This window comes from Acinetobacter sp. YH1901141, assembly GCF_013416935.1.
Taxonomy (GTDB): domain Bacteria; phylum Pseudomonadota; class Gammaproteobacteria; order Pseudomonadales; family Moraxellaceae; genus Acinetobacter; species Acinetobacter towneri.
Genome location: NZ_VPEY01000002.1, coordinates 57,672 through 115,342 on the forward strand (window position 1 = coordinate 57,672; position 57,671 = coordinate 115,342).

At 41.8% G+C, this 57,671-nt stretch carries 54 protein-coding genes, 1 other RNA gene and 1 pseudogene (2 of these 56 cut by a window edge); 35 read left to right on the forward strand and 21 right to left on the reverse strand.

The genetic code is table 11. The features are described from left to right. The 3 genes and pseudogenes from FTV52_RS01800 to ssrA all read right to left on the reverse strand — a co-directional run. Nucleotides 1–947 carry the 5' portion of an efflux RND transporter periplasmic adaptor subunit gene (locus FTV52_RS01800; protein ID WP_167846193.1) on the reverse strand. 205 nt of this gene lie to the left of the window's left edge, so the window shows 947 of its 1,152 coding nt (coding positions 1–947); the start codon lies at nucleotides 945–947; its stop codon lies off the left edge, out of view. Between the two features lie 212 nt (nucleotides 948–1,159). Then, nucleotides 1,160–1,471: pseudogene (locus tag FTV52_RS01805) on the reverse strand (Arm DNA-binding domain-containing protein); the annotation flags it as partial. Between the two features lie 179 nt (nucleotides 1,472–1,650). After that, nucleotides 1,651–2,010, reverse strand: a transfer-messenger RNA (tmRNA) gene (ssrA, locus tag FTV52_RS01810). 130 nt (nucleotides 2,011–2,140) lie between these two features. Between ssrA and glpK the strand changes: the two genes are divergently transcribed. Further along, nucleotides 2,141–3,625: a glycerol kinase GlpK gene (gene glpK / locus FTV52_RS01815; RefSeq protein WP_179989628.1), complete on the forward strand. Its 1,485-nt coding sequence runs from the start codon at nucleotides 2,141–2,143 to the stop codon at nucleotides 3,623–3,625. Between the two features lie 119 nt (nucleotides 3,626–3,744). Here the strand turns inward: glpK and FTV52_RS01820 are convergent, their stop codons facing one another. Then, entirely contained in the window at nucleotides 3,745–5,103 is a 1,359-nt protein-coding gene (locus FTV52_RS01820) for an NAD(P)-binding domain-containing protein (protein ID WP_179989357.1), read from the reverse strand. A gap of 664 nt (nucleotides 5,104–5,767) precedes the next feature. Next, nucleotides 5,768–5,974, reverse strand: coding sequence for a hypothetical protein (locus tag FTV52_RS01825; RefSeq protein WP_004975391.1), 207 nt, complete (start codon nucleotides 5,972–5,974; stop codon nucleotides 5,768–5,770). Nucleotides 5,975–6,369: 395 nt separating this feature from the next. On the opposite strand from FTV52_RS01825, the gene sbmA reads away from it, so the two are divergent. Then, nucleotides 6,370–7,566: a peptide antibiotic transporter SbmA gene (gene sbmA, locus FTV52_RS01830; protein WP_179989630.1), complete on the forward strand. Its 1,197-nt coding sequence runs from the start codon at nucleotides 6,370–6,372 to the stop codon at nucleotides 7,564–7,566. Between the two features lie 279 nt (nucleotides 7,567–7,845). Then, nucleotides 7,846–8,811 (forward strand): hypothetical protein, encoded by a 966-nt coding sequence (locus FTV52_RS01835; RefSeq protein WP_179989632.1) that lies wholly within the window; start codon nucleotides 7,846–7,848, stop codon nucleotides 8,809–8,811. Nucleotides 8,812–9,021: 210 nt separating this feature from the next. Here FTV52_RS01835 and FTV52_RS01840 read toward each other — a convergent pair whose 3' ends face one another. Then, complete coding sequence (locus FTV52_RS01840; RefSeq protein WP_179989634.1) at nucleotides 9,022–9,627, reverse strand: hypothetical protein; 606 nt, start codon at nucleotides 9,625–9,627, stop codon at nucleotides 9,022–9,024. A 56-nt stretch (nucleotides 9,628–9,683) separates the two neighbouring features. Between FTV52_RS01840 and FTV52_RS01845 the strand changes: the two genes are divergently transcribed. Then, nucleotides 9,684–10,955, forward strand: coding sequence for a hypothetical protein (locus tag FTV52_RS01845; RefSeq protein ID WP_179989636.1), 1,272 nt, complete (start codon nucleotides 9,684–9,686; stop codon nucleotides 10,953–10,955). A gap of 44 nt (nucleotides 10,956–10,999) precedes the next feature. On the opposite strand, the gene gatB is transcribed toward FTV52_RS01845, so the two are convergent. The 3 genes from gatB to gatC are packed head-to-tail and all read right to left on the reverse strand — an operon-like array spanning nucleotide 11,000 to nucleotide 14,320. After that, entirely contained in the window at nucleotides 11,000–12,475 is a 1,476-nt protein-coding gene (gatB, locus tag FTV52_RS01850) for an Asp-tRNA(Asn)/Glu-tRNA(Gln) amidotransferase subunit GatB (RefSeq protein WP_179989638.1), read from the reverse strand. Continuing rightward, nucleotides 12,475–13,953, reverse strand: coding sequence for an Asp-tRNA(Asn)/Glu-tRNA(Gln) amidotransferase subunit GatA (gene gatA / locus FTV52_RS01855; RefSeq protein ID WP_179989640.1), 1,479 nt, complete (start codon nucleotides 13,951–13,953; stop codon nucleotides 12,475–12,477). The genes gatB and gatA overlap by 1 nt, the downstream gene beginning before the upstream one ends. A 52-nt stretch (nucleotides 13,954–14,005) precedes the next feature. Continuing rightward, a complete protein-coding gene (gene gatC, locus FTV52_RS01860) occupies nucleotides 14,006–14,320 on the reverse strand; it encodes an Asp-tRNA(Asn)/Glu-tRNA(Gln) amidotransferase subunit GatC (RefSeq protein WP_004975405.1) in 315 nt (104 codons plus the stop codon). A gap of 137 nt (nucleotides 14,321–14,457) precedes the next feature. On the opposite strand from gatC, the gene FTV52_RS01865 reads away from it, so the two are divergent. The 6 genes from FTV52_RS01865 to FTV52_RS01890 all read left to right on the forward strand — a co-directional run bounded on the left by FTV52_RS01865 (nucleotide 14,458) and on the right by FTV52_RS01890 (nucleotide 19,219). Beyond that, nucleotides 14,458–15,504 (forward strand): rod shape-determining protein, encoded by a 1,047-nt coding sequence (locus FTV52_RS01865; RefSeq protein WP_004975408.1) that lies wholly within the window; start codon nucleotides 14,458–14,460, stop codon nucleotides 15,502–15,504. A gap of 16 nt (nucleotides 15,505–15,520) precedes the next feature. Beyond that, on the forward strand, nucleotides 15,521–16,378 hold the full coding sequence (gene mreC, locus FTV52_RS01870) for a rod shape-determining protein MreC (protein ID WP_167846190.1): 858 nt from the start codon (nucleotides 15,521–15,523) through the stop codon (nucleotides 16,376–16,378). After that, on the forward strand, nucleotides 16,365–16,871 hold the full coding sequence (gene mreD / locus FTV52_RS01875) for a rod shape-determining protein MreD (RefSeq protein ID WP_154320436.1): 507 nt from the start codon (nucleotides 16,365–16,367) through the stop codon (nucleotides 16,869–16,871). The genes mreC and mreD overlap by 14 nt, the downstream gene beginning before the upstream one ends. Next, nucleotides 16,859–17,425: a Maf-like protein gene (locus FTV52_RS01880; protein ID WP_004975413.1), complete on the forward strand. Its 567-nt coding sequence runs from the start codon at nucleotides 16,859–16,861 to the stop codon at nucleotides 17,423–17,425. Before mreD ends, FTV52_RS01880 begins: the two co-directional genes overlap by 13 nt. A 39-nt stretch (nucleotides 17,426–17,464) precedes the next feature. Continuing rightward, nucleotides 17,465–18,919, forward strand: a complete 1,455-nt coding sequence (gene rng, locus FTV52_RS01885; protein WP_104852376.1) for a ribonuclease G — start codon at nucleotides 17,465–17,467, stop codon at nucleotides 18,917–18,919. 129 nt (nucleotides 18,920–19,048) lie between these two features. After that, nucleotides 19,049–19,219, forward strand: coding sequence for a PA1571 family protein (locus FTV52_RS01890; protein ID WP_004975418.1), 171 nt, complete (start codon nucleotides 19,049–19,051; stop codon nucleotides 19,217–19,219). A gap of 59 nt (nucleotides 19,220–19,278) precedes the next feature. On the opposite strand, the gene FTV52_RS01895 is transcribed toward FTV52_RS01890, so the two are convergent. Together FTV52_RS01895 and FTV52_RS01900 are read right to left on the reverse strand one after the other, a co-directional pair. Further along, nucleotides 19,279–20,658, reverse strand: coding sequence for a wax ester/triacylglycerol synthase family O-acyltransferase (locus FTV52_RS01895; RefSeq protein WP_096901778.1), 1,380 nt, complete (start codon nucleotides 20,656–20,658; stop codon nucleotides 19,279–19,281). Nucleotides 20,659–20,836: 178 nt separating this feature from the next. Continuing rightward, on the reverse strand, nucleotides 20,837–21,568 hold the full coding sequence (locus FTV52_RS01900) for a phosphoadenylyl-sulfate reductase (RefSeq protein ID WP_179989642.1): 732 nt from the start codon (nucleotides 21,566–21,568) through the stop codon (nucleotides 20,837–20,839). 190 nt (nucleotides 21,569–21,758) lie between these two features. Between FTV52_RS01900 and thrH the strand changes: the two genes are divergently transcribed. Beyond that, nucleotides 21,759–22,376, forward strand: coding sequence for a bifunctional phosphoserine phosphatase/homoserine phosphotransferase ThrH (thrH, locus tag FTV52_RS01905; protein ID WP_179989644.1), 618 nt, complete (start codon nucleotides 21,759–21,761; stop codon nucleotides 22,374–22,376). A gap of 73 nt (nucleotides 22,377–22,449) precedes the next feature. Here the strand turns inward: thrH and FTV52_RS01910 are convergent, their stop codons facing one another. The 6 genes from FTV52_RS01910 to FTV52_RS01935 form a co-directional block, all read right to left on the reverse strand. Further along, nucleotides 22,450–23,583 carry an OmpP1/FadL family transporter gene (locus FTV52_RS01910; protein WP_179989646.1) on the reverse strand — a complete coding sequence of 378 codons (1,134 nt, stop codon included), beginning with the start codon at nucleotides 23,581–23,583 and terminating at the stop codon, nucleotides 22,450–22,452. Nucleotides 23,584–23,892: 309 nt separating this feature from the next. Continuing rightward, a complete protein-coding gene (locus tag FTV52_RS01915; protein WP_104852371.1) occupies nucleotides 23,893–25,107 on the reverse strand; it encodes an OmpP1/FadL family transporter in 1,215 nt (404 codons plus the stop codon). 355 nt (nucleotides 25,108–25,462) lie between these two features. Then, nucleotides 25,463–27,085 (reverse strand): iron ABC transporter permease, encoded by a 1,623-nt coding sequence (locus tag FTV52_RS01920; RefSeq protein ID WP_179989648.1) that lies wholly within the window; start codon nucleotides 27,083–27,085, stop codon nucleotides 25,463–25,465. A gap of 88 nt (nucleotides 27,086–27,173) precedes the next feature. After that, a complete protein-coding gene (locus tag FTV52_RS01925) occupies nucleotides 27,174–28,190 on the reverse strand; it encodes an extracellular solute-binding protein (protein WP_179989650.1) in 1,017 nt (338 codons plus the stop codon). 34 nt (nucleotides 28,191–28,224) lie between these two features. Further along, the gene (locus tag FTV52_RS01930; protein ID WP_179989652.1) at nucleotides 28,225–29,343 is read right to left on the reverse strand and encodes an ABC transporter ATP-binding protein; all 1,119 of its coding nucleotides are present in this window, start codon (nucleotides 29,341–29,343) and stop codon (nucleotides 28,225–28,227) included. Nucleotides 29,344–29,611: 268 nt separating this feature from the next. Beyond that, the gene (locus tag FTV52_RS01935; RefSeq protein ID WP_179989715.1) at nucleotides 29,612–30,967 is read right to left on the reverse strand and encodes an amino acid permease; all 1,356 of its coding nucleotides are present in this window, start codon (nucleotides 30,965–30,967) and stop codon (nucleotides 29,612–29,614) included. 321 nt (nucleotides 30,968–31,288) lie between these two features. Here FTV52_RS01935 and prpF point away from each other — a divergent pair, with 321 nt between their 5' ends. Together prpF and FTV52_RS01945 are read left to right on the forward strand one after the other, a co-directional pair. Then, nucleotides 31,289–32,479, forward strand: a complete 1,191-nt coding sequence (prpF, locus tag FTV52_RS01940; protein ID WP_179989654.1) for a 2-methylaconitate cis-trans isomerase PrpF — start codon at nucleotides 31,289–31,291, stop codon at nucleotides 32,477–32,479. A 156-nt stretch (nucleotides 32,480–32,635) separates the two neighbouring features. Next, entirely contained in the window at nucleotides 32,636–33,571 is a 936-nt protein-coding gene (locus FTV52_RS01945; RefSeq protein WP_179989656.1) for a polyprenyl synthetase family protein, read from the forward strand. Between the two features lie 124 nt (nucleotides 33,572–33,695). On the opposite strand, the gene FTV52_RS01950 is transcribed toward FTV52_RS01945, so the two are convergent. Beyond that, nucleotides 33,696–34,052: a hypothetical protein gene (locus FTV52_RS01950; RefSeq protein ID WP_096901797.1), complete on the reverse strand. Its 357-nt coding sequence runs from the start codon at nucleotides 34,050–34,052 to the stop codon at nucleotides 33,696–33,698. Between the two features lie 440 nt (nucleotides 34,053–34,492). Between FTV52_RS01950 and ndhC the strand changes: the two genes are divergently transcribed. From ndhC to FTV52_RS02030, 16 genes are all read left to right on the forward strand, one after another. Then, nucleotides 34,493–35,038: an NADH-quinone oxidoreductase subunit A gene (gene ndhC, locus FTV52_RS01955; protein WP_004975445.1), complete on the forward strand. Its 546-nt coding sequence runs from the start codon at nucleotides 34,493–34,495 to the stop codon at nucleotides 35,036–35,038. A gap of 6 nt (nucleotides 35,039–35,044) precedes the next feature. Further along, nucleotides 35,045–35,722, forward strand: coding sequence for an NADH-quinone oxidoreductase subunit B family protein (locus FTV52_RS01960; RefSeq protein WP_004975447.1), 678 nt, complete (start codon nucleotides 35,045–35,047; stop codon nucleotides 35,720–35,722). An 85-nt stretch (nucleotides 35,723–35,807) separates the two neighbouring features. Further along, nucleotides 35,808–37,595 carry an NADH-quinone oxidoreductase subunit C/D gene (gene nuoC / locus FTV52_RS01965; protein WP_004975450.1) on the forward strand — a complete coding sequence of 596 codons (1,788 nt, stop codon included), beginning with the start codon at nucleotides 35,808–35,810 and terminating at the stop codon, nucleotides 37,593–37,595. A 14-nt stretch (nucleotides 37,596–37,609) separates the two neighbouring features. Further along, entirely contained in the window at nucleotides 37,610–38,119 is a 510-nt protein-coding gene (gene nuoE, locus FTV52_RS01970) for an NADH-quinone oxidoreductase subunit NuoE (protein WP_004975451.1), read from the forward strand. Then, nucleotides 38,116–39,453, forward strand: a complete 1,338-nt coding sequence (nuoF, locus tag FTV52_RS01975) for an NADH-quinone oxidoreductase subunit NuoF (RefSeq protein WP_179989658.1) — start codon at nucleotides 38,116–38,118, stop codon at nucleotides 39,451–39,453. Before nuoE ends, nuoF begins: the two co-directional genes overlap by 4 nt. Nucleotides 39,454–39,464: 11 nt before the next feature. Next, nucleotides 39,465–42,149: an NADH-quinone oxidoreductase subunit NuoG gene (gene nuoG / locus FTV52_RS01980; RefSeq protein WP_179989660.1), complete on the forward strand. Its 2,685-nt coding sequence runs from the start codon at nucleotides 39,465–39,467 to the stop codon at nucleotides 42,147–42,149. 3 nt (nucleotides 42,150–42,152) lie between these two features. Further along, nucleotides 42,153–43,172: an NADH-quinone oxidoreductase subunit NuoH gene (gene nuoH / locus FTV52_RS01985; RefSeq protein WP_004975457.1), complete on the forward strand. Its 1,020-nt coding sequence runs from the start codon at nucleotides 42,153–42,155 to the stop codon at nucleotides 43,170–43,172. An 18-nt stretch (nucleotides 43,173–43,190) separates the two neighbouring features. Next, on the forward strand, nucleotides 43,191–43,733 hold the full coding sequence (gene nuoI, locus FTV52_RS01990; protein WP_104852362.1) for an NADH-quinone oxidoreductase subunit NuoI: 543 nt from the start codon (nucleotides 43,191–43,193) through the stop codon (nucleotides 43,731–43,733). Beyond that, nucleotides 43,733–44,251: an NADH-quinone oxidoreductase subunit J gene (gene nuoJ, locus FTV52_RS01995; protein ID WP_171501122.1), complete on the forward strand. Its 519-nt coding sequence runs from the start codon at nucleotides 43,733–43,735 to the stop codon at nucleotides 44,249–44,251. Before nuoI ends, nuoJ begins: the two co-directional genes overlap by 1 nt. After that, nucleotides 44,251–44,559 carry an NADH-quinone oxidoreductase subunit NuoK gene (gene nuoK, locus FTV52_RS02000; protein WP_004975463.1) on the forward strand — a complete coding sequence of 103 codons (309 nt, stop codon included), beginning with the start codon at nucleotides 44,251–44,253 and terminating at the stop codon, nucleotides 44,557–44,559. The genes nuoJ and nuoK overlap by 1 nt, the downstream gene beginning before the upstream one ends. Next, the gene (gene nuoL, locus FTV52_RS02005) at nucleotides 44,556–46,451 is read left to right on the forward strand and encodes an NADH-quinone oxidoreductase subunit L (protein ID WP_179989662.1); all 1,896 of its coding nucleotides are present in this window, start codon (nucleotides 44,556–44,558) and stop codon (nucleotides 46,449–46,451) included. The genes nuoK and nuoL overlap by 4 nt, the downstream gene beginning before the upstream one ends. Before the next feature lies 1 nt (nucleotide 46,452). Next, nucleotides 46,453–48,066, forward strand: coding sequence for an NADH-quinone oxidoreductase subunit M (gene nuoM, locus FTV52_RS02010; protein WP_004975471.1), 1,614 nt, complete (start codon nucleotides 46,453–46,455; stop codon nucleotides 48,064–48,066). Nucleotides 48,067–48,069: 3 nt separating this feature from the next. Then, the gene (nuoN, locus tag FTV52_RS02015; protein WP_179989664.1) at nucleotides 48,070–49,563 is read left to right on the forward strand and encodes an NADH-quinone oxidoreductase subunit NuoN; all 1,494 of its coding nucleotides are present in this window, start codon (nucleotides 48,070–48,072) and stop codon (nucleotides 49,561–49,563) included. A 126-nt stretch (nucleotides 49,564–49,689) separates the two neighbouring features. Then, nucleotides 49,690–50,325 (forward strand): uracil phosphoribosyltransferase, encoded by a 636-nt coding sequence (gene upp, locus FTV52_RS02020; RefSeq protein WP_004975475.1) that lies wholly within the window; start codon nucleotides 49,690–49,692, stop codon nucleotides 50,323–50,325. 81 nt (nucleotides 50,326–50,406) lie between these two features. Further along, complete coding sequence (locus tag FTV52_RS02025) at nucleotides 50,407–50,700, forward strand: cold-shock protein (RefSeq protein WP_004975478.1); 294 nt, start codon at nucleotides 50,407–50,409, stop codon at nucleotides 50,698–50,700. Between the two features lie 86 nt (nucleotides 50,701–50,786). After that, nucleotides 50,787–51,368, forward strand: coding sequence for a cold shock domain-containing protein (locus FTV52_RS02030; protein ID WP_096901807.1), 582 nt, complete (start codon nucleotides 50,787–50,789; stop codon nucleotides 51,366–51,368). A gap of 34 nt (nucleotides 51,369–51,402) precedes the next feature. Here FTV52_RS02030 and gigC read toward each other — a convergent pair whose 3' ends face one another. Then, the gene (gene gigC, locus FTV52_RS02035; protein ID WP_004975482.1) at nucleotides 51,403–52,284 is read right to left on the reverse strand and encodes a LysR family transcriptional regulator GigC; all 882 of its coding nucleotides are present in this window, start codon (nucleotides 52,282–52,284) and stop codon (nucleotides 51,403–51,405) included. Nucleotides 52,285–52,369: 85 nt separating this feature from the next. On the opposite strand from gigC, the gene FTV52_RS02040 reads away from it, so the two are divergent. Beyond that, entirely contained in the window at nucleotides 52,370–53,131 is a 762-nt protein-coding gene (locus FTV52_RS02040; protein WP_179989666.1) for a ferredoxin--NADP reductase, read from the forward strand. 4 nt (nucleotides 53,132–53,135) lie between these two features. Further along, a complete protein-coding gene (locus FTV52_RS02045; RefSeq protein ID WP_179989668.1) occupies nucleotides 53,136–53,810 on the forward strand; it encodes a hypothetical protein in 675 nt (224 codons plus the stop codon). 138 nt (nucleotides 53,811–53,948) lie between these two features. Here the strand turns inward: FTV52_RS02045 and FTV52_RS02050 are convergent, their stop codons facing one another. After that, on the reverse strand, nucleotides 53,949–54,371 hold the full coding sequence (locus tag FTV52_RS02050) for a hypothetical protein (RefSeq protein ID WP_004975486.1): 423 nt from the start codon (nucleotides 54,369–54,371) through the stop codon (nucleotides 53,949–53,951). Between the two features lie 201 nt (nucleotides 54,372–54,572). Between FTV52_RS02050 and FTV52_RS02055 the strand changes: the two genes are divergently transcribed. The 4 genes from FTV52_RS02055 to FTV52_RS02070 all read left to right on the forward strand — a co-directional run bounded on the left by FTV52_RS02055 (nucleotide 54,573) and on the right by FTV52_RS02070 (nucleotide 57,430). Then, a complete protein-coding gene (locus FTV52_RS02055) occupies nucleotides 54,573–54,851 on the forward strand; it encodes a hypothetical protein (RefSeq protein WP_179989669.1) in 279 nt (92 codons plus the stop codon). A gap of 254 nt (nucleotides 54,852–55,105) precedes the next feature. Next, nucleotides 55,106–56,830: a mechanosensitive ion channel gene (locus FTV52_RS02060; RefSeq protein WP_179989671.1), complete on the forward strand. Its 1,725-nt coding sequence runs from the start codon at nucleotides 55,106–55,108 to the stop codon at nucleotides 56,828–56,830. A 92-nt stretch (nucleotides 56,831–56,922) separates the two neighbouring features. After that, nucleotides 56,923–57,093 carry a hypothetical protein gene (locus tag FTV52_RS02065; RefSeq protein WP_004975491.1) on the forward strand — a complete coding sequence of 57 codons (171 nt, stop codon included), beginning with the start codon at nucleotides 56,923–56,925 and terminating at the stop codon, nucleotides 57,091–57,093. A gap of 169 nt (nucleotides 57,094–57,262) precedes the next feature. Further along, nucleotides 57,263–57,430, forward strand: coding sequence for a hypothetical protein (locus FTV52_RS02070; RefSeq protein ID WP_004975492.1), 168 nt, complete (start codon nucleotides 57,263–57,265; stop codon nucleotides 57,428–57,430). Nucleotides 57,431–57,609: 179 nt separating this feature from the next. Here FTV52_RS02070 and FTV52_RS02075 read toward each other — a convergent pair whose 3' ends face one another. Next, nucleotides 57,610–57,671: the end of an NAD(P)/FAD-dependent oxidoreductase gene (locus FTV52_RS02075; RefSeq protein ID WP_179989673.1), read on the reverse strand. 1,135 nt of this gene lie beyond the right edge of the window; 62 of the gene's 1,197 nt are visible here — the last part of the coding sequence; the start codon falls outside the window, past its right edge; it ends in the stop codon at nucleotides 57,610–57,612.

A 57,671-nucleotide genomic window follows, 5' to 3' on the forward strand; every position in this document is an offset into this window, starting at 1 on the left:
ATACGGTGAACTGCCGCATTGGGAATGGTTAAGCTGCGTGCCAATGGTGCGAGGCTGATGGTGACTTCTGCTAACTCACCCAAAGGCGGAAGAGGCGTTGGAGGTTGATTAAAAACCACTTTAGCTAAAATTTCTTCGGTAATGGCATCGGCACGAGGTTCTACCCATAACACATGACCTGCCAAAGCATTATTTTGCCGTGAACGTAAATGAATTTGAGCTGGTAAGTCAGCAGCTAAACCAATCGCACTGGATTGATCGAAACGGGCATTCATCCAAATGGAGTTAGGATCGACAATTTCTAGTACGGTTTGACCTGCTACCACCGTTGAACCCGGTTCTGCATAACGTGCAGTGACGACACCTGCAGCTGTGGCCACTAAATTTAAATTATCACGCTGTGCTTGTAAGGTATTCAGGTCTGCACGTGCTTTATTGAGTTCTTGTTGCATCGCGCTGAGTGCCGCCGTTGCCAAATCGAGCTCTTGTTGTTTAATGGCTAAAGATTCTTGGCTGGTGGCATTGATTTTGGCCAGTTGTTGATAACGCTTGACTTGTTGCTGCGCAAAATTTTGACGGATTTGAGTGTCTTGTTGCTGAGCGGTAATTTTTTGGATTATCGCACGTTGAGCCAATAAACGATCTTCCAAATCGACAGGATCCATTTCGCCTAACAGTTGTCCTGCTTGTACGTTATCGCCAATATCTACTTTTAAGTTTTTTAAGCGACCTGCTGCAGTTGGGCCAATTTTATAGTTATAACGCGCTTCAACGGTAGCTATGCCAAACAGGCTAGGTTGAATGGATTGATATTTGGCTTGCGTGAGGGTGACGTTGACAGGGGCAAATGGGCCTGTGCGTAAGACCACGTAAATTAACAATAAAACCAGAGCTACAATGACCACAATCACGGAAATAGTTCGCTTTCCTAAGGGAAATACCTGCATGTGTACTCCGCATAATTTTTTATCAATTAAGGATAATATAATCTATTTTGTTGTTGTGCGGGGGAGTTATTCGGTTTGGGGAGTGAAAGCGAAAAATGTTTGGAGATGAATAAACCACCCAATAAAAAGGCTCAAACCACTAAAAGTGAATTTGAACCTAGATCGCTTGGTAATACCCCCATTTTTAATTGAATTAATGGGTAGAAAAGAGGGCGTTCAAAATTCTGTCGCTTGCGTTCTTGTTTGGTAATGATTGGATTATCGCCGTGTGAAATATCCTTGATAATTTCTCTCGCTTTTTTTCTTGCACCTGCACCCGATAAATCATGATATGTACCAATGCCCAACCATGACCATTTGCCATCAGCTTTTTTATATCTGAATAGCCATGCTTTTTTACCATCAGGCTTTACACGGAAATATAAGCCATCGCCGTCTAGCTCCCGATATTCTTTTGATTCAGGCTCTAGGTTAGCTAGTACGGTATCTGATAAAGGTCTACGTTTTATTTCTGTTCTTTTCATGGCTTGTACACCAACGGATTCAATAAATCTTGCAATGTACATGGTGGTGTACACGGCGTATGTACACTGTAGCTAGTTATATTTAGTTATGTTTAGGCAAGAAAAAAGGCTCAATCCCTTTAGAATCAAGCCTTTATCTTTTAAAACTTGGCATGTTTTGCCATGTTTTGTTATGTATATGGTGGAGGTGGCGGGAGTTGAACCCGCGTCCGCCAACACTACACTCGAGAATACTACATGCTTAGATATCGTCTATTGTTTTAACACTCTAAGACCCGACGAACAGGGTTTAAAGTGCGATCCTCTAAGTTTGGTATAAAGTCCCGAGGCTCAACTCTATACGGACTTGTGTGCGTGCGCTTCAGTCGGGTTCACTGACCACAAGTATTCAGTGAAGCGGACAAGCGGCCCTTAGGCAGCTAGAGCGTAAGATTCGTCGTTTGCGACTATTTTAATGCAAATTTGATTTACGAGAGAAAATGCGCTCTCGGCATGCATCTATGAGCTTCATCATCAGCGTCGAAGCCAATAACACCCCCATATCACAGCGCAATCATAGCATAGCTGGCAAAAATTACGATGTATTTTCTGCACAATTACACATTTCGATGCGCTTAGTTACATAATTGCGCTAATATTTTATTTTTCAAGTCAAACACAATAAAAAATATGAGTTATTTACTAGCACTCGATCAAGGCACAACCTCTAGTCGCGCTATCATCTTCAATGAACACGGACAAGTTCAGGCAACGGCACAACGAGAAACCCATATTCAGACCCCACATTCAGGTTGGGTGGAGCAAGATGCTCAAGAAATCTGGTCAAATCAAATTGCTGTGGTGCAACAGGCTCTGGCGACTGCAGGTATTTTGGCTAAAGACATTCGCGCAATTGGTGTGACCAATCAACGTGAAACCACAGTGGTGTGGGATAAATGCACAGGCAAACCATTAGCGCCTGCAATAATTTGGCAAGATCGTCGTGCGGCTGATTGGTGTCATCACTTGATTCAAAATAATCAGATGCAATTGATTCAGGAAAAAACAGGTCTGCGTATAGATCCGTATTTTAGTGCAGGCAAACTGGTGTGGCTGCTTGAGCATGTCGATGGATTAAAAGCATTGGCACAGCAGGGGCATGTGGCTTTTGGCACCATCGACAGTTGGTTAATCTGGAATTTGACCCAAGGCGCAGAGCATGTCATTGAAGCGAGTAATGCTTCAAGAACGATGTTGATGAATTTACATCACCAAACTTGGGATGAAGAATTGCTGGAATTATTTCAAATTCCCGCATCAGTTTTACCTAAAATTATTGCATCCGACAGCTATATTGCAGATACCGCAACGGGTTTATTGGGCGCGAATATCCCAATTACAGGTATTTTAGGCGATCAGCAGGCGGCGTTGTTTGGGCAATCGTGCTTTGAAGTTGGAACAGCAAAAAACACCTATGGTACAGGCTGTTTTATGTTGTTTAATACAGGCAATCAGGTGCAATTTAGCCAAAATAAGTTACTTACCACTTTGGCGTGGCAATGTCAAAATCAAACCCATTTTGCCCTTGAAGGCAGTGTTTTTATGGCAGGCGCAGTGGTGCAATGGCTGCGCGATGGTTTGGGTATTATCCAAAAAAGCAGCGATGTGGAACAACTTGCCAATAGTGTAACTTCTAGCGATGGTGTAGTGCTAGTTCCTGCATTTACAGGGCTTGGTGCGCCACATTGGGACAGTGAAGCGCGAGCGCTTTTATGTGGAATGTCACGTGGCACCAACAAGGCACATATTGCCCGTGCTGCCTTGGAATCCATTGCATTTCAGGTGTCGGATGTACTCACTGCGATGCAATCCGATTTAGATCATCCACTGAAAGAGCTTCGAGTCGATGGTGGTGCTAGTCAAAATGATATGTTGATGCAATTCCAAGCCGATATTTTAAATGTGCCTGTGTTACGTCCTAAAATGTTGGAATCAACCGCTTGGGGAGCAGCAGCTATGGCAGGTTTAAAAGCGGGTGTATTTTCTGACTTATCTGAAATTTCAGCATCTTGGCAGTTAGATCGGGTATTTGAACCCCAAATGAATGAAGCAGAGCGTGCAGAACATTTAGCGCGTTGGCAACAAGCCTTAAAACGTGCTAAGTCAGACTTATAATCAGCGCTATTTCTAAAATAACGCTAAGTTGAAATAAATCTTTAAACCACAAGCCTCATCAGCAAAACTTTTGAGGCTTGTAGCTGTTTTTTCGTTACTTTGATCTTTTAGATTACGCCTTACATTGCCTCACGTTGAGCTTCATCTTCTAGATAACTTTCCAAAGAATCATCTAGTGCATAAAGCCATGGTGTGTGATGCGGTTTAGCCATTTTTCCTGTCATCACTGAGCGATAAACTTTATCTCTAAAGCCCATAATATTTTCTTTTTTATGCTTTTTCCATTGCATGAAAATATCGTGTACTGCATCAATATTGAAAGATGGATAGTCGGTCTGCGCAATCAGGCGTTTGATGTAATCCCCTTGAAAACGTGCAGATTGTTCATCGCTCATTAAGCGTTGTTCTTTTTCATGCAAGGTTTGGGTATGGCTTTGCATTTCGTCTGTGCTTGGCAATGCAATTTTGCCTAAAATCACATCGCGGACAAACCATGCCTGCGCATCGAACATATTGAAGGTGTACCATTGATCTTGCATACCCAAATAGAACAAACGTGGATTCTTTTCCCAAACCACACCTTGATATAAACCTAGTGGATAAAGGCAGTTATGCGTTCTGAGGCGCAAGCCATCTTCAATAAACGGGAAGTGGTGTAAATAGCCCGTACATAAAATAATGGCATCAATTTTGGCCGATGTTCCATCACCAAAATAAGCAGTATTTTCATCTACACGCAGTAATTGTGGTTTTTCAGACCAGTTTTTGGGCCACTTAAAGCCCATGGCTTTACTGCGATAGCAACTGTAAATTTGTTTGGCGCCGTATTTATAACATTGCGAACCAATGTCTTCGGCAGAGTAGCTGCTGCCCACCAACAGCACTGATTTACCTTTAAATTCCAGTGCATCACGGAAATCATGCGCGTGTAAAATACGACCATGGAATTGATCAAAGCCTTCATAAACAGGGACACGCGGGGTAGAAAAGTGCCCAGAGGCCACCACAACATAATCAAACTGTTCTGAATAATGACGTTGCTGTGCGTAATCTTCGACATCAACCGTAAATTTTTGCGTCGCATCATCATAATGAATATGCTGAACGGCGGTATTAAAGCGGACTAAGTCTTTCACCTGTGCTTTTTCTGCACGACCTTGAATATAATCCCACAACACTGCGCGTGGCGGATAAGACGCGATTGGTTTTTTGAAGTGTTCATCAAAAGTATAATCGGCAAATTCTAGCGCTTCTTTAGGGCCATTTGACCATAAATAACGGTACATACTGCCGTGGACAGGTTCGCCATGTTCATCTATACCTGTGCGCCAAGTATAGTTCCAGAGTCCACCCCAATCATTTTGTTTTTCGAAACATACAATTTCAGGAACTTGTAGACCTTTGGCCTTTGCTGACTGAAACGCTCTTAATTGGGCCATGCCGCTTGGGCCAGCGCCAATAATTGCAATTCGATCCATTGCTATCTCCATTAGTTTTTGAGTTCTTAATTACTTCTCCAATTTTGAGTGACACAATTCAGGATTTTAAATATCCGCATTATAAAAATAAGCAAATACAATCCTAAATTTAGAGATCAAGTAGATCTTGTCAAAATAGGATGTGAATTAAAAAAATAGAAAAAATAAAACACACTAAAGACAGTAAAAATTGCTTAAGCAACTCATCTTTATAAAAAAATGTGTTTTACAAGAAGCATGATCTTATCATGATTTTTGATCAATTTTGGTTTTGCTTAGTTGTAAAAGTGAATTTAAAGTCATTGCTGTTGTTGTTTTGGTTTGATCAATTGGTATATTTTATTGATTTTTATAGAGAAAATAAGATGAAAATTTAAAGCTAATTTTTATCTCATTTTGCCCAATATAAAGGTGATTTTGATGAGATTGTTGCAAAATCTACAATGATATACAGAGGATTGAAAACTGAATCTTAGGCAACATTTTCAGAGAGCCATACCCGAAGTGGACTTCTGAAAAATTAAAAGGATGCTGTGATTGATAGGTGTAATGAAAGTTTAGTTTTTATAAGCCATGAAAGCAGTAGCGTATTTATCAAGCTTTATCTAATGATTGAATGTGCTTTGCGTACATTCAATCATTAAAGTTTGTGGCGACTCAGTAATTAAAGTTTACGCCACACCTTATTTTCATCTTCTAAAGAGACAGTAAAGTTAAATTCGTCGTCTACGGTAACCAAGTAGGAGTTAGGATTAACCAATAAAACTTTTAAAATTGTACCTTGCTCGAATTCAATTGGTGCGCAGTTTTCTTTACGTAGAACAATAGGTTCAAGTAGCTCAATAGCAATGTTTTCTGTTGGAGATTCCATACCGCACCCTAAATGAGTTATTTTTAATCAACTGTATTATATAGTAAATTGATGAATAATCTACACAAAATCGTAAATTTGTGTCGGGTTTAAATATTTTGTACTTGAATTGTTGGTCAAAAAATCGCAATAAATTTGCCCAATACTTCATAATTTGACATTTTAAAAATATAAGAAATTGAAATTTGATGTAATTTCTTAGATGAATGGCAAATGAACAGCGCAGTAAAATATAGCCGATTGATGAAATTTACAGTTTTCAGTATAAAAATAAAATTATTGCTGAAAAAACAGCGTATAAAGTATAAAAGTTAAAGTATCCATTCACGCTTTTTTAAGTGGTGAAGGCACTGGGTTTTACATTCCAATTTAAAAAATAAAGGCTTTTTGTCTGCATGTTTAAGTCATTTTTTCCAAATCCAAAGTGGTTTTTTATTTCATTGCTTGTTTGGTTCGCGATCAATCTAGCCTTGTGGTATTCAGGCGGTAGCGCATGGGGTAGCTTGATTGGCCTTCCGCAAGGTTATGCTGAAGCAACATTACCCATTGATGTCAGTCGTTTTTGGTCACCTGCATTTTTATGGTTTTACCTGTGGTTTTTTGTGGCAACGACGCTGTTTGCCATTTTCTGGAAACTTAAAGCAAATCACCCATGGCAGCGCTGGTCTGTATGGGGATCGGCATTCATCCTGTTTAATATTTGGTTTGGGGTACAAGTCAATGTTGTGGTGAATGCTTGGTACAACCCATTTTATGACCTGATTCAAAAAATGCTCAGTAGTGGCGGTGGAGATGTCAATGAACTCTATGCAGGTGTGCTGACCTTTTTATACATTGCCATGGTGGCAGTGACCTTAATGGTTTTGAACTTATTTTTTGTCAGTCACTATGTCTTCCGTTGGCGTACGGCAATGAATAATTATTACACCGCACATTGGGAAAAACTCAGACATATTGAAGGTGCATCGCAGCGTATTCAAGAAGATACCATGCGCTTTGCAAAAACCATGGAAACTTTAGGGGTAAATTTAGTCGAAGCCCTAATGACTTTGTTGGCATTTTTACCTGTGCTGTTTAGTTTGTCTGTGCATGTCAAAGCCCTGCCTATAGTGGGGGAAATTTCGTATGCCTTAGTTTGGGCTGCAGTGGGTTGGGCAGTATTTGGTACAGTGGTGTTAATTGTGGTGGGTGCGAAGTTACCAGGTCTGGAATTTAATAACCAAAAAGTTGAGGCGGCTTATCGTAAAGAATTGGTTTATGGTGAAGATCACGCTGAACGTGCTGATCCGCTGAGTTTAAAAGAACTGTTTAGCAAAGTGCGTTTGAACTATTTCCGTTTATATTTCCACTATGCCTATTTTAACTTGGTACGCATTTGGTACATGCAATTGGACAATATTTATGGTTTATTTGTGTTGTTCCCAAGTATTGCCGCAGGGGCTATTACATTGGGTTTGATGATGCAAATTGCCAACGTATTTGGCAAAGTCCGTGAATCTTTTCAGTATCTGATTGCATCTTGGCCAACCATTATTGAGCTCTTGTCTATCTATAAGCGTTTAAAAGCATTTGAATCGACCTTAGATCAATAATTTTAAATTTTATAGATGGCTTTGTGACGGAGATGGTGGTAGCAAGTTCAGATAAGCACAAGCAAGACTTGAACTTATCTGAACAGTTGTATAAAAATAGCACAGGTCATATTGCGCAAAATAAGAAGAAACTGTGATGAAGTGTGTTATTTGTCTTAAATGTTGAATCTATTTCAAATTAATCAATGATAAATCGACTATAAAATCAATGTGTTGCATTTGTTATTTTGCCCCAATTCATATATTTTCATTTATATAAAAACAATTGAGAATTGAGACGTGACCTGCAAAAAATTACTCTTGATTGGGGGAATTGGCAGCCTATTATTTGGTTGTGCAACAGTTGATCAATTTAGCCCAAATTCGGTGAAGCATTTTGCATCTGCACAAGAACTGATTGTTCAAAAAAACTTAAATCAGCCCAGTGGTGCTGCCAAAGAATATGTCTATTATTGGGGGCCGCAGCGCAAAGATCAGCCTGCTGAATCTATGATTCCACGTAAATATATGGGCAGCTATTGTCAGTCACAACATGGACGCTTAACGCTTGCCTATAAAAGCTCAATGAGTTTAGTCAAAAATGCGTGGTCTAAAAAATTACTCAATACGTATCGAGATGTAAAGCAAGGGATTGGGGCATACCGTTGTGTAGGTAATCAGGGCGAAAGTTGGATTGTATCGATTGAGCCAGTGGCGGAGCGCCAGTTGGAACAGCGTGGTGAAGCGCGAGTGGTGAGTTTGGTCACTAAAATAATGTCTGAAGATGAAGCGCGACGTTTTTATCGCACGGCTTCTGCACCTGCAAAGGCTGCACCTAAAGCAGCTCAAAGTAATCCAAAAACAACAAATGCAACCAAAGTTGCTGAAATGAAAGAAAAACCTGAAGAGAAAAAAGAGCCTGTAGTTGCGCCAGTAAAAACAGCTCCACCACGCGTGGTTGAGACACCACAACAGCAACAGACACGTTTATATGTGGCGGCACGTCGTGATTTAAACAGTGGGCGTAATCAAATTAATGCCTGTAATAATGCGCAACGTGCTTATAACTATGGCAAGTTACAGGGCGCAGAGGGTACGCGTATTTATACAGAATCTGGCATGTTGGTGGCACGTTGTTTAACGGGTGTTTCGAGTTATCGGAGTCGTTTTCCAAATTCAGATGCGCAGGCGAAACGTATTTTGCAGAATTTAGCCAACAATTATAATCACGCAGGGGCTAAGAATATGTTGAGAGGCATGAAATGAGGAGCGCATAATTTCTGATCTGCTCTTCATTTTAAAATTTAAATATTTATCTCTCCCTTGCACCACAGTGCAGTTTATCACTAGTGCTTGTTTTAAAGACCTTTCCAATATTAAAGTTTTGATGGCATTTAATTTGTAATGGAAGCTCCTTCTCCCACTTGGATGAGCAGTACTGCTGCGCAAGGGGGAGGGGTAATTTAAAAGGTAAAACTAAATAAGATCAGGATAAAACTGCTCAAATTCTTTATTTATCGCCTCACCACGTAATAAATAGCCTTTGGGCTGAATATAACTATAAATTTCTCGTGCAGGCTGTTCATGCCAGCCAATATTAAATGCACAAAGTTTTGGGAAAAATTGTAGATGGTTGTAATTCAAATTATTATGAATCCAATAGGCGAGTTGTTGCCAATTGACTTGATCTTTTTCATACAGTGCTAAAAATGATGGAATGATAATACATGCCGTTGCCCCATAACCTTTTGTATCGGGATAGTCCCAAATGTGACTGGCAAAGTTTTTCTCGTTACTGGCGCAGTTATGTCCTTTTTCATTACCAAGTTGGTTGACGCTTGGTGAGCGATACGCCGAGCGAATCGCAATGCGTCCAAATTTTTCTTGGAGTGGTTCGAGCAGTTGTTGGCAGAGTTCTTTGCCTGTGCGAATGGCAATGTCAGGATGGTCGGGGAAGTTTGGTACACCGTACCAATTGGCGATTTCGCTATACAGGAAATCACGCATAAAAAAGGACTTTGAAAGTTGGATACGTCCTAAGTCTTCGAGTTTGGCAATGGAGGATACTTTTTTGATGGTCATCTTATTTAATAAACAGTTCTTTGTGCTAGATTACATCATAAATTTAGGGGGAAGAAATGAGTTATTTTTCTATAGATGAATCCATTGAAAATATTAAAAATCCATATACTAAAGAATTATTTAAAGAAGTTCATTCTTCTTACACAATGGGGAATTATCGATCAGCTACAGTAATGTTGTGGTCAGTTGTTGTAACGGATCTTGTAAGTAAATTAAATGATTTGGATAGTATTTATAATGATCCAAAAGCCTTACAAATACTTGATGATATTCGCCAAGAGCAGACTAGAGATCCTAAATCTTCAAAATGGGAATCTGAGATTATTGACAAGTTTCATAAACAATTAAATTTTTTTGAAACTTATGAAGTCGCTGATTTAGAATATTTGCAACAAATGAGACATGTATCAGCACACCCAGTGATAACCTCTGCCGATTTATTACATGTGCCTGCTAAAGAAAAAGTTTATAGCCTAATTAGAAGTGCTTTAGAGAGTGTTCTAACCAAAGAAGCTCTTTTTTCATCAAAGATTCTTGAAGTTATTTTTACAGATTTGAACACTGTAAAAGATACATTAGTGACTTTTGAAGATCGTGAGCGTTATTTTACTCATAAGTTTTTAAATAAAATTCCCAATAATGTATTAATTAAATTTATAAAAACATTATGGAAATATATTTTTAAAATTAACAATGTGGATGTTAAACCTAATAGAGAAATTAATCTCGATATACTGCAAGTTATTATTAAAAATAAAAAAGAATCATTCTTGGTCTTTTTACAAAATGAAAAAACATTCATTTCAGACTTGAAGCTTGAAAATGAATTAAAAGAAGCATTACTAGATTTTCTGGTATTAAATCGATTTGTTATTGATTTTTTTGAAAGTGAAAGTATACAAACTATTCATGCAATTATAGATGATGAAAACTCTGACAAAAAATATCAAATCATAAAGCATCAAAGAATAATTGACTATATTAATTATTTGATCACAACTGATGCAAGAAATTTTGTTATAACTAATTTAGAAATTATTGAAAAACAATCTATTGAACATAATTGTATAAAAGAATTTAATGATTTCTGTGTTTATGGATATTGTCAGTCTAGCTCATTTAATGAAGCTGATAGAACATTTGATAAACTAATCAGACCTAATTTAGAAAATTTTAATATTGTTCAATTGAAAAGTCTTATTGAAAGAGCAAATTCTAATGATCAATGTTGGGCTCGTTGGGCGAAAAGCTCTGATCATTCAATAGTTAAAACAGCAATAACTAATTTAGATCCGAACTTTGACTTTAGTCCTTATACTAATTTTTAAAAGAAAACCCGCTTTCGCGGGTTTTCTTTTAAAGAAAGATCAGATCAACCAATCAATTTCTTCATCAATTCATTCACTTGTGCAGGGTTGGCTTTGCCTTTCGCAGCTTTCATCACTTGACCAACAAGACCGTTAAAGGCTTTGTCTTTACCAGATTTATACTCTTCAACCATCTTCTCATTGGCAGCAAGAACTTCTTTAATAATCGCTTCAATCGCGCCTGTATCAGTTTCCTGTTTCAAGCCTTTTTCAGCAATGATTTCGTCCGCAGATTTGCCTTCTTCCCACATAAAGCCGAATACTTGCTTCGCGATCTTACCGTTAATTGTGTTGTCCACAATACGCGCGATCATACCGCCAAGTTTTTCCGCAGAAACAGGAGAGTCCGCCAAATCTAAGCCTGCTTTGTTTAAAGCACCAGAGAATTCACCCATTACCCAGTTTGCAGATACTTTACCTTGTGCCGCGCCACCAGCCGCAGCAACCACAGCTTCGTAAAATTCTGACATTTCACGAGTCAATGTGAGCACGTGAGCATCGTACTCAGTTACACCAAAGTCCGCCACGAAACGTGCACGACGTGCAGCAGGAAGCTCAGGCATAGTCGCTTTAATGGCTTCAATTTGCGCATCAGGAATAATCACAGGCAACAAGTCTGGATCAGGGAAGTAACGGTAATCGTTGGCTTCTTCCTTCGAACGCATTGAACGCGTTTCCATCTTCACAGGGTCAAACAAACGTGTTTCTTGGTCAATCGTACCATCCCATTCCAAGATTTCCATTTGACGTTCAATTTCAACATTGATCGCTTGTTCAATAAAGCGGAATGAGTTCAGGTTTTTAAGTTCACAACGTGTACCGAAGGGTTGACCCGGACGACGTAACGACACGTTACAGTCCGCACGGAACGAACCTTCAGCCATGTTACCGTCAGAAATACCTAACCAACGAACCAGTGTGTGAATCGCTTTAATGTAAGCAACCGCTTCTTCAACCGAACGCATATCTGGTTCAGATACGATTTCCAATAAAGGTGTGCCTGCACGGTTTAAGTCAATACCTGACATGCCTTCAAATTGGTCGTGAATCGATTTACCTGCATCTTCTTCAAGGTGCGCACGGGTCACACCAATGCGTTTGGTCGTGCCATCTTCAAGTTGGATGTCGATATGACCCAAGCCTACAATCGGGTTATCCATCTGGCTAATTTGGTAGCCTTTAGGCGAGTCAGGGTAGAAATAGTTTTTACGTGCAAATACAGATGCTTGGTCGATGTAAGCATCAATGCCCAAACCAAAACGGATTGCCAAGTCCACCACTTCTTTATTCAGCACTGGCAAGACGCCTGGCATGGCTAAATCAACAAGGCTGGCTTGCGTATTTGGGTCTTGACCAAATTCGGTTGATGAGCCCGAGAAAATTTTAGAATTGGTTGCAAGCTGAGTGTGAATCTCAATACCAATTACGACTTCCCAGCCATCAATCAGGTTTGATTTGGGTTTAGCAGTATTCTTCGCCATTATGCGTTCTCCTCAGCAATTGCAGCGCGTTGAGTATGCCAATCGGTCGCTTGTTGATACTGATGTACCACAGATAGCAGTTGTGATTCAGACCAGTAATTGCCAATTAATTGTAAACCCACAGGCAAGTGATCTTGGTCAAAACCAACAGGCGCACTAATTGCAGGTAAGCCCGCTAAGTTCACCGCGATGGTGTAAATATCACCCAAATACATTTCAACAGGGTCTAAAGACGCGCCAATTTTGTAGGCAGTTGTTGGTGCAGTTGGTGCTGCAATTACATCGACCTGTTCAAAGGCTTTTAAGAAGTCTTGCTGAATTAAACGACGTACTTTTTGCGCTTTCACGTAGTAAGCATCGTAATAACCCGCAGAAAGGGCATAAGTACCAATCAAGATACGACGTTGCACTTCTGCGCCAAAACCTTCAGAACGTGAGCGTTTGTAAAGATCTAAAATATCTTGAGGATTTTCTGCGCGGTAGCCATAACGCACACCATCGTAACGAGAAAGGTTAGACGATGCTTCTGCAGGCGCAATCAGATAGTAAGTTGGCACGTAGCTTTCAGTCATGTTGAGATCAATCTCAACTAGAATGGCGCCCATCTCTTCTAATTTTTTCAGCGATTCTTCAACACGTGCTTTCACTGCAGCATCTAAGCCTGCCACATTGAAGTATTGTTTCGGGATACCAATACGTAAGCCTTTAAGCGTTGTTGTATTCAGGTTCGCGACATAATCTTCAACCGCTTTATCCATAGAGGTTGAGTCTTTGGCGTCATGACCTGCCATCACATTCATTAAATATGCGCAGTCTTCTGCAGAGCGTGCCATTGGGCCTGCCTGATCTAAAGACGATGCATAAGCAATGATGCCGTAACGTGAAACACGTCCGTAAGTTGGTTTTAGACCTGTTAAACCACAGAAAGACGCAGGCTGACGGATTGAACCACCTGTATCTGTACCTGTAGCAAATGGTGCAAGGTCAGCCGCCACGACAGCAGCAGAACCACCTGACGAACCACCCGGTACATGGTCAAGTGCCCATGGGTTTTTGGTCGCGCCATAGAACGAACTTTCAGAGGTTGAACCCATTGCGAATTCGTCCATGTTCACTTTACCCAAAGTGACCAAACCTGCATTTTTACCTTGTGCCACCACAGTTGCGTCATAAGGCGAGATAAAATTGTCCAGCATTTTTGAACCCGCAGAGGTTTTAATGCCTTGGGTACAAAAAATATCTTTATGTGCAACAGGAATACCTGTCAGTGCTGTCGCTTGACCCGCCTGACGTAATGCATCGGCTGCATCCGCCTGTGCCAGTGCTACTTCATTGGTCACGGTGACATAAGAGCGCACTTGCGGATCAATTTTGGCAATACGTTTTAAATAATGTTCTGTTAGTTCGCGAGAGGAGAATTTGGCTGCCGCTAAACCCTCAGAGATTTCACGAATCGATAAGCGATGTAAATCTGTCATGAGAAAAATTCTTTTACCTTTTTATGAAGTCAAAATGTAACAGCCGAATAAATTATTCAATCACACGTGGAACAAGGTACAAGCCATCCTGAACTGCAGGGGCAACAGCTTGATATTGCTCACGATGATTCTGTTCGGTTACGACGTCTTCACGTAATGGTTGAGGGTGGTCAAATGGGCTTTTTAAAGGCTCAACGTCATCGGTATTTATGCCTTTTAAGCTTTCCATCATGCCTAAAATTTTATTTAGACTTTGAGCATACTCAGCAGATTGCGTATCATTGAGTTTAAGACGAGCAAGATGGGCAATTGCTGAAACTGTTTGTGCATTTAAATCTGCAGAATGCTGAGCATCCGAGGTAGACATAACATCACCTAAAATCAGTATTAATAAAAAATTTCAAAATATCGTGCGTTATAATAAGCGATTGACTTGTTCAACGCACCACATTTAGTTAAAGTTGCCAACTTGCGTCCACATAAAGTTTAATCGAGAACGACTCCGTGATTCTAAAACGACTAATTGGCTTGTTTTCGCCAGACCTAGCCATTGATTTAGGTACAGCAAATACACTTATTTATGCGCCAGGACGAGGCATTATATTAAATGAACCGACAGTTGTGGCAATTCGTCACAGCGGTTCACAGAAAATTGTTGCCGCAGTCGGTCTTGATGCCAAACAAATGTTGGGTCGTACCCCTGCAAACATTTCTGCAATTCGCCCAATGAAAGATGGTGTCATCGCTGATTTTGAAGTGACTGAAACCATGCTGAACCAATTTATTGGCAAAGTGCATGAAAAACGTTTATTCCCACCTGCACCGCGTGTAGTGGTGTGTGTACCATGCAAATCTACTTTGGTAGAGCGCCGTGCGATTCGTGAAGCCGTGTTTAACGCAGGCGCACGTGATGTACGTTTAATTGAAGAGCCAATGGCAGCAGCAATTGGCGCAGGTATGCCTGTCGAGCAAGCTTGTGGCTCAATGGTGGTAGATGTTGGTGGTGGCACGACAGAAATCGCGATTATTTCATTACAAGGTTGTGTTTATTCAGATTCATTGCGTATTGGTGGCGATGTGTTTGATGAGCAAATCATTAACTACGTGCGCAAGGCACATGGTTGTGTGATTGGTGAAACCACAGCAGAAACTATTAAGAAAGAAGTTGGTATGGCATTGCCAGATGAAGGTGCTAAACCACTGGAAATTGAAGTACGTGGTCGTAACTTGGCAGAAGGTGTGCCACGTGCCATTACTGTAACTTCTGATGAAATTACCCAAGCTATTTCTGATCCGTTACAAAGCATTGTATCGGCAGTAAAATCTGCACTGGAACAAACTCCACCAGAACTTTCTTCCGATATTGCAGAGCGTGGAATTGTGCTCACCGGTGGAGGTGCGTTATTGCGTAACCTAGACAAGCTTTTGGCACAAGAAACTGGCTTGCCTGTGGTAGTCGCTGAAGAACCATTAACTTGCGTTACCCGCGGTGGTGGCAAGGTCTTGGAATTCTTTGATAATCCAAACCACGATATGTTATTTGTTGGCTAATACATAGGATTCGGCGGTGCAAACAAATCTGTTTTCCAGACAACCGCCATCTTTTCGCTCTTTTATAATTGCGGTCATTACTTGCTTGGTCATCCTGTTCTTTAACTGGCGTGTCCCGCATGTAATTCAACCTGCACGTGATGTTTTGTATGCGGCATATAATCCAATTTATGCCCTTGCAAGCTATCCTGTATTGTCGCGAGAATGGCTAAGTCAACAAAGTAAGTCTGAGGCTCAATTGCGTCGTGAAAATACCGCGATGCAGGCAGAGCTATTACAGGCTCAAGTCCGTTTGCAAAAATTGTCTGAACTCTCTGCAGAAAATACCCGCCTGCGTGGTCTACTCGATACGCCTCTAATCATTGATGGACGCATGGAAATTGCTGAAGTAATTGGTACCGATGCCGATCCTTTGCGCCACATTATTGTGATTAACCGTGGTTCACAAAATCAGCTCAAAGTCGGGCAAACCGTTTTGGATGATAAAGGCATTATGGGGCAGATCATTGCTGTGTATCCACACAGTAGCCGTGTCATGTTGCTTTCTGACAAAGAACACTCACTTTCAGTGCGTTTGGAACATACAGGCATGCGAGCCATTGTGTCGGGTACGGGCGATTTAGGGCGTTTGAAAATGGAATATGTACCGACCAGTGCCAATATTCAGGTTGGAGAGAAAGTCTATAGCTCAGGCTTGGGCGAGCATTTCCCTGCAGGATATTTGGTTGGAAGCATTGCCAAAATCAGCCGACATAATTCTGGTGAGTTTGCACAAATTGATGTGATGCCTGCAGCACAATTGGCGGGTGGTCATCATGTGGTGGTGCTGTTCTCAGAATCTTTAGCGAAGGAGCAGCCAAATGCCAATCGCTAAAATTGGACAAACCCGACTCGGACAAAACAAGAATAAAGATCCACTATTTCCGATTATTTTTTCTGTAATTGCTGCATCTGTACTCATGGTGTATCCGCTGTCTTATACAGGCTCGGGTTGGCGACCATTGTTTATGTTGATGGTGACCTTGTTTTGGGTGCTTGGGCAACCAACTTGGTGTGGTATTTGGTTTGCCTTTGGTACAGGCTTGTTTGCAGACTTGCTCCTCGATGCACCTTTGGGCATGAATGCCCTAAGTTTTGTGGTGATTACTTTTGTGGCGCGTTTCCTGACTCGTGAGCGCCGTATTATGACGTTTGCGAATTTATGGGTCATTAGTGTAATCGCAATTTTGGCTCACCTCGCCCTGATTTGGGTGATGCAAGTCATGGGTGGGATTCAGTTCCCATTTGCCCGTCATTGGCAACCTTTGCTGAGTAGTATTTTGCTCTGGCCTGTGCTGTATTATTTCTTGCGAAAATGGCGCATTTAATTCTTGCCTCAAGTTCACCGCGCCGTCGGGAACTCCTGCAACAGCTTGGGCTGGAATTTGAAATTTACAGTCCAGACATCGATGAATCTATTTTAGCGGGCGAAGATGTTGCCGCGTATGTTGAGCGGTTGGCATGTGCCAAAGCCGATGCGGTTTTACGGCTATTTCCTGATGCTATTGTGATTGCTGCCGATACCAGTCTAGGCGTAGATGGGCAGATTTTGGGCAAGCCAGAATCCAAAGCACATGCCTTTGCCATTTGGTCACAACTTTCTGGTCGAAAACATGATGTTTTTTCAGGGGTTTGTGTGCGTACAAAACAGAAAAAATCCAGTATAGTGGTACGTACACAGGTTGAATTTCAATCGCTTAGCCTAGATGATATGGAAAGCTACTGGGCAACAGGTGAGCCGATTGGAAAAGCGGGTGCTTATGCGATTCAGGGCATCGCAGCACGTTATATTCCGCGTATTGAGGGCAGTTATAGCAATGTTGTCGGCCTGCCACTCTATGAAACCGTACAGTTATTACAGACAGTTAAGGCACTAAATTAACTGCTGCACAAAAATTTTTATAATGTTTTGAGTTTTATTATGTCTGACGAGTTGTTGATTAACGTCACACCGATGGAGTGTCGGGTGGCGTTAATTCAAAACGGCACGGTCAATGAACTATTCGTTGAGCGTACAGCCAAGCGTGGTTTGGTGGGCAATATTTATAAAGGCAAAGTGGTGCGCGTGCTGCCAGGCATGCAAGCCGCTTTTGTCGATATTGGTTTATCGCGTACTGCTTTTTTGCATATCAATGACATGATTTGGCCGCGCAGCCAACCTACACCGAATGTCTTTGAATTATTGCAGCCTGGGCAAATTCTAACCGTGCAAGTGATGAAAGATATGCTCGGTACTAAAGGCGCACGACTGAGCACTGATCTTTCCATTCCTTCGCGTTATTTGGTTCTAATGCCGTATGGCAGTCATATTGGCGTATCACAACGCATTGAATCGAGTGAAGAACGTGAGCGTCTACGCGGGATCATTGAAACCATTCAGGCTGAGCATAAATTACCAGGCTCAGTGATTGTACGCACAGCAGCCGAAGGCGTCGATGAAGCGGCCTTAGTGCAAGATATGTGTTACTTGGCAAAATTGTGGGAATACATTCAGCGTAAACAAAAAAGCATTGCTGTGCCTTCTTTGATTTTTGAAGAGTTGCCGTTACCGCAACGCGTAATTCGTGATTTGGCGAATGATAACACCGCCAAAATTTATGTCGATTCTCGTGAAATTCACGCCAAATTAAAAGAATTTGTGGATGAGTTTGTGCCCAATATGCACAATCGCCTGATTCATTACCCAGGCGAGCGCCCACTGTTCGATTTATACAATGTCGAAGAAGATATTCAAAAAGCATTGCAAACCCGTGTGGCATTAAAGTCAGGTGGTTATCTGATGATTGATCAGACCGAAGCCATGACCACCATTGATGTGAATACGGGTTCTTATGTCGGTGGTCGGACTTTAGAAGACACTGTTTTTAAAACCAATATGGAAGCGACACAGGTCATTGCCCGCCAGTTACGTTTGCGTAATTTGGGTGGCATCATCATTATCGACTTCATTGATATGCAAGAAGTACAGCATCGTGATGAAGTCTTGAGTCAGTTTGAGCGTATGCTTGAACGAGATCATGCCAAGACCAAAATTACCCAAGTGTCTGAACTGGGCTTGGTCGAGATGACCCGTAAACGCACCCGTGAATCATTAGAACATTTACTTTGTGAAGCCTGTCCAACTTGTCAGGGACGGGGATATGTCAAAACAGCAGAGTCAGTATGTTACGAAATTTTTCGAGAAATTTTAAGATACGCACGCGCATTTGAATCACAACGTGGCTTTACTGTCGTTGCGCACCCATCGGTGATTGACCGATTGTTAACTGCCGAAGCGCCAGCAGTGGCGGATTTAGAGCACTTTGTCAGCCGTGTGATTAAATTTCAGGTGGAAAATTTATATACGCAAGAGCAATACGATATCATTTTGAGCTGAAATTGTAACAGGATATCGCTAAACAGTTGTTACATCTGAAATTTTACTTTTTTGAGTGAATTCTCAATACTAAGCATACAGAGTAGCCAAAGCCGAACATCTCCCTCGGTTTAGCAAATGAGGTATGTCATGGGTATGAGTAAAGTTGTGATTCAAAAGAGTTTAAAAGTATTAGATCGTAAAGTGACACATAACGGTTATATTGTGGATGAGCAAGGTAAAGAAACTCAAATTACCACTGCAATGGTTAGCGCAGTTTGTCAGCAATTATTAAAACAGTGTCGTACTATTCAAAAATAAGGGGCAGCAATTGCCCCTTAATTGATTCTATTGAATTATTTTTCTGATGGATTGACGTATCAATCCACGATTTTATTGACCCCTTCAGGCGCATCAATAATCTGTTCAAAGCGCTGAATTTCATCTTCTAAGTGTTGCAATAAGTTTTGCATTTTCGGTAAGGCATGACGACAAGCAGTTAAACCAACTTCTAATTTGTCTAAATAGCTGGTCATGGTAATGTTTAAAGCTTGTCCATCTAACACGATTGAAGCAGGGTATAGTGCATCTAGCTTTGCACCATTCCAATACAAAGGTTCACGTGGGCCAGGTACATTGGAAATTACCAAGTTAAAGGCCTGACGCTTTGGCATAATGCCTGACAAAATATTTAAACCAGCAGCGCCGTAAACAAAAGCACTATAGTTCATAATTTGATTGGCATTCATGCGCTTAAAACGCTGCTTGGCATTTTGTACACTGCGGCGCACAATTTTTAAACGTTCAAGCGGATCTTCTTTGTGCGTACCTAAGTTGGCTAAAATCATGGTGATTCGATTGGATACTTCAGAATCGTCATCACGAATAGAGGCAGGCACCATTGCAATAAGAGGTTTTTTAGGTAATGCATATTGGCTGAGTAAGTACTCACGCAATGCGCCTGAGCAAATTGCCAGCACCACATCATTAATGGTTACGCCTAAAGCTTTGGCAATACGGTGCAAACGTGCAAACTCAAAAGATTGAGCGGCAAAACGACGTGAGGCGCTCACACGTTGGTTTAAGATGGTGCTTGGTGCTTGGAAGCTGGAGACATAATCAGGATTACGTCCCATATCTTTGGCAACAGTTTGTGATACTTCATAAACTGCGCGAGGGGTTGCTTCAAACTGACCTTTAACCCCACCAAAAATTTTCTTTAAACGGCTGACTTTCGGTTCTTTCAGGCGTTTAGCACGCGGACCTTCCACACACCAAGGCGGTACAATTCTTTTTGCATTTTCGTCGTGCGAAAGGGATTTTTCCACCAAACGCATGCCAGCAATACCATCTACCATGGCATGATGAATTTTAAAGAACATTGCAAAACGATTATCTTCAATGCCTTCAATAATATGGCAAGTCCATAAAGGTTTGGCACGATCAATCAACGAGCTGTGTTCTTGTGAAATATAAGTTAATAATTCACGAATACGGCCTGGCTTTGGCAAGGCAATATGACGGAAGTGATGATCGAGATCGAACTCTTCATCTTCATCCCAAAACAGACCATTGAGCTTATTGTTAAATGGTGCAATAGGCATCGACTTTGAATTGCGAATATCGGCAACCAAGTCTTGAATAAAAGTGGCTGGTGCATGTTCTGGAATTTGGAATAAGAATAATCCGCCCACATGCATGGGCTGTTGACGTTTTTCGAGTGATAGGAAAATAAAATCAATAGGGTGTAATGGACGCATATTGTGGATTGCCTCACTGCAATTTCTACGCTTGTTCTTATCTGAACAAGGTTTTTAGAGTTATATAAGATTTAATTCAGTATATCTTTTTTATCAAACAAATATAGTGATTTTTGCGCCATCGCAAGTCAATAAAAATCACAGTAAAACTGTGATTTTTATTGTAGTAATAGATGTATTATTTTAAATTTCCAGCATGTAGACCGCATTCTTTGTGCGTTGCTTCTTCCCACCACCAACGACCTTCACGTTCATGTTGATTTGGCAACACAGGGCGGGTGCAAGGTTCACAGCCAATTGAAATAAAACCTTTTTCATGCAAACGATTGTATGGAATTTCCATCATGCGAATATAATTCCACACGTCACTGCTTGACCAGTTTGCCAGTGGATTGTATTTGATTAATTGCTTGTTAGGACCTGAAAATCCTGCATCTGCTTGTACGACAGGAATATCTTGGCGTGTACCCGGACTTTGGTCTTTACGTTGTCCTGTAATCCAGCCATCTAGTGTTGCCAGCTTTTTGCGTAAAGGCTGAACTTTACGAATTCCGCAACATTCCTGATGTCCATCTTCAAAAAAACTAAATAAGCCTTTTTCTTGTACCAATTGTTGGACTGTTTCGGTTTCAGGAAAGCAAATTTCGATCTCAATATTATAATATTTGCGTACAGTTTCTAAAAATTGATAGGTTTCAGGATGCAAACGTCCTGTATCTAAACTAAATACACGAAATGGCAAACCTAAATTAGACGCCATATCAATCAGTACCACATCTTCTGCGCCAGAAAAAGAAATTGCAACTTCACCCTGCTGGTTCAAAGCAAGTTTTAAAATCTCGCTCGGTGATTTATCGGCATATTCAGTCGCGAGTGCATCAACAATGTCTATGGTGGGAATGGTGCGCATAAATCTTCCTGCAGTCGGCTTGAGGGCTAATCTTTGTTCTTGAGCGGATTATTTTAATGGAATTCCTAAAAAGGTCTTATCACTAAAAAATAAATGCTTATGAATGAAATAGATTTAAAAAAGAACAAGGCAAATAGCAAATCTTCGGCTATGATAGGGAAAAATTTTTACAGGTATTTTGGGAGAACCCATGGAAATCGTATGTCTTGATCTTGAAGGTGTGTTAGTTCCAGAAATTTGGATTAACTTTGCTAAAAAAACTGGCATTAAAGAACTTGAAGCAACTACACGTGATATTCCAGACTACGATGTGTTGATGACTCAGCGTTTAAATATTTTAAAGCAGCATGGCTTGGGCTTAAATGATATTCAGGCCGTGATTGCAGACATGGGGCCATTCCCGGGCGCGAAAGAGTTTGTCGAGTGGGTGAGCACACACTTCCAATTGATTATTCTTTCAGACACGTTCTATGAGTTTGCACATCCGTTGATGAAGCAATTGGGCTGGCCAACCATTTTCTGTCATAAATTAGAAACAGATGAAAATGGCATGATTACAGCATATAAATTGCGTCAACCCGACCAAAAGCGCCAGGCGGTTAAAGCCTTACACGGTTTAAATTTCCGTGTAATTGCTGCAGGTGATTCGTATAACGATACAACGATGCTAGGTGAAGCGGACAAAGGTTTCTTATTTGATGCACCTGAAAATGTGATTGCAGAATTCCCACAATTCCCTGCAATTTATGGTTATGAAGCATTAAAAGAAGCAATTCGTGGTGCTTCGGTACGTGATATTCCAGCTTAATTCCGAAGCTGAATACAATAAAGGGCATCATTTGATGCCCTTTGTTTTTATGCGATATTAACAGTGCATTGATTTAGAAGCGGTAGCCGATTTTTAGACCATAACCCAAAGCATAGTTGTCTTCAAATTCACCAACGTCTGTTGTACCCGTACGTGCAGTGGCATCACCCAACCAGAAGTATTTTACGCCAGCTTGAATAAAATAATTTTCCGCAGGGCTATATTGACCACCTAAACCTACGCTCCAGAAGCCTTCAACAGGGCCTAAAGTAGTTACAGGGTTACCTGCACCAGAATCCCAACCTACAGAAGCAGAACCAGACCAATGACTATTAAACTTGCGACCCACGCCTACGGTTGCAGACCATTGATCATCTGAATAGTCAATAAGGTTATTGCCAGAAGCTGCATTTAAAAACTTTGGTGTGACCGCAAATTGATCCCAATGTACCCAACGGATATTGGCAAAAGCTAAAGTATTGGCTGCAACACCTGTTTGAAAATCAATGTTTACTGATTGCGGAGTTACAACTTCAGTGAGTGCATTTGGTCGTTGAGTTGCGCCAAACCCAAAAGTTTCAGTTGTATCGAGTTCATGTTTGATTTCTGAACGATAGGTAACCGCAGCTCTCAATGCGATTTCAGGAATTTGATAAGCAAATCCAGCAAGCCAGCCGTAAGCATCATCTTCTTTTAAATTAATGTCGTAGCTGCCAAGTTTATCCTCACCTCCGTATGCAAGCCCACGTAACGATACTGTACCTTTTACGGTTTGCCAAACTGGACCTGCGTAAAAATTCCAGTTTTCTGTAGGTTGGTAACCAATTAAAGCAGTAAGGTTGTGTGTTTCCACTTCTACTTTTGTGCCTTCAATTCCATTATTAAACATGCTCTGTTCTAGGCTATACATCGCATCTGCACCAAATGGCTGATCATATAAAAGACCTAAAGAAATTTGTTCAGTCGCTTGTACTTTAATTGCAGCAGAAGGGAAGTAATAGTCTTCAGCCATATCGCTGACGTTATTTTTTATAAGATCTTTTCCTTTAACTGTTGGATCTAAAACTGAAATACCTGCTTCTGCATAATTACCTGGTTGTAAAAATGCAGCAATAGATTGACCGGAACGGTCTAAACCAGCAGCAAGCGCAGGTGTAAGTGGGAGAGTGCTAAGTAAAATAGCCGAATAGATTTTATTGAGCTTCATGGTCGTTCCGTGATGCTTTATGTAACAAAAAGTGCAGGAAAAGTAACATATTTAAAAAAAGAGTAAATGCTCAACTTCGCAGAATAAATGAACTGAATAAGTTATAAATCGCAGTTGATTAGAGTAAAAGTACTATTTTTAGGTCTTAAGTAAATGAATTTTATTAAATAATTTTTTAGGGTGATGTTTGGGTAAATATGAGTTTAATTGCTTTAAGTTTGAACATTTGGTTAACACTTGTATAAAAACTGGAGGTTTTAAGTGCAAAAAAAGCCACCCTGAAGGGTGGCTCCTTTGAAAAACAAGAGATTAGAAGCGGTAACCCATTTTTAGACCGTATGCGATGGCATTGTTATCTTTAAATTCACCAACATTTGGACTAGCTGCAGTTGTAGCGGTTGCATCACCTAACCAGAAGTATTTAACACCACCCGCAATAAAGTAGTTTGGCGCAGGTGAGTATTGAACACCGAGACCTACGTTCCAATAGCCTTCAGTTGGACCTAATGTTGTGACTGGATTGCCAGCACCAGAATCCCAACCTACAGATACATTACCTGCCCATTTATCATTTAATTTACGACCTACGCCTGCGGTAGCAGACCATTGGTCTTTATTATATTCAACTAGATTGGCGCCTGGTACTAATAAGTCAACAACATAACCAAAGTCATTAGGTCGAATTGAAAAACCATCCCAATTCACCCAGCGAACATTAAGGAAGCCTACAGTGTCAGCCATAATACCAGATTGTAAGTCTAAATTAACAGACTGTGGGGTTGTTACAGCAGTTTTACCTGGTTGATATTGTGCGAGTGCTGCAGGGTTCATGGCGCCAACCATTGCTACACCACTTAGTTCACCAGCAAGAGGGTGAGTTACATTTTCAGCGGCTTGCAATTCATGCTCGATTTCAGAGCGGTAAGTCAAAGAGGCTTTTAAGGCAATTTCTGGAATTTGGTAAGCCAAACCAGCAATCCACCCTAGCTCACTGTCTTCTTTCATGTTGGCATTATAACTTAAAGCTCCAAAAGGACCATAAGCCCCACCACGTAACGCAACATCACCTTTAGCTGTTTGATAAACTGGACCCGCATAAATATTCCAGTTTTCAGTTGGTTGGAAACCAAATAAGAAAGTTAAATTTTCAGTTGTAACTTCAGCACGAGTACCATCATTTCCTGTTGGATTGAATGCAAGAGATTGAGCTGTATATTCAGCTTCTGCACCGAATGGTTGATCGTAAATTACACCGAAAGAAAACTGATCGGTTACTTGTAGTTTTAAGGCAGCGTGAGGGAAGTAATAATCACTCGCCATGTCACCTGTTGCCTGTCCACCTAAAGCAGCAGAACTTGTACCAGATACATCTGGGTCTAATACAGAAATGCCAGCTTCAAAATAGTTACCCGGTTGTAAGAACGCAGCGATAGATTGACCAGAACGATCCATTGCTGCAGCAAAAGCACCTGTCATTGGTACAGTTGCTAAAATCATTGCTGTGCTAAGTGCTTTTAATTTCATTATACATTTCCCTTGGGCTATAAAGTCTTTTATGACAGTTTTTGTTGATGCTTTAAGCTTTCATTTAGGATGATTTCGACTTGTGCAAACCGAGACCATTTGTTACTCCATGTGACAAAAATATCACAATTAAAATAAGAGTAAATGCTCTAGAAAAAACTAATCAGTATAAAAAACACGCTGAATAGAGTATTTGTTCTAATTTTTATGGGTTTTTGGCTTGTTAGTGATTGAAATTAAAGAATAAAATCTAAAAATGAATCTCTTGTTTAAATGTTTTTAATTGGTTAAAAAAAATACTTTTTTTCGAAACTTATTTTGTTGCAAGGCATATCTTGCAACAAAATGGTGTGCATTAACGTGTGGTTTTTCCAAGCTTTGCCAATAAAATAACAGGAATAAGACCGACCAATACAATCAACAAGGCAGCCACAGCACCATCTTCATAAGTTCCTCTAGAGGCTTCTGCATACAATTGGGTAGCGAGTGTTTCCATATTTAGAGGACGGAGCAATAAAGTTGCTGGCAGCTCTTTCATGCAGTCTACAAAGATTAATAAAGCTGCAGAAATAATGGCAGGACGCAATAATGGCAAGTGCACACGCCATAAAATCGCAAAGCTGTTTTGTCCTAAATTACGTGCAGCATCATCAAAAACACCATGAATACGGTTATAGCCTGACTCAATGCCACCTACTGAAATAGCTAAAAAACGCACAGCATAAGCATAAATAAGGGTAAAACTGGTGCCGAGGAATAATAAACCTGTGTGTATCCCTAATTTAAATTCTAAAAAGTCGGCAATGGCATGATCAATTTTACCCAAAGCCAGCATGAGACCAATCGCTAAAACGGTTCCTGGAATGGCATAACCTAAGCTAGAAATGCGGCTAAACCAGTTGTGTTTGCTAAAACGTGCAGCACTGACAATAAAGAAGCCAATCAAAATGGTGACGATGGTGGCAATACTGGCAAGCATCAGTGTGTTGATGGATGCTTGGATCAGATAATCTGAGAACCCTGCATATTGAATACGTTTATAGGATTCGACCAATAAATGACTGGTTGGAATTAAAAAGCCAATACAGACAGGAATTAAACCTAAACCCAATAATACGAGTGCTTTAACACCTTTGACTGATTGTGCAGGCATTAAACGGCTGCGTTGAGCCGAGTTCATATAGCGCTGTTTACGTCGTCCTAAACGCTCTACTAACACCAATAAGGTAATAATCATCAACATGAAAATGGCAATTTGTGCAGCACTGGCTAAATCGGACTGATTGGTCCAGGTTGAATAAATCGACAAAGTTAAGGTTTTAATGCCTAAAAATTCTGTTGCACCAATATCATTAATGGTTTCCATTAAAACCAGACTAGTACCCACAGCAATTGCAGGACGTGCCAGTGGAATTGCAACACGTAAAAACACTTGATCGGGTTTTAATCCTAATGTACGTGCAACCTCAATTAAACTGGCCGATTGCATCAGAAACATTGCACGGGTGCTTAAATACACATACGGATACAGTACAAAGCTAAGCAAGAAGATGCCGCCCCAAACTGTACGAATATTAGGAAACCAAAACTGTTGTAATTCTAAATTAAACCCATCCCGCAGGATACTTTGCACAGGGCCAATGGGGTGCAAAATGTCGATATAACTATACGCAATAATATAAGTTGGTACGGCTAAAGGCAGCAGTAAGGCCCAATCTAAAAATGCACGACCTCGGAATTGATACGCTGTTACAATCCATGCGCTGCCTGTACCAATCAGGATGGTGAGAATACCCACACCCAACAATAAAATCCCTGTTTCTGCCAACGTGTGTGGAATTACATAACGCAGCAGATGCCCCCAAATTTCGCTATCACCTTGTAATGCTGTCCAAATTAAAGCGAGCACAGGTAAACAGGCGAGTAGCGTCAATAACCCACTGAGCGAAAATAAAAAATTAAATTTATTTTTAAGCATTGCAATAGAGGTACTAAATAAGGGAGGAGGGATCAGCTGAGCATCTTACAGTGCAAAGCGCTGCACTGTAAGATAAAAGCAGAAAATTTTAGCGGTTAAACTGGACTTTATCGACCAATAAGTTGGCGGCTTTACGGTGACGTGCAATATCGCTTAAGCGAATCGAGTCGATATTGAGTTTACCGAAGCTAGCAATAATTGGGTCAATTTTTACCCCAGGTTTGACTGGGTATTCAAAGCCGTTTTGTGCGTAAATGGCTTGCGCGTGATCAGAAGCTAGAAACTCGAGCAACTGTACGGCTTCTTTACGGTTTGGTGCATGTTTAGAAACCACTGCACCCGATACGTTGACATGCGTTCCACCATTTTTAAAGCGTGGTAACACAACATTAATCGCATTGCCCCAGCGTTTTTGTTCCGCGTCACCTGTACGCATCGTGCCGACATAATAGGTGTTGGCAACGCCAATATCACAAATTTTACCTAAAATATCACGCGCCACATCTCGGTCACCACCACTTGCTGGGCGTGCTAAATTGGCTTTCACGCCACGCAACCAAGTTTCGGCTTGTTTTTCACCATGATGGGCAATATAAGCCGCAATTAAAGCAGTGTTATATGGATGGTTGCCTGAGCGAATACAGATTTTATTTTTCCATTTTGGATTGGCTAAATCTTCATAAGTAATCGCATTAAGCGGTGTACGGTCTTTAGAGGCATAGACGGCACGTGCACGCATCGACAAGGCATACCAATGACCATTGGCAGCACGTAAATTGGCAGGAATTGCACTATTTAAGGTTTTAGAACTCACGCGCTGGGTTAAACCACTTTCTACTAAATCAACCAAATTGCCAAAATCTACAGTCAGCATCACATCGGCAGGAGAACGACGACCTTCTGCTTTTACACGTTCCAATAAACCATCTTTAATAAAAACCGTATTCACTTTTACCCCAGTTTTTTGGGTAAATTCGGTTAATAAGGTTTGAATCAGCACAGGTTCGCGCGTGGTGTATAAATTGACTTCCGCTGCTTGTGCGACACTTGCACTAAATGCAAGTAAACCTGTAACAAGCAATGATAAATTAGACAGTGGTTTCATGCAGTATTCCTAATTAAAAAATTTAAATTGAAATCTAAACCTGAATCGCGGCCTGAGAAGAAGGCGGTGTGGTGGCTGATTGCTCATCAGAAGCCAAGTAATAACAGCTGTTTAAATCGACAGAAACATAGACCTGATCAGTAGGTTGAATATCTTGAAGGTGGTTCACTTGTGCTAAAAGCGTGAGATCATGATCGCGTAGTTTTAGATGCAGTTGTTGTGCATGACCCATAAAACTGGATGACACAATGCTTGCTGGCAATGCATTTTCACTTGGTGTTTGGCTGAGGCGCAATTGATGCGGACGGAAGCAGCAAACGATTGAGTCTTGAGCGTTTACATGTTCTGGTAAATCAATCTTGCCAAATACAGTGTGAATTTCTTGCTGCTTGATGCGCGTTGGAATTTCATTCAACGAAGAAAAATATCGTGCAGCAAACAACGTTTTCGGCTGTAAATAAAGTTGTTTCGGTGAACCAATTTGAATAATTTGCCCTTGATGCATCAAAATAATTTGATCGGCAATTTGCAATGCTTCTTCTGGGTCATGTGTCACGATAACCGTAGTCGTTGCAGTTTGTTTGAGGAGTTGAATGGTATTTTGACGAATTTGATCACGCAGACGATGATCCAAATTTGAAAAAGGTTCATCCATCAACAAAACTTGCGGTTCTGGTGCTAAGGCACGTGCTAAGGCAACGCGTTGTTGTTCGCCGCCCGAAAGTGTATATGGATAGCTGTCTTGATGATGCAACATGGAAACATGCGCTAAAGCTTGTTTGGCAATGGTTTCCCGCTGCGCTTTGGGAAATTTCTTTAAGCCAAACATAACATTGTCTAACACACTTAAATGTGGGAAAAGTGCATAATCCTGAAACACTAAACCAATATTGCGTGCTTCCGCAGGAATCTGTGCTTGCTCACTCCACAAGGTATTTTGTTCCAGTTGGATTGTGCCGCTGCTTGGTGTTTCCAAGCCTGCAATCAGACGTAGCATTGTGGTTTTGCCGCAGCCTGAATGACCTAATAAACACACAATTTGTCCACTCATCGCTGACCATGTTGCTTGTTGCACTGCAAAACGCGAACCAAACTTTTTACTGAGCTGTTGGATCGTCAAGACATTGGCAGGTTGAGCAGCGTACGCATTCATAGTTTATTCACACGACAAATTTTGTGCTCAAATGATAACTAAGAATTCTTCTCATGTAGAGTCTTTTTATCATTTAGAATGTAAATGATGTAGTTTTTGCTACAAAAAGTTGAAATATCAACTGAAAACAATAGGTTGGAATTTAAATTATTTTAAGTGTAGCACTTTATTTATGGGCTATTAAAAGGGGGGGCTTAAAAGCAAAAAGTTACTGCCGAAGCAATAACTTTTCAATTTTTAGAAATCTGTACTATGCGTACTATGCAAATTAAGGTTTTTTCGCATTAAGCACTCTAAATAAAATGTACATCAAGACCACCCATACAGGAATCATAATGACTGATTCTTTAAAGCCTTGAGTCCACATAATATAAAGTACCACTGCAATAAACGCTAAAACCAAATAGTTGCTAAATGGTGACCATAGCGCAGGGAACTTAGTTGGAATCGCTAATTTTTTCAGTGTGCTGGTAAATTTAAGGTGAGTCAAACTGATCATCGCCCAGTTTAGAACCAAAGCACCAACCACAATGTACATGAGGTGGCTTAGGGCTTCTTCTGGTACAAAGTAGTTCAATAATACACAGCCAAAAATCAACACTGCAGAGAATAGGACGGCTGGGATTGGCACACCTTGTTTATTCACTTTTAGGAAAATTTTTGGTGCGTTGCCTTGTTTGGCTAAACCGAACAACATACGGCTGTTGGCATACATCCCACTGTTATACACAGAAAGTGCAGCAGTCAGAATCACAAAATTCAGTAAGTGTGCAGCCCATTCAATACCCATCTGACTAAAAATCATCACGAATGGACTTTTATCTAAACCACCTAAATCGAGCTGATTCCAAGGCACTAAAGACAACAGAATAGTGAGCGAACCGACATAGAAAATCAGGATACGGAACACCACTTGGTTAATGGCTTTAGGGATTGTTTTTTCTGGGTCTTGTGCTTCGGCTGCTGCCATACCAATCAATTCAATGCCGCCAAAGGCAAACATCAGGAAAGCCAACATAAAGAATAACCCTTCAAAGCCATGCGGGAAGAAGCCGCCATGTGCCCAAAGGTTGCTGAATGATGCGGTTGAATTGGCATCTGCAGAAAGTAAGAGATATAAACCAAACACAATCATCGAAACCACAGCAGCGACTTTAATGATTGCTAGCCAGAATTCTGACTCACCATAGAACTTTACATTGCCCAAGTTAATAATGGTAATCACAATGAAAAAGAACAGTGCCGAAGTCCAAGCAGGAATATGCGGCCACCAGTAGTTAATATATTTGGCAACTGCGGTGAGTTCTGCCATTGCCACCAAAATATACAAAATCCAGTAGTTCCAACCTGCTAAAAAGCCAGGGAATTTACCTGCATATTTATAGGCAAAGTGACTGAATGATCCTGCAACGGGCTCATGAACAATCATTTCCCCCAATTGGCGCATAATTAAAAATGCAATAAGACCACCAATGGCGTAACCCAAAATAATAGAAGGGCCAGCAGATTGGATGACCTGCGCGGAACCTAAGAATAAGCCTGTACCAATTGCTCCACCCATGGCAATCAATTGAATATGGCGGTTCTTTAAGCCACGCTGAAGTTGTGAAGACTCGTTGTTCAAAGTATTCAGCCCGACAAGGAAAAAGTGACAAGATTGTAATAGATCAAATTTCATTAGCCTAGTAGCTAGACAATAATGAAATAAATTTATGATAAATATTAAAATATTTTATGGTTTTTATTTGTATAAAAGATAAGTGAATCAATATATTAATTTTATTTTTGCCTTATAAATCAAGATGACTGGTTAGGGTAAAATTTACCAAATGTTGTTTTTTTATACTTAAGTCAAGACCGCGATACCTTTTGAATAAAAACCGTTATGATGCAAAAGGGTCTTTTTATATTGACCATAACAATCAAAAACAAGGGAATAAAATTCATGCGTTTTGCACCACAAGTTAAAATTCCAGCGACTTATATGCGCGGCGGTACCAGTAAAGGCGTATTTTTTAAACTTGATGATTTACCTGCAGCGGCACAGCAGCCAGGCAAAATTAGAGATCAAATTTTATTACGTGTGATTGGCAGTCCAGACCCTTATGCCAAACAAATTGATGGAATGGGTGGTGCAAGCTCGAGTACCAGTAAAACCGTAATTTTAGCCAAAAGCACTCAACCCGATCACGATGTCGATTATTTGTTTGGGCAAGTTTCGATTGATCAGCCATTTGTAGATTGGAGTGGCAACTGCGGTAACTTAACGGCTGCAGTCGGTGCATTTGCGATCAGCAATGGCTTGGTTGATGCCAGTAAAATTCCAGAAAATGGCATTTGTACTGTACGTATCTGGCAGAAAAATATTGAAAAAACCATTATTGCGCATGTTCCAATGACGCATGGTCAGGTGCAGGAAACGGGTGATTTTGAGTTGGATGGCGTGACTTTTCCTGCCGCAGAAGTACAAATTGAATTCTTAGACCCTGCCGATGATGGCGAAGAAGGTGGGGCAATGTTCCCAACTGGAAATGTGGTGGACACTTTGCATGTGCCAGATATTGGAACATTCCAAGCGACCTTTATTAATGCGGGTATTCCAACAATTTTCCTAAATGCAGAAGAAATTGGTTATACAGGCACAGAACTGCAAGATGCAATCAATGGTGATGCACAAGCTTTGGCACGTTTTGAAACCATTCGCGCTTATGGTGCTAAACAAATGGGGCTGATTCAGGAAATTGCTGAAGCTGAAAAACGTCAGCATACGCCAAAAATTGCCTTTGTTTCTGCGCCAAAAAGTTATGTATCTTCAAGTGGTAAACAAATTCAGGCTGAAGATACCGATTTATTGGTACGTGCATTGTCGATGGGTAAATTACACCATGCCATGATGGGCACAGCAGCAGTCGCGATTGGTACAGCCGCAGCTATTCCGGGAACATTGGTCAACTTGGCTGCAGGTGGGGGTGCGCGTGAAGCTGTACGTTTTGGACATCCATCAGGTACGCTTCGTGTGGGTGCGCAAGCCGTACAGGAAAATGGACAATGGCAAGTCAAAAAAGCTGTGATGAGCCGTAGTGCACGTGTATTAATGGAAGGTTGGGTGCGTGTACCTGCGGAAACATTAGAATAAGTTTTGCTTCGAACAGACCCTAATTAACTAAATGCAGCCTCTATTTCGATAGGGGCTTATTTATGGCTGAAATGTTATATCAGTTCAGTTAAGGCTTAAAAAACTTTGAATTACAGGTACAATGCTGCAACACAGGCAGCTTACTGCTTATTAGACATGAACCAACAACTCGAGGCGAATGTGTCATCACTTCACGATTTACAGGCGCATGCATTAACCGCAGCCCAACAACGTATTCAGCAAGACTTGCTTACCGCTTTAGAGGCTTTTGCATTGCCAGAACCGTTAAAGTCTGCCGTGCATCATGCCGTCATGTTGGGTGGAAAACGTGTTCGCCCTGCCTTGTGTTATGCCACCGCAGCATTAAGACCGAATCAAAACTCTGCTGCGGTACGCCGTGCTGCAGTTGCGATTGAGCTGATTCATTGCTATTCATTGGCACATGATGACTTGCCGTGTATGGACAATGACTTGTTGCGTCGTGGGCAACCGACGTGCCATGCAGCGTATGGTGAAGATACAGCATTGTTGGCAGGCGACATTTTACAGTCGATGGCATTTGAAATTTTAGGTAGTCGTTTGTTTGATCAGGCTGTTGCAGTAGATCAAGGCATTGTGCTCAAACAGATGCAAATTTTAGCCACCGCTTCTTCAAAAATGGTCTGTGGTCAGGTTTTAGACTTGCAGTCTGAAGGTAAACAGGTAGATCAGGCGACTTTGGAAAATATCCACCGTAATAAAACAGGGGCGTTAATTTCTGCAGCGGTGATGATGGCCGCTGTGACCGTGTTTGATGGACGAGATAAAGCGATTCCGCAATTGCGTGAATATGCGCAGGCGATTGGTTTAGCCTTTCAGGTACAAGACGATATTTTAGATATTATTTCGGATACTGAAGTACTAGGTAAAACTGCAGGGAAAGATGAACAAGTTGAAAAATCGACCTATCCTGCACTCATGGGCTTGGAAAAAGCACAAGCTTATGCACAAGAATTGCACGATCAAGCCTTTGCTGCGTTGGCATATTTTAAAACTGATACCGTCTTAGAGTTACAGCAAATTTCCGAGTTTTTATTGTCACGTAAAAGCTAAATTATTCTAGATGGAGGGCTTGTGGCTCTCAATACTCAAAAGCGAGCAGATGCTCGCTTTTTTGTGCTTTATGAAAGTGTTAGCTGTTTTAAGCGACACACTTTAATGCAGATTCTATACGGCTTTATTCTTGTAGCGTTGCATCAGGTGGTAAAATTGCTTTGCCTTGTTTTAAGCTGTCTAAAGCCTCGCGGTTAAAATCTACCAACAAAGAATTATTTTGTGGATCAATCGCATAACGGCTAATTAATTTTTGATCGCCTTGTAAGGTTTCAAGGCGGTATTCATCTGCAATATTCATAATGCCGTCTAAATTAATGGTGGCAGATGCTTTGTCTTGGCGAAATAACTCGTAAATATCACGCAGGTCAAAAATTGCATTTTGTGCGTCAGGATGTTTTTCAAAATAATTTTGCAAATGACGAATAAATAATTGCGCAAACATGAAGTAATTTGGTTTGTGGGTATAGTCTAAGCTCATGTGTTTACTCCTTATTATTCAAATTTTTAATGCTTACTAGGAATAGCACACTCTGGGTGAAAAATTAAAGAAACTCAGGGTCTAAGTTGCAAAAACTACACAAAATTTTGTGCGGCTTAAACTAAGCTGAAACCTGAAGTTGCGATGATCTCTCTATAAATTTAAAAACTTTGCAACGAACCGCTCAATTGGTGTTTTGGAAAAAATAATCACAACTGACTTATCTATTTGTTAAAGCGATTAAGAGCCCTACGGAGTAGTGGAATTCTAAAATATCAAGTATTTGAATAAAAAATCATCCGAAAGACTAAGACTTATGAACTAGCAAGTGAAATCATAAATCAGGTACAATTGGCGTGATTAATTTTGTGTTTGGTGTATTTGAAGGCCAATACATACATTCTTTGTTAATAAATAGGCCTGCCAGGAGTTATCCCCGCATGAGTGCCATTACTCCATACGAATGGGCAATTATTGCCTTCGTGATCGGCGTTACATTTTTATGCGTCTTTATGCTGACCGTTCCTTTACTCCTTGGGGGTAAATCATGGGGGCGTGCGAAGCAAGAGCAGTTTGAGTCGGGTGTTGTAGGTGCTGGTGGAGCACGTATCCGCTTATCTGCAAAGTTCTATTTGGTTGCAATTTTCTTCGTTGTTTTCGACTTAGAAGCACTTTATCTATACGCATGGGCAGCTTCTGTTCGTGAAGTAGGTTGGGTGGGCTTTGCAACGGCTGCTGTATTTATTTTAGTTTTACTCGTTGGCTTAATTTATGAATTATCAACTGGTGCGCTGAACTGGGCTCCATCTGATAAGCGTAAAGCAGCAGGGATTAAACCTAAAATTGGTTCGCCAAATATGGATCTTGCAGAAATCACACGCTTTAACTCAATTGAAGAATTGGTAACGGACCCTACCGGTCAAATTCCAGCTCAATCCTCTGGTCGTGTAAAAAAATCTGCGACTACCTCATCTGACAAGGAGTAACTCGGGATGAAATATACCTTAACCCGTGCGAATCCCGATGCTGATCAATATCCACTTCAAGAGCGTCAGATCGTAACCGATCCGCTTGAAGAAGAAGTGAATAAAAATGTGTTCATGACTCGTTTAGAGGACTTGGCACATACAGCAGTAAACTGGGGACGTAAGAACTCAGTTTGGCCGTTTAACTTTGGTACATCGTGCTGCTACGTAGAGTATGCGACGACCTTAACAGGTGTGCATGACTTGTCACGTTTTGGTGCAGAAGTTATTCGTGCTTCACCGCGTCAGGCAGACTTGATGATTGTTGCAGGTACGTGTTTTGTGAAAATGGCACCTGTAATTCAACGTTTGTACGAGCAAATGCTTGAGCCTAAGTGGGTAATCTCAATGGGCGCATGTGCAAACTCAGGTGGTATGTACGACATTTATTCAGTTGTGCAAGGTGTGGATAAAATCATTCCTGTGGATGTGTACATTCCGGGTTGCCCACCACGTCCTGAAGCATTAATCCAAGCATTAATGTTATTACAAGACCAAATTCAATTAGAGCGTCGTCCGTTGTCTGCGGTGATTGGTGATGATCTTAAGCCAGTATATAAGCCGAAGATGATGCCAGAACGTGACCGTAAGAATGCACAGCGTATTGCGGTGAAAAACTTACGCTCTATGGATGAAATTAAATAATTTAAACGTACAAATATTGATGCACCCGACGGGTGTAGTTGTCGTTTAGGTTGACTGAATTTGTATTAAATAGGAAGCCAAGCCAATGGCTGAAACTGACATTGCTATGCCAGAATCAACAGCAGTTGATTCACGCCCAGCATTTGCAATTGTAGAAGAGCTCAAAACCAAATTTGGTGAGAACTTCTACGTGCAAACGACTTTTGAAGATTTTCCAACAGTCTGGGTTGAGCGCGCACGTGTACAAGAAGTTTTAATGTTCTTGCGTACAGTGTCACGTCCATACGTGATGTTGTTCGACTTGTCTGCGGTAGATGAGCGTTTGCGTACTCACCGCGATGGTCTACCTGCGTCTGACTTTACTGTGTTCTATCACTTGTTATCGCTTGAGCGTAACACGGACATTCGTATTAAAGTTGCGTTGAATGAGAGCGATCTCAACATTCCAACAGCAACCAACATTTGGCCAAATGCCAACTGGTACGAGCGTGAAGCTTACGATATGTTTGGTATCAACTTCGAAGGGCATCCAATGCTTCGTCGTATCTTGTTGCCAACATACTGGGAAGGTCACCCGTTACGCAAAGAGTATTCTGCACGCGCAACGGAATATACACCGTATATGCAGAACCAAGCCAAACAAGACTTCGAGCAAGAACACCTTCGCTTTGTGCCTGAAGATTGGGGCTTAAAGCGCGGTAATAAAGACGAAGACTTCATGTTCCTGAACTTGGGTCCTAACCACCCATCTGCGCACGGTGCGTTCCGTGTAATTTTGCAGTTGGATGGTGAAGAAGTGAAAGACTGTGTGCCAGATATCGGCTATCACCACCGTGGTGTGGAAAAGATGGCTGAGCGTCAAACTTGGCATTCATTCATTCCTTATACAGACCGTGTGGACTACTTGGGTGGTTGTGCGCAAAACATGCCGTATGTCATGGGTGTGGAACAACTGGCAGGCATTACTGTGCCAGACCGCGCACAATGTATCCGTGTCATGATGTCGGAATTGTTCCGTATCAATAACCACTTATTGTTCATTGGTACTGCAATTCAGGATGCGGGCGGTATGACCCCTGTATTCTATATGTTCGCAGACCGTCAAAAAATCTACGATGCGATTGAAGCTATTACGGGTTACCGTATGCATCCAGCATGGTTCCGTATCGGTGGTACCGCACACGACTTACCAAACAACTGGCAACACCTGATTCGTGAAATCTTAGAGTGGATGCCAAAACGTATGAACGAATACTACACTGCGGCATTACGCAACTCGGTATTCATGGGTCGTACGCAAGGTGTAGCGCAGTATGATGCGAAATCTGCCTTGGCTTGGGGTGTGACAGGTACTGGTTTACGTGCAACAGGTATCGACTTTGACGTGCGTAAATACCGTCCATACAGTGGTTATGAAAACTATGACTTCGAAGTACCTGTAGAGTACGAAGGCGATGCTTACGCTCGTGTACTGGTTCACTTCCGTGAAATCGAAGAGTCATTGAAAATCATCAAACAATGTCTAGATAACATGCCATCTGGTCCATATAAAGCAGACCATCCATTGGCTGTTCCACCACCAAAAGACAAGACATTACAAGATATTGAAACCCTGATTACGCACTTCTTAAGCGTGTCTTGGGGTCCTGTAATGCCTGCTGGTGAAGCATCTGTAATGGCAGAAGTGGTGAAAGGTGCATCGAATTACTACTTGACTTCAGATAAGTCAACGATGAGTTACCGTACCCGTATTCGTACACCAACTTTCACGCATTTACAGCAAATGCCTTCTGTGATTAACGGCAGTCTGGTATCTGACTTAATCATTTATTTAGCGACCATTGACGTCGTAATGGCAGACGTGGATCGCTAAGGGGTAAACGCATTATGATGATTTTGACTGATAAAAAGCCACGTGTGAATGTTGAAGGGATTTTGACTGCGGAAGAAATCCATGAAATTGAACATCACATTGGTCATTATCCGTACCCACGTGCAGCATCTTTAGATGCCTTGAAGTGTGTACAGCGCCGTAATGGCTGGGTAGATGATGCGCAGCTCAATGCGATTGCACAGCTTCTAACCATCAGCGTTGCTGATTTAGAAGGTGTCGCAACATTCTATAACCGTATTTATCGCCAGCCTGTAGGTCGTCACGTGATTTTATTGTGTGACTCGATTGCATGCTTTTTGATGGGTGCAGAAACACTGGCAGAAGCATTCCAGCGTGAATTAGGCATTCAGTTTGGTCAAACGACTGCAGATGGTCGTTTCACGTTATTGCCAATTTGCTGTTTAGGAAATTGCGATAAGGGTCCAACCTTGATGATTGATGAAGATACTCACGGTTTAGTTGAGGTGACATCGGTGCAACAGTTATTGGAGAAGTATGTATGAATACCGAACCAAGACCAATTTATGGTGACGGTAACCCAGAAACGCATCCATTAACTTGGCGTTTAAGCAAGCAAGAGCACGTGCGTAATGCAGATGATTACGAAGCACTAGAAGGTTATGCAGGCTTTAAGAAAGCGATTTCTATGCCGCCTAAAGATGTGCTTGAAGTCATTAAAGCTGCGACAGTAAAAGGTCGTGGTGGTGCAGGCTTCCCAGCAGGGATCAAATGGTCACTGATGGCGCCAAACGACAATTCAGGTCCACGTTACCTGATTTGTAATGCCGATGAGATGGAACCGGGTACTTTCAAAGACCGTTTGTTGATGGAAAAACTTCCACACCAACTGATTGAAGGTATGCTGATTGCTGCGTACACGCTTGAAGCTACCCACGGCTATATCTTTATTCGTGGCGAATACATCGAAGCTGCACAGTACTTAAATGAAGCGATTGAGCAAATTCGTGCCAAAGGTTATTTGGGCGAAAACATTTTAGGTACCAACTGGGGCTTTGAGCTATACGTGCATACAGGCGCAGGTCGTTATATCTGTGGTGAAGAAACCGCATTGATTAACTCGCTTGAAGGTCGCCGTGCTAACCCACGTACTAAACCACCATTCCCGCAAGTTGCAGGGGCATGGGGTCGTCCAACGATTGTCAACAACGTAGAAACCTATAACAACTTACCTGCAATCATGTTGCGTGGTGCAGAGTGGTATATCGGTTTATCTGCAGGTAAATCGAAAGACCCTGGCACAAAAATTTACGGTGCTTCTGGTAAGGTGAAATTCCCAGGTCTATGGGAGCTTCCATTTGGTACGACTGCACGTGAAGTAATTGAAGACTATGCGGGTGGCATGCGTGATGGCTTGAAGCTAAAAGCATGGTTACCGGGTGGTGCATCTACCGACTTCTTGGCAGCAGAACACATTGACTTGCCTATGGATGCAGAAAGCATCATGAAGGCAGGTTCACGTTTAGGCACGTGTTTGCTTATGGTGGTCGATGAAACCCAATGTATGGTTTCTGCAACCCGTAACTTAGAAGAATTCTTTGCGCGCGAATCATGTGGTTTCTGTACCCCATGTCGTGATGGTTTACCGTGGGCTGTAAAAGCACTCAAAGCAATTGAAAATGGCGAAGGGAAAGAAGAAGACATTCAACATCTTCAAGAACTCACCAAAAAATTGTGGATTGGTAAGACCTTCTGTGCTCACGCACCAGGTGCGATGGAGCCATTAATGGGCGCACTCAAATATTTCCGTAGCGAGTTTGAAGCAAAAGTGGCAAATAGCCGTCCTGCTGCTCAAGCTAGCAACGTAGAACAAGCTTAAGGAATTCGACTATGGCTACAATTCATGTCGATGGAAAATCGTACGAAGTCAATGGCTCGGAAAACTTGCTGCAAGCATGTTTGAGCCTTGGGATCGACATTCCGTACTTTTGTTGGCATCCATCCTTAGGTTCTGTCGGTTCTTGCCGTCAATGTGCCGTGACCCAATATGCGAACCCTGAAGATACTCGTGGTCGCTTGGTGATGTCATGTATGACACCTGCTGCTGACAATACCTATATCTCGATTGAAGACAAGGAAGCAACGGAGTTCCGTGCTTCAATTGTAGAGTTCTTGATGACGAACCACCCACACGACTGCCCTGTCTGTGAAGAAGGTGGTCACTGTCATTTACAAGATATGACTGTAATGACGCAGCATGACCGTCGTCGTTACCGCTTCACCAAACGTACTCACTATAACCAAGAGCTAGGTTCGTTCATTGCACATGAAATGAACCGTTGTATCGCATGTTATCGTTGTGTGCGTTACTACAAAGACTATGCAGGCGGTACAGACTTTGGCGTTTATGCCAACGCATCACGTGTGTACTTTGGTCGTCCTGAGTCGGGTACTTTAGAATCTGAATTCTCTGGCAACTTGACTGAAGTATGTCCAACAGGTGTATTTACCGACAAAACGCACTCTGCACGTTATAACCGTAAGTGGGATATGCAATATGCGCCAAGCGTATGCCAAGGCTGTTCTTCTGGCTGTAACATCTCTCCGGGTGAGCGTTATGGCGAATTACGTCGTGTAGAAAACCGCTTTAACGGTGAAGTTAACCAATACTTCCTGTGCGACAAAGGTCGTTTCGGTACAGGTTATGTGAACCGTGAAGATCGTCCACGTCAGCCACAGTTCCGTAACGGTGCAAGCGTAGAAACCGTTTCTGTAGATACTGCACTTGATACAATTATTGCCAAAGTTCAAGGCAAAAAAGTTTTGGGTATTGGTTCACCGCGTGCATCGCTTGAATCAAACTTTGCTTTGCGTGAGTTGGTGGGTCAAGACAACTACTCAACAGGCTTATCGCAAAAAGAGCAAAACTTGGTTGAACTTGCAGCTTCAATCATGCAAACCGAAGGAATTTATAACCCAGGTATGCGTGAAATTGAAGATTACGATGCTGTGTTAATTTTGGGTGAAGATTTAACCCAAACTGCACCACGTATGGCCTTATCTGTCCGTCAAGCGGCGAAAAACAAAGCCAAAGAAATGGCTGCAGAGCGTCGTACCCCAGACTGGCTGGCTGAACCTGTGCAACGTATCGCACAAGATGCAAAATCACCAATTTACATTTTGGCTGCAACGCAAACGCGTTTAGCCGATGTAGCAACCGGTGAAGTGGTTGCATCTCCAAACGACATCGCACGTTTAGGTTTTGCGATTGCAGCTGCAGTAGCAGGCGATGTAATCACTGGTTTAGATGACGATGCCAAAGCATTTGCACAAACTATTGCCGACACGTTAAAAGCTGCGAAAAAGCCATTGGTGATTTCAGGTACAAGCTTACAAGAAGCTGCCATTATGGAAGCGGCTGCACAAGTGGCACAAAACTTGGGTGAGAACGCAGGTTTAACCCTAACTGTGCCAGAAGTGAACTCAATGGGCTTGGCAATTTTAGGTGGTCAAAGCCTAGAGCAAGCATTTGCACAAGATTATGATGCTGTGATTGTGGTTGAAAATGACTTATACCGTCGTTTACCTGCGGCACAAGTTGATGCCGCTTTGGCAAAAGCACAAGATGTAATCGTGCTTGATCATGCTGAAACAGCAACAGTGCAAAAAGCCAACATCGTACTTTCTGCAGCAAGCTTTGCTGAGGGTGATGGTACTGTAGTGAGCCAAGAAGGTCGTGCTCAACGCTTCTTCCAAGTGTATGACCCAAGCTACTACAAACCTGAACTAGCAATCAAAGAATCTTGGCGCTGGTTACACGCACTTGAAACAGGCTTAAAAGGTAAAGCAATTTCTTGGACTGTTTTAGATGACGTGATTGAATCTGTTGCGAAAAATATTCCAGCACTTGAAGCAATTCAGGATGTTGCACCAGATGCAGGTTTCCGTGTACATGGCTTGAAAGTTGCGCGTGAACCACGTCGTTACTCAGGTCGTACTGCAATGCGTGCGCCGTTATCTATTCACGAGCCAAAACAACCGACCGATGTCGATTCTGCATTAACTTTCTCTATGGAAGGTTATGTTGGTAACCAAACACCATCGGCACTTGTACCATTTGCATGGTCTGCAGGTTGGAACTCACCACAAGCTTGGAACAAATTCCAAGACAATGTGGGCGGTCACTTAAAAGGTGGTGATTCAGGCATTCGTTTATTCGATCGCTTAGCAAAACGTCCTGCACGTAGCTATGTGGCACCAGCACCTGTGCTAGCTAATCCTGAAAGCTTCCGTTTAATTCCAATGCATCACATTTTTGCATCGGGTGAATTTACGGTGAAAACGCCTGCAATGGAAACGCGTATTCCTGAAGCTGTATTTGCTGTAGGCACGCAAGATGCGCAGCGTTTGAATGTACAAGATGGTCAAACAATTACCGTACAAGCAGGTGAAACGTCTATCGTACTGCCAGTACAAGTGATTGAATATTTACCTACAGGTTATATTGGCTACCCAATTGGTCTTGCACCAACGGTATCTCTTGCAGAGCCTGTTTCAGTCGCGGTAGGAGTGTAATTCATGCAACAAGAATTAATCCGTCAGACGCCGCTGTGGGCTGAGAACTGGCCAATTGCCTATTCAGTCATTCAAGCGATTGTCATCTTACTGGTTGTAGTATTGATTGCTGCGCTCATGTCTTTTATTGAGCGTCGTTTACTGGGCTTATGGCAAGACCGTTATGGTCCGAACCGTGTAGGTCCAGGTGGTATGTTCCAGATTGTAGCCGACATGCTTAAAATCATGTTCAAAGAAGACTGGACACCTAAATTTGCCGACAAACTAACCTTCCGTATGGCACCAGCAGTTGCAATGGCAACTGCGGTACTGTCGTTCATGGTTATTCCTGTATCACCTTATTTAGGTGTTGCAGACATGAGCATTGGCCTGTTGTTCTTTATGGCAATGGCTGGTATTGCAGTCTATGCGGTGTTATTTGGTGGTTGGTCATCAAACAACAAATACGCATTGCTTGGTGGTCTACGTTCAGCAGCTCAAACCATTTCGTATGAAGTGTTCTTGGGTATTTCACTTATGGGTGTGGTTGCAATTGCAGGCTCATTCAACATGCGTGAAATTGTTGAAGCGCAACGTGATGTTTGGTTTGTGATTCCACAATTCTTAGGTTTCTTGATTTTCGTGGTTGCTGGTGTTGCGGTAACACACCGTCACCCATTTGACCAACCAGAAGCAGAACAAGAATTGGCAGAAGGTTATCACGTAGAATATGGCGGTATGAAATGGGGTATGTTCTTCGTTGCAGAATATGTCAACGTGGTACTGATCTCTGCGCTTATCGTGACTTTATTCTTCGGTGGATGGCTTGCGCCGTTTAACCTTGAAATTCCATTCATTCCAGCAGCTTTCTGGTTCATTATCAAAACAGCATTCTTTGTAATGATGTTTGTCTTGGCACGTGGTTCTTTAATGCGTCCACGTTATGACCAAGTGATGAACTTTGGTTGGAAAATTTGCTTGCCATTGGCGCTTGTTAACCTTTTGGTAACTGGTGCTGTGATTCTTATGAATCATTCGGCCTAAGACAGCAGGGAGAACAATATGTTTAAGTTTCTAGCTGGGTTTGGGTCAATTGTACGTTCACTGTGGATGGTTTTCTCACACGTGACACGTAAACGTGACACCATTTTGTATCCGGAAGTACCAGCCGAAGAAATTGTACCTCCACGCTTCCGTGGTCGTATTGTGTTAACACGCGATCCAGATGGCGAAGAGCGTTGTGTTGCATGTAACCTCTGTGCAGTTGCATGCCCAGTGGGTTGTATTTCACTACAAAAAGCAGAACAGGAAGATGGTCGTTGGTATCCGGAGTTTTTCCGTATCAACTTCTCACGCTGTATTTTCTGCGGTATGTGTGAAGAAGCATGTCCAACGACTGCAATTCAATTAACGCCTGACTTCGAGTTAGGTGAATATGTGCGTCAAGACTTGGTCTATGAGAAAGAAAACTTACTCATTTCAGGTCCTGGTAAATATCCTGACTACAACTTCTACCGTGTAACGGGTATGGCTGTTACAGGTAAAGACAAAGGTCAAGCGCAACGTGAAAGCGCACCTGTTGATGTACGGAGTCTATTACCATGATGTGGCCGTTTTATTTGATGGCACTCGTGGCCATTGTCTCTACGGTTCGTGTAGTCACTAACGCGAACCCAGTACATGCTTTATTAAGCTTGATCGTGTCATTGCTTGCAGTTGCAGGCATGTTCATGATCGTGGGTGCTCCATTTGCTGGCGCATTGGAAATCATTGTTTATGCGGGTGCGATCATGGTCTTGTTCGTATTCGTAGTAATGATGCTAAACCTTGGTCAGCAAACCGTTGAACAAGAGCGTAAATGGTTGACTTCATCTGCTTGGGCATATCCAGCTTTGATGAGCTTCCTAATTGGTTTGGTTTTAGTGTGGTCATTAAGCTCAAACTACACCACACCAAGCGCTTTAATGGGCACTGAAATGGTTGGTCCAAAAGCGGTTGGTCAAGCACTCTTTACTCAGTACTTATTATTGGTTGAAGTTGCCGCAATGTTATTACTTGCAGCTTTAGTTGCAGGCTTCCACATCGGTAAACGTGAACCAAGTGCAGAAGAGGAAAAAGAATAATGGGCAACATCCCTTTAGAACATGGTTTGATTGTCGCGACCATTCTTTTTGCACTCGGTTTTTACGGTGTGATGGTGCGACGCAACCTACTATTTATTTTAATGGGCCTTGAAATCATGATGAACGCTGCGGCACTGGCGTTTGTTTTGGCTGGTAGTGCATGGGTACAACCAGATGGTCAGATCATGTTTATCTTGATCTTGACACTTGCTGCGGCAGAGGCGTGTATCGGTCTTGCGATCGTCCTTCAGTTCTATCATCGCTTCCATCATTTGGATGTGGATGCTGCTAGTGAGATGCGCGGATGAGTTATTTATATCTAACAGTATTGTTTCCGCTCATTGGTTTTATCCTTTTAGCGGCAGGGCGTAACAACTTACCTGAAAAAGTTGCTGCGATTATTGGCGTTGGCTCAGTGGGGCTGTCTGCATTATTCGCTTTAATTGCAGGCATGGACTTTGTGAACAATGCTTCGGTTGCAACAACTCAACACTTATGGACTTGGTTCAATGTAGGTGGTTTTGCGCCAGCAATTAGTTTGCACCTAGATGGTTTATCTTTACTCATGCTTGGCATGATTACGGGTGTGGGTTTCTTAATTCACATCTTTGCCTCATGGTACATGCGTGGTGAAGAAGACTTTGCACGTTTCTTCTCTTACTTCAACCTGTTCGTTGCGAGCATGTTGCTGTTGGTTTTAGGCGATAACTTAGCGTTATTGTTCTTAGGTTGGGAAGGTGTAGGTCTGTGCTCTTACTTGCTGATTGGTTATTACTACCAAAACCCTGCAAATGGTTTTGCGGCAATCAAAGCATTTACCGTAACACGTGTGGGTGACGTTTTCTTACTGATTGCATTGTTCTTGCTGTATCAACAATTCGGCACCTTGAATACGCAATACATCGTAGAAAATGCAGCCAATGTAATGACTCAAAGCTCATCCATCACCATTTGGACAGCGTTAATGTTGTTCTTAGGTGCTGCGGGTAAATCTGCACAAATTCCATTGCAAACTTGGTTAGCTGACGCGATGGCAGGTCCTACACCTGTATCTGCATTAATCCACGCTGCAACCATGGTAACTGCGGGTGTTTACTTATGCTGCCGTATGTTCAGCGTATTTGAACTTGCACCTGAAGTGATGTTATTCATTTCAATTACAGGTGCTGTGACCTTGCTAGTTGCTGGTTTTGCAGCATTGGTTCAAACCGACATCAAACGTATTTTGGCTTACTCAACTATGAGTCAGCTGGGTTATATGTTTATGGCAGTTGGTGCAGAAGCATACCAAGCGGGTCTATTCCACATGTTAACTCACGCATTCTTCAAGGCATTATTATTCTTGTCTTCTGGTGCGGTGATTTTGGCTTACCATCACGAACAAAACATTTTCAAAATGGGTGGCTTGTTCTACAAGAACAAATTCCTGTTTGCATGTTTCGCGATTGGTGGCGGTGCATTGGCAGCGATTCCATTCTTGACCATTGGTTTCTTCTCAAAAGACGCTATTTTGGCAGCAGTTTGGACGCAAAGTCATATCGCAGGTATTCCGCTATATAACACCTTATATTGGGTGGGTGTAGCAGGTGCATTCTTAACGTCAATTTATACATTCCGCTTAATTTGGGTTGTATTCTTTGGTAAAGAAAACACACCGTATCACGAGATCAAAGGCGCAACTTACTGGTTCCCATTGGCAGTGCTTGCAGCACTTTCAACTGGTTTAGCGATTGTATTAAAAGCGCCAGTGATGAGCATTCTTGATGCTGCAAAAATCCCAGCATTTGTGATTCCTGAAGCATTAGAAGCAGGTGCACATGGTGCAGAGTATGTTGCAATTGGCGTGGCTTTGGCTGGTTTAGCTGTAGGCGTGGTGTTATTTGCCTTTGCTTACAACGCTGTAAAAGGTTTCGCGCAAACTTCATTGGGTGCGGGTCTTGCCAATATTTGCCGTAATGCACTTGGTTTCGATGCGTTGTATGACATCGTATTTGTAAAACCATACTTGCTGATTGCCAAACTATTAGGTCGTGATCCAGTGGATGGTATGTGGTTAGTACTGCCTGCACTGGTGAAAGGTGGTCATAGCTTTACAAGTTCACGTCAAACTGGTTCATTACGTGAGTACGCATCGAGTATGGCACTTGGTGTGGTGGTCTTACTAATGATCTTGATCGTGATTCAGGTCGTGGGGAAATAAGATGGATACTCCAAACAATTTAATTCTACCCGCGCTGATCCTTGTTCCGTTCATTGCAGGTTTTATTTGCTGGTTGGTCGATAAACTCGACGATAAATTACCGCGTTACATTGCTTTAGTGGGCATGCTCGTTACTTTGGGCTTAACTGTCGCATTGTGGCAAGGTGCTAGCTATAACTATGAATTAGGCGCTCAAGTTCCAACTTGGTCGGCTGAATTTATGTTGCCTTGGATTCAAACCCTAGGCATCAACATTCACTTAGCGGTGGATGGCTTATCTTTACTCATGGTGGGTTTAACCGCATTACTGGGTATTTTAGCGGTAGGCTGTTCATTTGGTGAGATTCAAAAGAACGTCGGTTTCTTCCACCTTAACCTTTTATGGTCTTTGGGTGGGGTAATTGGTGTATTCCTTGCGATTGACTTGTTCCTGTTCTTCTTCTTCTGGGAGATGATGCTTGTACCAATCTACTTCCTGATTGCGTTATGGGGTCATAAAGGTTCAAATGGTCGTTCACGTGTTTACGCTGCAACCAAATTCTTTATCTATACGCAAGTTGCTGGTTTAATCATGTTGATTGGTATCTTAGGTCTAGTGATCTACGGATACATGATGTCAGGTACAATTTCATTCAACTACAACTATTTATTGGCTGTAGCGAATACACTTGACGCACAATTACCAGCAGTCGCTTATGCCTTCATGATCTGTTTATTCATCGGTTTTGCGGTAAAACTTCCAGTTTTCCCATTACACGGTTGGTTACCAGATGCACACGCACAAGCGCCTACAGCGGGTTCTGTCGACCTTGCAGGTATTTTGATTAAAACTGCGGCATACGGTTTATTACGTTTCGTGATTCCATTCTTCCCAGCGGCTTCTGCTCAGTTTGCAGACATCGCCATTATTTTGGGTTTAATTGGTGTGTTCTACGGCGCGTGGTGTGCTTTCCAGCAAACCGATATGAAGCGTTTACTTGCCTATACCTCAATTTCGCACATGGGCTTCGTATTACTTGCAATTTATGCAGGTAATATCCTGACTTACCAAGGCTTAATGATCATGATGTTGGCACATGGCTTGTCATCTGCTGCATTGTTCATTATGTGTGGTCAAATTTACGAGCGCGTACATACACGTGACATGCGTTTAATGGGTGGTATTCGTGGTCAATTCCAATACCTTTCATTCTTCCTCATGTTCTTTGTGGCTGCGTTAGTCGGTATTCCTGGTTTAGGTAACTTTATTGGTGAATTCCTGATTTTGATGGGTTCATTTGAACAGTTCCCAGCCTTCACAATTATTGCGGCAATCAGCTTAGTTTTTGCAGGTGTTTACGGTTTAATCCTGATTCACAAAGCTTTGTTTGGTGTACCAAATGAAGAGCAAAAACAGCACTATGCAAATCCGTTAAAAGATTTAAATGCACGTGAAGTTGTGATTCTTTCAATTTGTGCGCTGGGTCTAGTATGGCTTGGTCTGTATCCACAAACCTTCCTTGATATTTCAAATTCAAGTATGGCGTGGTTAGCAAATAGCTACATCCCAGTTCAAGAAGTAGTTGAAGTTACGCAAGAAGTAACAGCTCAACTCGAAAATGTGGAGATCCAATAAGCCATGAACTTCACAATGTCATTTTCTGAGCTTATGCCTTTAGCTCCTGTGATGATCGTGGCTTTAACTGCGATTATCGTGATGATCCTTACTGCAATTAAGCGTAACCATAACTTAATTGCTACAGCATCAGTGGTGGGCTTGAACCTCGCTGCGGCTTACCTTTTACTCATGATGTTTGGTGGGAACTTTGCTCCTGCCAGCGTGATGGGCATGTTTATGATTGATCCGTTCACCTTGTTATATCAACTGGTGATTCTGATCGCAGCATTGGCATGTTCTACTTTGTCTCATGCTTATATTGAGACCTATAAAGACAACCGCGAAGAACTTTACATCTTGATGTTATGTTCTGTAGCGGGTGCTATGTTGATGGTATCAAGTTCGCACTATGCATCGTTCTTCATTAGCCTTGAGTTAATGTCAATTCCTGTTTATGGCTTATTGGCATATACCCACCAGCGTTCTAAATCTTTAGAAGCGGGTGTGAAGTACTTAGTATTGTCTGCAACTGCATCAGCAATGTTGCTTATGGGTATGGCGTACATTTATGCGTACACAGGTTCATTGTCGTTCTATGACTCTGTTCAAGCATTAATGCAAAACATCCAGCAACCTTTGGTAATTTTAGGTTTAGGCTTAATTGTCTTTGCTGTGGCATTTAAACTGTCTTTGGCGCCATTCCACAAATGGACACCAGACGTTTATGACGGTGCGCCTGCACCAATCGCAACCTTCCTTGCGACTGCAGCGAAAGTAGCAACCATTGGTTTGTTCGTGCGTTACATTTTGGGTTCAGGGGCAATCCTGATCGACTCGATTGTAACTATCATGACCATTATTGCCGTGCTTTCAATTTTGGTGGGTAACTTCCTTGCTGTACGTCAAGTGAACTTGAAACGTATTTTGGCTTACTCATCAATTGCACACTTTGGTTATTTGTTGATTGGTTTGATCAGCATGACTTATGCAAGCTTGGGTAATGTCAGCGTTTATGTGATTACCTATGTCTTGACGACTATTGGCGCGTTTGGTGCAGTGGCATTAATGTCTAGCCCATACAACAACGTAGCAGAAGCTGAAAGTTTGGCTGACTACCGTGGTTTGTTCTGGCGTCGTCCAGTATTGACTGCTGTATTAACCGTGATGATGCTTTCTCTTGCAGGTATTCCATTAACTGCAGGCTTCATTGGTAAGTTCTTGGTGGTGATGGCTGCGGTAACGACTCAGCACTGGTTCTTAGCTGCGATGATCATCGTGGGTTCAGGTATTGGTTTGTACTACTACTTGCGCGTTATGGTGGTGATGTATATGACACCGCCAGACGAACCAAAAATGGATGCTGTCGATCATTGGGGTCAAAAAGTGGGCGGTATTATGGTATTGGCTGCAGCTTTAGCGGTATTGGTGATTGGTGTTTATCCAGACCCAATTATCAAAATTGCACTTGAAGCTGAAATTTTGTCACCAATCCATTTCATGCTGTCACAGCAATAATTTGAAAGAAGTTTAACTTTCAGTCAAAAAGCCTTCATAAATTGAGGGCTTTTTGGTTTATATACACAATAAAAACAGCATATAATAAAAGGATATTTGCTTTTCTTTCCTTTTAGGTGTTCTCCCGTGGCTATTCATGAAATCCGACATCCGCTTATTCGTCATAAATTAGGGCTATTACGTCGTGCTGATATCAGCACCAAAAACTTCCGTGAATTGGCACAAGAAGTGACCATGTTGCTGACTTATGAAGCGACCAAAGATTTGCCTATGGTCGAGCACGAAATTGCGGGTTGGAATGGTGCAGTCACTGTAGACCGTATTGCGGGTAAAAAAATTACGGTTGTGCCTATTTTACGTGCAGGTATTGGCATGTTAGATGGTTTCTTAAACTTGATTCCAAGTGCCAAAGTGTCTGTACTTGGCTTGGAACGTGATGAAGAAACTTTAGAAGCGCGTACGTACTACAAAAAATTAGTACCAGATGTACAAAACCGTATTGCGATGATTATTGACCCTATGCTTGCCACAGGTTCATCTTTAGTGGCAGCGATTGATTTGCTCAAAGCCAGTGGTTGTAAAGACATTCGTGTGATGGTTTTGGTTGCAGCGCCAGAAGGCATTCAACGTGTAGAAGCCGCGCATCCAGATGTGGTGATCTTTACTGCATCGGTAGATGAAGGTTTAAACCAAGATGGTTATATTGTGCCTGGCTTGGGTGATGCAGGCGATAAAATTTTTGGTTCAGTGCAAAAAGATTAAGCCGAATGTCGGTGAAAAAGAGGCATTAACTGCCTCTTTTTTATATACTCATATAAAGTGCAGCTCGTAAAAGGTTAAGCCATGAAATCTGAACAATATCAAGGGAAAATCAAACAATATAATGCCGAAAAAGGCTATGGATTTATTGCCGCACCTGAAGGTGAAGTGTTTTTCCATATCTCGGATTTTCCTGCGGCTGAAGGCGAGCCAAAGCGCAATGATCGCGTTAAATTTAATGTGGTTCAAAATGGTGATCGTTATAAAGCCATTAATATTGAACCTGTAGAAGATAAATCCAAAAAAGCAAAAAAAGCCAAAGCGGTTGCTGCGAATACGTCGATTACGTCTGCATTGTTATCAAACTTAAAGCGTTAGTTTTAAATGTTTTCATGCACAGAAAAGAGGCATTCTCGCCTCTTTTTTTGTACAATAATCAAAAATTAACGTGAAAAGAGTAATTTATGTTTTTAGAAGGGAAAATAAAAACTTATAACGAAGAACGAGGCTTTGGTTTTATTCAAATAGAAGGAGAGCCTAAAGATTTATTTTTTCATATTAAAGATTTTCCCAATAAAAATATTCCACTAAAAGTGGGAGAAAATCTAAAATTTCGTAAAGTAGAAGAAAATGGCAAGTTCAAAGCAGATAATATTGTCCGTCTAGATATTAAGGTTGCAGTCGAAAGGCATACACCTCAATCAAGGGCAATTCATACGACAAAGCAGAATCATAAAAGACAGCAGAAGTCTGAAAATAACTCATCCAATTTTGTTACTTATATTGGTATATTGATTATATTCGGCTTGGCTTATGCAGTATTTAATAAGTACCAAGCTTGGCAAAATAGTCAGCCTGAAGCTTTATCAGTACAAAAAGTAGTAGAAGTTCCTGTTGTTGAACAGAACTTTACTTGTGATGGGCGTGAGCACTGTAGTCAAATGACGTCTTACGAAGAAGCATTATTCTTTATACGAAATTGTCCAAATACTAAAATGGACGGTGATGGTGACGGCATACCGTGTGAGAGTCAGTTTAATCGCTAAAAAAAGAGTACCATCATCGGTACTCTTTTATAAACTATTTCGCGTCGCAAAACTTCATAAATGCCTTTAAGCCAGGCCCTTGGTATTTCTGACGATGCACCAACATGAATAACGGGCGCGTCAGTTGCCAGAAAGGTGTATCTAAAATCACCAATTGACCTTTTTCTAGTAAAGGTTCAATCGCCAATCGTGAAATACACGACATACCAATCCCACCTGCGACAATTTTTAAAATCGCTTCGTTATGACCCAAAGTTAAACGAATATTGGCATCAGGCAGGTCTTTTAAAATTGCATTGTCAAACACTTCACGGGTACCTGAACCTTCTTCACGTAAAATCCACTCGGCGTCTTCAAAATCTGCGATACTTAAAGCACGGTTTAACTGCGCTAAAGGATGACTTGGTGCACAGCACACTGCAAGCTCATCATCACGCCAATGAATACATTGGAGTTGTGGCAAGTGACAAGAGCCTTCTATCAGGGCTAAATCTAGCTGAAACTGATTTACAGCTTCAATCATTTGGCGGGTATTGCCCACTTGTAATTGTAAATGCGCCTGTGGCTGAATTTGCAAAAAGTCTGCCATTAAATCAGGCATCAAATAGTCACTGATGGTGAGGGTTGCACCTAAACGCAAATCGATGCTTTGTAGTTCGCCTTTAGCAGCTTGCTCAAATGCTTCACAACGCCCCAAAATTTCTAAGGCTTGTGGCAATAAAAAACGACCTAAATCGTTCAGCTGTAGGCGCTTACCCAAACGGTCAAACAGTGGAGCACCCAAGCCATCTTCCAAATCTGCTAAGGCCATGCTTGCAGCACTTTGGGTGAGTTTAACGGCATCACTGGCTTTGGTTACTGTCCCTTCTTGGGCAACTGCTACAAAAACCGCCAACTGGCGTAAAGTCATGCGCATGAATCAAGCCTTAACATTTAAAAAATATTCATAAATTACCCCGACATGCTAACATGAGCACAGTCTTTCATGCCACGTTCAAATCATGTCAATTGAAAAATTTACTTTAGAAAAAGTGCTTTCGGTTCATCGTTGGACCAACACCTTGTTTAGCTTCACCATGACCCGTCCTGCGCATTTTAAATTTACCGCAGGACAGTTTGCACGTATCGGGTTAAAAGTGGGCGATGAATTGGTGGTACGTGCTTATTCGGTGGTGTCATCACCCTTTGATGAAACATTGGAGTTTTTCTCAATTGTCGTGCCAGATGGTGCGTTTACTTCTAACTTGCAGCACCTTCAAGTGGGCGATGAGCTGTACTTGGAAAAAATTCCGTATGGTTTTTTGACTTTGGCGCGTTATCAATTGCCTGCGCCACACGATTTATGGTTACTGGCCACAGGTACAGGTCTTGCACCGTTTTTATCCATGCTGCAAGATTTTGAAACATGGACAAAATATCAACATATTTATTTGGTTTATAGCGTGCGTACCGAAGCTGAATTGGCTTATGTCGATAAAATTCACGAGATTGCCGAAACTTTTGGCGAAGGGCATACAGGCTTTAAATTTATCCCAATTATCACCCGTGACCCTCAGGCTGCTTTGCATGATCGTTTGCCTGTATTAATTGCAAATGGTGAACTTGAACAGGCTGCGGGTAGTGTACTCAACCCTGAAACCAGCCATGTGATGTTATGCGGTAACCCTGCCATGGTCGATGACACCAAAGAAGCCTTAAAAGCGCGTGGTTTAAGCATGAACCGCCGCGGGGAAGGTAATATTGCAGTTGAAAATTATTGGTGAGGATGTGATACAACTATTCAAATATCAACTGTTCAAATATATAGCCAGCGCAGGGCTGATGTTTATAGTCGCACAAACCGTACAGGCTGAAACGGTGGAAACTCAGGTTGCTGTGCAAGATCACGTACTCATTTATGATGGACCACTTAGCCCTGAAGCCAACGCACGTGCAGCGGAATTACTTAAACAGTCAGATAAAATTGATACCTTAAAAATCAACAGTCGGGGTGGCGAGATCGGCTTAGGTATTGATTTGGGCAATTTGGTCTTTGACCATCAACTTAATGTAGAAGTTGCGCAGTATTGCTTTTCTTCTTGTGCCAATTATGTGTTTCCTGCGGGCAAAGTAAAATATTTAAACTTGCGTAGTCAGTTGGGTTGGCATGGTGGCAGTTTGCAAAAAATGCAATTTGAAAGTGCCGAAATGGAACAAATGTATAATGAATATATTGGCCCAATCCGTGCAAAGGAAACCGTTTTTTTTCAGAAAATTAAAGTTCAGCAAAGCTCAACCATTGCAGGGCAGACTCCTGAATATGAGAAGTATCAAGACTGTGTCGGTTGGCGTTATACATCTAAGAAAATGCGCAGTTTTGGCATAGATCAGGTGCGTTTTAAGCAGGTTTTGTGGCTGCCTAAATCGAGTTTTGAAAATAAATGTATTTTCACAATTCGCTAAAAATTGGTTGTTGAGGTGATCTTCACCATTCATATAAAAACCTCATCTACAACGCTGCAGATGAGGTTTTTGCTTGGTGCGATTCAATTTTGAAAGCAACTTTTGAACGCAATGCTTGAAAGTGACTCTTCAAAGAAATTAGTGCACAAACATATCCATATATTCGCGGATTTCCTGAATCGCGCTATCGACATCGCTACTTAGCCAAGTCGGTTCAAAAAAACCTGCATAATGCTCTAAGCGCTCTTGAGGAACCACCAAACGCACAGGACATTCTTCTTCAAGTAAGCGCCACGGTAAAATTGGCACTTCATTATCCAGAAATGCAGCAATGTTGCGAATATCAATGATCATGGCATTCACACAATCTGGAAATGGCATGACCGAAAATTCTTCGGTACGACGACGGAAATATTCCAAATCGCCCCATTTGAGCAGATAGCTGGGCTTGCTAAATTCAATAATACCAATGAGATGCCCATCACGGGTATAGTGCAAGGCACATTGATGAGTGACGTCAGTGTCAAGATCAAGCGATACACTTTGTTGACGATACGCCATAAAGTTCAAAGTACACAAAAAAACGGTACGTGATTATAGCGCATTTCCCCGTGAGAGGCAGCTTTGTCGATATTGGGCAACATAGGTGGTACTTGAGGTATATTACATCTTTTCACCATCTTGCTATGTATTGTCACACAATAAGCGTGAGGAGCTTGTTAGTATGAAAATTCATCAGATAAATACATAAGTGAGGGGAACATGCCGCATGATTTCAATAAACCACCTCATGTAAACTCAGCTGAAGACATTAAGCGAAAAAAACGTATTCCAGTCTATATGCTTCTACTGGTGGGAATCTTTTTATTGGCATTGCTGATTTACATGATGGCGGATCGCAAACCGAGTGCAAGCGAAGCACCTCCTGGACATCCTAATCCAACCGTAGAACAAGCAACGCCAAATAGCACGACAACGGGCACAGCTGGAGATGAAGCACGTGCAGAGGACAGTAATACTGCAACAGCAACAGATCGGTAGCTTAGCCTAAGCGTCAAAAAATCGTATTTACAAATTCAGCCTTGCCTAGATGCAGGGCTTTTTTGTGGATTTTCGCAAGGTTTATTATCCCTCCTTTGTAGAATTGTTGCGATTCTGCATCCCAAGGTTGAATAAAAAATATGCAAATTCTATGGTGGGTAGAGCTTTACTCAATAATTTGAATCGATAAAAAGCAGTTTTGCGCTGTAGTGCAAACCTAAAAATGAAGCTAATCACCATGAGGATTAAACAAGATGAATGATTATTTTAATGGGAACCTACATGGCAGAGCTTTTGATGCCATGTATTATTGGGAGCAATTTCAACCCATTTTAGCTGCAGTCGCAATTTTACTTGTCGGGTGGGTGATTGCATTATTGGTTGCGGGTGGAATTAAAAAGGTTCTACAAAAATTAGGTACCGATCAAAAATTATCAAATGCAACGGGGCATCGTTCAAATATTGAAGTGATTGTGTCGCGGGTCGTGTTTTGGGTGATTTTAATTATTGCGGTCATTGGTGCGCTGAATGTGTTGAATCTGACCAGTGTCAGTGGGCCATTCAGTAATATGATTCAGCAGTTCTTACTGTTTATTCCTTCTTTACTGGCTGCTGTAGCCGTTGCTTTTATTGGGTGGATTTTGGCAAATCTGGTCAAAGTGGGGATGCAAAAACTGTTGGCACGTACCCAGTTGGATGAAAAACTCAGTGCCGATGTGGGTGTGAGTGGCTTAAGTCAAAATATCAGTGAAATTGTTTATTGGCTGATTTTATTGCTGTTCTTGCCAATTGTGCTGTCAATTTTAGGCTTAAACGGTCTGTTGTTCCCTGTGCAAAACATGGTGAATGAAGTTGTGCTGTATTTACCGAACATCTTCATTGCAGGCGTGATTGTTTTTGTCGGATACATTCTGGCAAAAATTGTTCGTGGCATTGTCGAAGGTTTATTAGGCAGCCTGAATATTCAACAGCATGCTGAAAAAGTTGGCATTTTTAAAAATTCAAATTTACCTAAATTACTCGGTTCGTTTGTTTTCGCCTTGGTGATCATCACCGCCTTGATTATTGGTTTTGAGGCACTTGGAATTGAAGCCATTTCGCAGCCTGCGACAGCCATGCTGTATGAAATTATGAATGCGATCCCGCATATTATTGCGGCAGGTCTGATTCTTATTTTGGCTTATGTGGTGTCGCGTTTTGTAGCCAATATTGTGGTGGAAGTGGTTGCAGGTACAGGAGTCGATGATATTCCTGCCAAACTCGACTTACAGCGCTTTTTAGGTACGACTAAAATTTCATGTGTAGTCGGTTATCTGATTGTATTCTTTACCATGCTATTTGCGGTATCTGAAGCGGCGAACCGTTTGGGCTTTGATCAAGTCAGCGGCTTGATTGCCATGTTTATCCAATTTGGTGCAGATATCCTGTTGGGTGCTGTCATTTTGGTGGTGGGTTTCTGGCTCGCGAATTTGGTCGCCAAAGTGGTACAGCGCGGTGAATATAACAGCTCACGTTGGTTGGCAAACTTAGTCCGTATTTTAATTATGGGTTTGGTGGTAGCCATGGGCTTACGCGCGATGGGTATTGCCGACTCGATTGTGAACTTGGCCTTTGGTTTAACTCTCGGTTCTGTTGCAGTGGCTTTCGCACTTGCCTTTGGTTTAGGTGGTCGCCAACCTGCAGAGCGTGTGTTAACTGATTTGATTGATAAAGCCAAATGTGAGGCGAATCAACCGAATCCTTTGCACAAAACAGAAACGGCAACGTCGTCAGCATCAAGTGTGATGACGCCTATCGTAACTGAGCAGCCACAAGCGTCTGTAAGTGATGTGACTACAACACCTGAAGCGGCAACTGATCATGCTGTGCCAGATACGTTAAAGGTTGATCCTGAACATCCACCAGTCAATAACCCATTTGGTTCGACAGGTGAGGCTGAACCAGATGTTGATGAACATCCAAAAAATGACCCGAAATAACCTGTTCAAATTTTGATTTGAATCGCTAAGATGATCGACCAATCACCGTATTGGTCGATTTCTTTTCGGTATTCATTAAAAAAGAAACGATAATGTCCAAATCAGCACCCGATAAGTTTTTTGCCCCAATCGTGATTGCTGGCATCACCATCGGCTTTTTTGTTGCAGCCTATAAATTTGTTTTTGCCAAGCCAGAAGCCACCGCAAAACCAACTGAAAATGTTGAGAAAAATCATCCAAAAGAGGATAGACCAAGCTCTTAAATTATGTTAAAAATTAATCAACTTTGGCAGGAATGAGCCAAAGACTGATTTGGATAAATCAGATCAATAACTTGGAAAGCTTGATGAGGGTTTAAGGGAAAAATAAAAAACTTGGGTTTTAACCAAGCTGAAATATTTGAGTCTTAAAATTCGCGCAAGGATGACAATAATGAGAGAAATCAATATGCTAAACAAATTACGTATCAGTTTAAAAGTTCAAGTGGCAAATTCGTTACCTATGCATCAACAAAATGCTGTGCTTAAAATGCAGCAAACTGAATCACGTTTGGCAAATACGCCAAAATTGGTATTATTTCGTACCGATTATTTAGAATAAAATAACAGGATTCACGTATTGCTAAGTCTTTATAGTGCGTGACGGTGTTAAAGAAAAAGCCAGTTTAGAAAAACTGGCTTTTGTCATTTTGCAATTTGATTAGCAAGATCAATATTGCTCTGTTTAGACTGGAGGCATTCCTAGTTCATACCTTATTCGCATGTCATTTGGAAGCTAGCTTAAACGTACTCCGATGCCGCATGTGCAGATGACCACGCCCATTGGAAATTATAGCCGCCCA

What these genes read in the sequence shown, in the direction of transcription:
- nuoE (WP_004975451.1), top strand. Translation starts at nt 37,610, where the DNA reads ATGATGATTTTGACTGATAAAAAGCCACGTGTGAATGTTGAAGGGATT.
- prpF (WP_179989654.1), top strand. Translation starts at nt 31,289, where the DNA reads ATGCGTTTTGCACCACAAGTTAAAATTCCAGCGACTTATATGCGCGGC.
- FTV52_RS02050 (WP_004975486.1), bottom strand. Translation starts at nt 54,371, where the DNA reads ATGGCGTATCGTCAACAAAGTGTATCGCTTGATCTTGACACTGACGTC.
- nuoN (WP_179989664.1), top strand. Translation starts at nt 48,070, where the DNA reads ATGAACTTCACAATGTCATTTTCTGAGCTTATGCCTTTAGCTCCTGTG.
- FTV52_RS01920 (WP_179989648.1), bottom strand. Translation starts at nt 27,085, where the DNA reads ATGCTTAAAAATAAATTTAATTTTTTATTTTCGCTCAGTGGGTTATTG.
- FTV52_RS02030 (WP_096901807.1), top strand. Translation starts at nt 50,787, where the DNA reads ATGTTTTTAGAAGGGAAAATAAAAACTTATAACGAAGAACGAGGCTTT.
- gatA (WP_179989640.1), bottom strand. Translation starts at nt 13,953, where the DNA reads ATGACAGATTTACATCGCTTATCGATTCGTGAAATCTCTGAGGGTTTA.
- rng (WP_104852376.1), top strand. Translation starts at nt 17,465, where the DNA reads ATGTCTGACGAGTTGTTGATTAACGTCACACCGATGGAGTGTCGGGTG.
- FTV52_RS01840 (WP_179989634.1), bottom strand. Translation starts at nt 9,627, where the DNA reads ATGACCATCAAAAAAGTATCCTCCATTGCCAAACTCGAAGACTTAGGA.
- FTV52_RS02060 (WP_179989671.1), top strand. Translation starts at nt 55,106, where the DNA reads ATGAATGATTATTTTAATGGGAACCTACATGGCAGAGCTTTTGATGCC.
- FTV52_RS01845 (WP_179989636.1), top strand. Translation starts at nt 9,684, where the DNA reads ATGAGTTATTTTTCTATAGATGAATCCATTGAAAATATTAAAAATCCA.
- FTV52_RS01895 (WP_096901778.1), bottom strand. Translation starts at nt 20,658, where the DNA reads ATGCGTCCATTACACCCTATTGATTTTATTTTCCTATCACTCGAAAAA.
- nuoM (WP_004975471.1), top strand. Translation starts at nt 46,453, where the DNA reads ATGGATACTCCAAACAATTTAATTCTACCCGCGCTGATCCTTGTTCCG.
- nuoH (WP_004975457.1), top strand. Translation starts at nt 42,153, where the DNA reads ATGCAACAAGAATTAATCCGTCAGACGCCGCTGTGGGCTGAGAACTGG.
- FTV52_RS02055 (WP_179989669.1), top strand. Translation starts at nt 54,573, where the DNA reads ATGCCGCATGATTTCAATAAACCACCTCATGTAAACTCAGCTGAAGAC.
- nuoG (WP_179989660.1), top strand. Translation starts at nt 39,465, where the DNA reads ATGGCTACAATTCATGTCGATGGAAAATCGTACGAAGTCAATGGCTCG.
- FTV52_RS02040 (WP_179989666.1), top strand. Translation starts at nt 52,370, where the DNA reads ATGTCAATTGAAAAATTTACTTTAGAAAAAGTGCTTTCGGTTCATCGT.
- glpK (WP_179989628.1), top strand. Translation starts at nt 2,141, where the DNA reads ATGAGTTATTTACTAGCACTCGATCAAGGCACAACCTCTAGTCGCGCT.
- ndhC (WP_004975445.1), top strand. Translation starts at nt 34,493, where the DNA reads ATGAGTGCCATTACTCCATACGAATGGGCAATTATTGCCTTCGTGATC.
- nuoL (WP_179989662.1), top strand. Translation starts at nt 44,556, where the DNA reads ATGAGTTATTTATATCTAACAGTATTGTTTCCGCTCATTGGTTTTATC.
- sbmA (WP_179989630.1), top strand. Translation starts at nt 6,370, where the DNA reads ATGTTTAAGTCATTTTTTCCAAATCCAAAGTGGTTTTTTATTTCATTG.
- FTV52_RS01890 (WP_004975418.1), top strand. Translation starts at nt 19,049, where the DNA reads ATGGGTATGAGTAAAGTTGTGATTCAAAAGAGTTTAAAAGTATTAGAT.
- FTV52_RS01945 (WP_179989656.1), top strand. Translation starts at nt 32,636, where the DNA reads ATGAACCAACAACTCGAGGCGAATGTGTCATCACTTCACGATTTACAG.
- mreD (WP_154320436.1), top strand. Translation starts at nt 16,365, where the DNA reads ATGCCAATCGCTAAAATTGGACAAACCCGACTCGGACAAAACAAGAAT.
- FTV52_RS01915 (WP_104852371.1), bottom strand. Translation starts at nt 25,107, where the DNA reads ATGAAATTAAAAGCACTTAGCACAGCAATGATTTTAGCAACTGTACCA.
- FTV52_RS02025 (WP_004975478.1), top strand. Translation starts at nt 50,407, where the DNA reads ATGAAATCTGAACAATATCAAGGGAAAATCAAACAATATAATGCCGAA.
- nuoJ (WP_171501122.1), top strand. Translation starts at nt 43,733, where the DNA reads ATGTGGCCGTTTTATTTGATGGCACTCGTGGCCATTGTCTCTACGGTT.
- nuoK (WP_004975463.1), top strand. Translation starts at nt 44,251, where the DNA reads ATGGGCAACATCCCTTTAGAACATGGTTTGATTGTCGCGACCATTCTT.
- gatB (WP_179989638.1), bottom strand. Translation starts at nt 12,475, where the DNA reads ATGGCGAAGAATACTGCTAAACCCAAATCAAACCTGATTGATGGCTGG.
- FTV52_RS01960 (WP_004975447.1), top strand. Translation starts at nt 35,045, where the DNA reads ATGAAATATACCTTAACCCGTGCGAATCCCGATGCTGATCAATATCCA.
- FTV52_RS01930 (WP_179989652.1), bottom strand. Translation starts at nt 29,343, where the DNA reads ATGAATGCGTACGCTGCTCAACCTGCCAATGTCTTGACGATCCAACAG.
- nuoC (WP_004975450.1), top strand. Translation starts at nt 35,808, where the DNA reads ATGGCTGAAACTGACATTGCTATGCCAGAATCAACAGCAGTTGATTCA.
- FTV52_RS01880 (WP_004975413.1), top strand. Translation starts at nt 16,859, where the DNA reads ATGGCGCATTTAATTCTTGCCTCAAGTTCACCGCGCCGTCGGGAACTC.
- FTV52_RS01825 (WP_004975391.1), bottom strand. Translation starts at nt 5,974, where the DNA reads ATGGAATCTCCAACAGAAAACATTGCTATTGAGCTACTTGAACCTATT.
- nuoF (WP_179989658.1), top strand. Translation starts at nt 38,116, where the DNA reads ATGAATACCGAACCAAGACCAATTTATGGTGACGGTAACCCAGAAACG.
- FTV52_RS01820 (WP_179989357.1), bottom strand. Translation starts at nt 5,103, where the DNA reads ATGGATCGAATTGCAATTATTGGCGCTGGCCCAAGCGGCATGGCCCAA.
- FTV52_RS01950 (WP_096901797.1), bottom strand. Translation starts at nt 34,052, where the DNA reads ATGAGCTTAGACTATACCCACAAACCAAATTACTTCATGTTTGCGCAA.
- FTV52_RS02065 (WP_004975491.1), top strand. Translation starts at nt 56,923, where the DNA reads ATGTCCAAATCAGCACCCGATAAGTTTTTTGCCCCAATCGTGATTGCT.
- gatC (WP_004975405.1), bottom strand. Translation starts at nt 14,320, where the DNA reads ATGTCTACCTCGGATGCTCAGCATTCTGCAGATTTAAATGCACAAACA.
- nuoI (WP_104852362.1), top strand. Translation starts at nt 43,191, where the DNA reads ATGTTTAAGTTTCTAGCTGGGTTTGGGTCAATTGTACGTTCACTGTGG.
- FTV52_RS01900 (WP_179989642.1), bottom strand. Translation starts at nt 21,568, where the DNA reads ATGCGCACCATTCCCACCATAGACATTGTTGATGCACTCGCGACTGAA.
- FTV52_RS02070 (WP_004975492.1), top strand. Translation starts at nt 57,263, where the DNA reads ATGAGAGAAATCAATATGCTAAACAAATTACGTATCAGTTTAAAAGTT.
- gigC (WP_004975482.1), bottom strand. Translation starts at nt 52,284, where the DNA reads ATGCGCATGACTTTACGCCAGTTGGCGGTTTTTGTAGCAGTTGCCCAA.
- FTV52_RS01925 (WP_179989650.1), bottom strand. Translation starts at nt 28,190, where the DNA reads ATGAAACCACTGTCTAATTTATCATTGCTTGTTACAGGTTTACTTGCA.
- FTV52_RS01910 (WP_179989646.1), bottom strand. Translation starts at nt 23,583, where the DNA reads ATGAAGCTCAATAAAATCTATTCGGCTATTTTACTTAGCACTCTCCCA.
- thrH (WP_179989644.1), top strand. Translation starts at nt 21,759, where the DNA reads ATGGAAATCGTATGTCTTGATCTTGAAGGTGTGTTAGTTCCAGAAATT.